This window comes from Nocardia elegans NBRC 108235, assembly GCF_001612845.1.
GTDB lineage: Bacteria > Actinomycetota > Actinomycetes > Mycobacteriales > Mycobacteriaceae > Nocardia > Nocardia nova.
The window spans coordinates 57,414-113,200 of record NZ_BDBF01000018.1 but is presented as its reverse complement, the minus strand read 5'-3'; the positions used below and the strand labels follow the sequence as shown (position 1 = coordinate 113,200).

Below are 55,787 nucleotides of genomic sequence, written 5' to 3'. Positions count from 1 at the left end.
CGTGAAAGCCGGTGTGCCGCATCTGCTTTCCGGCGGCAACGGCGGCTCGATCATCCTCACCAGTTCGGTGGGCGGACTCAAGGCCTATCCGAACACCGGGCATTACGTCGCCGCCAAGCACGGCGTGGTCGGCCTGATGCGGACCTTCGCGGTCGAGTTGGGCGCGAATTCGATCCGGGTCAATTCGGTCCATCCGACCAACGTGAACACCCCGATGTTCATGAACGAGGGAACGATGAAGATGTTCCGCCCGGATCTGGAGAATCCGGGCGTCGAGGATTTCGAACCGGTGGCGAAGTTCATGCACGTCCTGCCGGTCGGCTGGGTCGAGCCGGTGGATATCAGCAATGCGGTGCTGTTCCTCGCCTCGGACGAATCGCGCTACATCACCGGCCTGCCGGTGACCGTCGACGCGGGCAGCATGCTCAAGTAGGCGCGCCGGCGAGTACGGCCACACCCGTCCGCCCGCCGTCGACGTCCACGACGGTGCCGTGCACGAACGATGCCTCGTCGGAGGCCAGGAAGACCGCGGCCGCCGCGATGTCCTCGGCGGTTCCGGCCCTTCCGGCGGGCGTGCCGTGCATCATGGCGCCGGCGGCGGCGTCACGCTCCGGCGGCAGCACGACGCCGGGCGAAATGGCGTTGACGCGAACGCCTTTCGGGCCGAACTCCGCCGACCACGCCCGCGTGAGGGTTTCCACCGCCCCCTTGGTCGAGGCGTAGAGGGCGCCTACGGGCACGCTCAGCCGCGCCACCCACGAGCCGAGATTCACGATCACGCCGCCACCCGCCTCGACCATCGCCGGAGCCACCGCCTGGGTGAGGAAGAACGGCGCCTTGACGTTGACGGCGTAGACGCGGTCGAACATCCGCTCGTCGGCGGTCGCGGTGGTCGCCGGCGGAAAGATCCCGGCATTGTTGACCAGGATGTCGATGCGCCCACCGAGCGCTCGGGTGGCCGCATCCGCCAGCGCACGGGCGGTGGCCGCACTGCCGTCGAGGTCGGCGTGCACATAGTCGGCGCGGCCGCCGCCCGCGCGGATCTCGGCAACGACCGCCGCGCCGCGCTCGTCGTCGCGGCCGGAGACGACGACATGCGCCCCCGCCGCGGCGTAGGCCACCGCGATGGCGCGTCCGATATTGCTGGTGGAACCCGTGATGAGGGCTGTTCGGCCCGAGAGTCGTGACATGAGACCGAAGCTACGAGCGATTTTTTGGACCAGCAAGTCCAAAGTTGCCCGGGGCGAATTCGGCTAGGCCCCGCCGAAACCCCGGTACGGGCTCAAGGGAATCACGGTGAATTCGGAGACTCCGGCCGCGGCCATGGGCAGTTCCGCGACGATCGCATTCGCCTCTTCGGCATCGGCCGCCTCGATGGTGAAGCAGGCACCGGCGATATCGCCGCGCAACCAGATCTGGCGGACGACGCCGTCGAGATAGAGCTTGCGGACGTGGTCGGTCTCGGCCGGTAGTACTTTCTCGAAATCCGCGTCGGTGAACGATTCGGTGCGGCGCCGGGAAAGAACCATGAATTGCACTGTGCCTCCTGGTGTTCATCGGTTCGGACGACCATTCTCTCGCCTCGGTGCCGCGGCATCGGGCGCCGTCGCTTCCCATGAGTTGGGCGAGAGAATGTGACAACATTTCACTCACCGTTGACCGTCGATGTCCGGCTGCCTACAGTGATCGGAACCGGCTCGGTGCGGCTCGGCCTTCGGATCGAGGTCGCCGGGGGGGCGAAACCCGCTGTCGCGCATGGAGGTTCGAATGAACGACGCTCGTCGGTTCGTGGTGATCGGTGGTGGTCTGGCCGGGCTGGCGTCGGCTGTCTGGCTGGCCGAGGCCGGGAAGCGGGTGACGCTGCTGGAGCGCCGGGCCCGGCTCGGTGGCCGCACCCAGGCGATGACGGTCGCCGAGGTCGGCGATACGCCCGACAACGGTCAGCACGTGATCGCCAGCGGCTACCACCACCTCTTCCGGTATCTGGCGAGTGTCGGCACCGAGAAATATCTGGAATTTCCCACCGGGGGAACGCTGCGCTGGCCGGGCGGACGCGCAACGGCGTTGCACACCAGAGGTATCCGGGCCTTCGGCACACTGCTGGGCGCACATCCGGATGCCGGGTTGGGCGAGCGGCTGGCCGCGGCGCGGGCGACGATGCGGTTGGGTCTGCAGTGTCTGTTCCAGCCCGCGGATCTGGCCGACATCACCACCGAGCAGTGGTTCGAGCGCATCGGTATGCCCGCGAAAGCGCGTGAGGCGCTGTGGGATTGGCTGGCACTGGGCATCGCCGCCGAGCCGGTGCAGCGGGAATGCGCGAAGGTCTTCGCCGATGTGCTGGCCACCGGCATCCGGCTGGGAGTGCGGGATCGGCGCGCGGTCACCATCGGCTATCCGACCGTCGATCTCGACACGCTCTACATCACCGGTGCGGAGGAGGTGTTCCGCCGCCACGGGGTCGAGGTCCGTTATCGCGCGGTGGCGGACCGGATCCGGATCGTGGACGGCGCGGTGACCGGTGTCGAACTGGTGGACGGCACCACGGTCCCGGCCGATGCCGTGATCTGCGCCGTACCCAATTCCCGGATCCACGGCCTGCTCGACGATCTCCCCGAACACGCCGAAATCTACGCCGCGGCAGACAAATTGGGTGCCACGCCCATCGTCAGCACCAATCTGTATCTGGACCGGCCGCTCGGCACCCGCAGTGCGATGGAGGCGATCATCGGCGGGACGGGGGTGATCGACGAGGTGTTCGACCGGCAGCGCATGCACGGCCGCGAACCGAACGGCACCTGGCTGTACTGCCTGACCACCAGCGGCGCCTACGAACAGATCCACAAGAGCAGCGACGACATCATCGACGAGCAGATGGACCTGCTGCGCCGCTACTACCCCGAGGCGGCCGAGGCGCGGGTGGTGCACGGCCACGTGGTCAAGATGCCGAAGGCGACCTTCTCCCAGGCCCTCGGCACCGACGGCCTGCGACCCGATCAGCGCACCTCGGTGCCCACCCTCATGCTGGCCGGGGACTGGACCAGCACCGACTGGTCGGCCACCATGGAAAGCGCTGTTCAGAGCGCCTCCAAGGCGGTGGCGGCGCTGTTGCGTCTGCCGCCGCTCTAGCGAGTTCGCGGCCCGCGAAGCGGCTCCAGGAACGCCCGGGCGAGCTCGAGGTGGTCGGGCGTCAAACCGGTGTGGCGGTCGACCGGGACGAGCAGGGTCGGGGCGACGGTGGCGGTGCGGCGCTCGGCCCAGCCCTGGTCGGCGGGCTGGAATTCGTCGTCGAACCAGCACAGCGGCCGGCGTCCGGCCCAGCGGTCGATGGTCGGAAGCTTGCCGTGGTGGCCCTCGCGATGCCGAATTCCGGTGTCCTCGAAGATGATCACCTCCAGCGGCGGCAGGCCGAGGACGGGACCGAGGACCGTATTCGCCGCATATTCCCACGCGGTCGCCCACACCAGTTCGGCATCGGTGATGTCGGCCAGTTCCAGTAGCCGCGAGCCGACGGCCGCGTCGAGCAGCACCTGCTGATCGATGGGCGGAATCGCGGGAATGATGCTGTGCTGCAACACATAAGGCCGGTAGCCGTGCGGGGGTGGGTGCGTGGGCCGGGGGTAGGGATTGAGGGGGCCGTCGACATCGAGCAGGATCGCGGCCCGTGATGTTTCGGTCATGACGCCCCCCGTTCGCTCATCCCAGGCTACGACGGCACCTGCGGATGAGTCCGCCACTCGCGGCAACGGTTTCGTGTCGACCCGATAACCGGGGCGAACGCACCGAAAATCGCCTCGGGAATCGCCCCGGCGGGCCGGCTGCGACGCGCCGAGCGACACGCGAGCAATCCCGTTAAATTTACGCCAGACCTGCATTCTCGACGGCACACGTTCGGTTATCGTTCATCTCACTGTCCGATGCTGCTGCCGGCGCGCCAGGACTGGTCGTCGATCCGGAGCGTTGTGGGCCGGTGTGACGATCGTTGGGCGTTACCGGAGTCCGTCCCGAAAGATCGAGGGAACGTGCCTGCACCCGTCATCCTGACCGGCCGCCTCGTGCGGCTGGAACCTTTGGCACCGCACCATGTTCCGGGGCTCGCCGAGGCGGGCGCCGAGGATCGCGACGCGTTCGCGTTCACCCCCGTACCGCACGGCCGGGCCGAGGCCGCGGACTACGTCGCACAGGCCGCGGCGGCGCACGCCGTCGGTTCGGCGCTGGCCTTCGCGGTCGTCGCGACGGCCGACAACCGGGTACTGGGCTCGACGCGCTTCAACCGCTTCGACTACTGGCAGGGGCCGCTGGTGTGGCCCATCGTGCACGGTATGCCGACCGGAGATCCGCTGCTCGCGGTGCCCGACGCCGCCGAGATCGGCAATACCTGGCTCTGCTCGCAGGCGCGCGGCGCCGGTATCAATCTGGAATCGAAATTGTTGCTGCTCGAGCACGCCTTCGACGTGTGGCGGGTCCGCCGGATCGCGCTGCGCGCCGATGTGCGAAATGTGCGCTCGCGCATGGCGATCGAGCGGTTGGGGGCGACCAGCGACGGCGTCCGGCGGGCGCATTCGCGCGGTCTGGACGGAACCGTGCGCAGTACCGCGTTCTATTCCATCCTGGACGAGGAATGGCCGGCGGTGCGCCGGCGCATCGACTCGGAGCTGGCCGGTCTGCCCCGGTTGCTGAACGCCTGATCGCACCCCGGAAGCAACCGGATAGCGAATTCCGGATGTCGCGTCGTGTCCCCGGCTCCTATAATTCATGGCACAACGGTCGGACGTCGAGGAGATCGGTCCGAGTCGGGTAACTCGGCGGCCGGCGCATGCTTCGGACCTCGTACCAGCGCGTTCGCGGGAGGGTCGATCGCCCTCCCCTCCAGGAGACCGCATGTCCGACCGGATCCCCACGCCCCCGTCCACACCCGCCGCGCCGCGAGCGCGCGATCGATCCCATACGCGGATATGCCTGACCGATGCCGCCCATACCGGCCCGATGGTGAGTCTGTTCCTGGTGCCCGAGCCGCGGGTGCGGGGCGCCTCCATGCTGCATCTGCTCGAACAGGTTCCGGTGCGTGATGTGCCGGCGCCGGATCCCGAGCTGACCGCCGCCCTGGAAGCGCCCAGCCTGCCCGGTGCGGCAATCCGGTTGCTGCCCTGCGCTTCTCGACGCTCCGATACCTCGGCGATGCGCCATATCTTCCATGATCACTACATCGCCGACGGGCCGATGGGCCTCGACGTGTGCGATTCGGAGGAGATGGCGCGACTGGCCGCACTGCCCGAACATGCGATCGGCCCGCGCCGCATCGACGATTTCGCCGACTACTCCGTGCGGCAGGCGATGCTGGCCGTCTTCCGCTATTTCGGTGTGGACCAACGGATTCCGCTGATGTACCACGGCTACGCCGACCCGGGCGGCCGCTGGCTGGCGGTGCGCACGGCGCTCGCCTGATCTCAGCCCGCGGTGACGAACCCCTGCCGGATCAGCCAATCGCGCGCGACGGTGGCCGGTTCGGCGCCGTCGACGTCGACCTTGCGGTTCAACTCGGTGATCGTCTCGTTGGTGAGCAGCGCGGAGATCGGCGCCATCACCTGCGCCACCTGGGGATGCGCGTCGGCGAACGATTTCCGCATCACCAGTGCCGCATTGTATTTGGGGAAGAAGTTCAGATCGTCGGCGAGCTGTACCAGATTCAGTGCTTTGGTGCGGCCGTCGGTCGCGGTGACGTCGCCGAATTGACAGGTGCCGTTCGCCGTGGCCGAGTACACGAGCGAATCCTGCATGATCTGCTTGTGCACCTTACCGAGGTCGATACCGTATTTGCGGGCCAGACCCGGAAATCCGTCCTGCCGGACGCTGAATTCGGTGCCGAGGCAGGTCGATCCGGTGCTCGGATCGGTATTCACCAGACGGGCATAGTCGGAAATCGTCTTCGCGCCGGTGCGGGCGGCACTGCCCGCATTGGTGACCATGGTGTAGGTGTTGTTCATCGGGGCCGGATCGGCCCACACCATGCCGTGTTGTGCGAGATCCGTATCGCGCACCGCCTCGAATTGCCGGGTGGAGTCCGGAATCGGCGTCTCGTTACCCAGGTAATTGATCCATCCGGTCCCGGTGTAGTCGTAGGCGACATCGACCTGTCCGTGCAATTGCGCATCGCGCAGGCTGTTGGATCCGGTGATATTGGTGAGGTCACGGACCTGAGCGCCAGCCGCTGTGAGCGCGAATTCGATGAGGTAGCCGAGGATGTTCTGTTCGGTGAAATCCTTGGAGCCCACGGTGATCCGCACACCGTCGAGGGCGGGAATCGGCTCGATACTGCCCGGCCCGACCGGCAGCGGCACGGCGCCACCGGCCTCGAGACCGCAGGCGGCGACCACGGCGACCAGCAGTGTCGCCGCCGCGGTGGCCGCGCTGCGTCCGAGGTGCCGTGCTCGCCGCTTCATCGCAGCCCCCGCGGTCCGAGGAACTGTTCGGCCAGCGCCCCCAGCCAGTCGACGAGCAGTGCGAGGGCCACCGCGAGGATCGCTCCCACCCACAGCGTCACGTTGTCGCGCAGCTTGTAGCCGGTGTCGATCAGAATGCCCAGACCGCCGGCGCTGACCAGGAAAGAGAGCGTGGCCGTGCCGACGGCCAGCACCAGCGAGGTGCGCAGCCCGGCCAGGATGTAGGGCACCGCGAGCGGGAATTCGATCCGGCGCAGCACCGTCGTCGCCGACATGCCCTGCCCTCGTCCGGCGTCGACGAGAGCGGGATCGACCTGCTGATATCCCAGAATCGTATTGCGCAGCACCGGAAGTAGCGCGTAGAAGGCGATCGGCGCGACACCCACCCAGAAGCCGGTCTTCTCGGTCCACAGATAGGTGAGCACGATCAGGCCGATCGCCGGCGCCGCCGCACCGATGTTGGCGATGCCGACGAACAGGGGAGTGAGGCGCCGGTAGCGTGGCCGAGTCAGCAAGGTGCCCAACGGAACCGACACCACGACGACGATCAGCACCACGGTCGCGGTGATCGCCACATGCTGGCGGACCACGGTGCCGATCGTGGTGGGATTGATACTGGCCTGCTGCGTCGCGGTGAGGGTGCGGTCGAAGGCCCACACCAGCACGCCGGCCGCCAGGGCCAAGGCCAGCACCGGCTGGGCGAACAACCGGATCCGGTCGGCGCGGCGCTCGTGTCGCTGAACGGGACTCATGGCCGGTCGCCCGAATTCGCCGCGGCCGCTTCGTGTTCGGCGCGGGTGCGCGACAGGTGTGCGACCAGGGTGTCGATCGCGACCAGGCCGGCGTATTCACCGCGCGGCCCGGTCACGACGGCATTGGCGGTACTTTCGGCGAGCAGCGTCTCGAGTGCCGCCTGCAGCGTCGAATCCGCCGTGACCGTGCCGGTGACCGGAACGCCGGCGTCGTGTAGCGAGCGTGCCTGCGCCAGTTGCGGTTCCGATACCCAGCGCAGCGGCCGGCGGTCGGAGTCGAGGATCAGCCCCCACTTCCACTCCTGCGCGGCCAGCGCCGCACGCAGCGTGTCGACCGGATCGTCCTGCGCGGCCGTGGCGCAGCTGCCCAGTTCCACATCGGCGACCCGGACCAGCGTGAGCTGTTTGAGTGCGGCGTCGGCGCCGACGAAACCGGCCACCGTCTCGTCGGCGGGGCCGGCGAGGATCGCGGCCGGGGTGTCGTACTGGAGGACGCGGGAATTGTTGCCGAGCACCGCTATTCGGTCCCCGAGCTTGACGGCCTCGTTGAAATCGTGGGTGACGAAGACGATCGTCTTGTGCAGTTCGGTCTGCAGCCGAAGCAACTCGTCCTGCAGCAGTCCGCGGGTGATGGGGTCGACCGCGCCGAACGGCTCGTCCATCAGCAGTACCGGCGGATCGGCCGCGAGCGCACGGGCGACACCGACTCGCTGCTGCTGGCCGCCGGACAGTTGGCGCGGATAGCGGCCGCGGAAGGTCTCGGGGTCGAGTCCCACGAGATTCAGCATCTCGTCGACGCGCGCCCGGACCCGGCCACGATCCCAGCCGAGCAGTCCTGGAACCGTGGCGATGTTGCGGGCCACCGTCATATGCGGAAACAGGCCGGCCTGCTGAATCGAATAGCCGATCCGACGCCGTAACCGGTCCGGGTTCACCGCGGTCACGTCCCGCCCGGCGATGGTGATGGTGCCGGAGGTCGGTTCGATCAGGCGGTTGATCATCCGCATCGTGGTCGTCTTACCGCAGCCCGAGGGGCCGACGAACACCACGATCTCACCCGCCGGAATCGTCAGCGAGATCCGGTCCACCGCCGGATCGCGTTGCCCCGGATAGTGTTTCGCCACCGCGTCGAGCACGATCTCCGCGGGTTCGTGGTCGGTACGGTCGGCGGTCGCGGTATCAGTCACGGATTCCCCTCGAGGTGGTGAGCCGGCCGATGCCCACGAGGACGGCATCGAGCAGCAGGGCCAGCACGATGATCAGCACCGTGCCGGACAGTGCCTGCGGGACGGCGGTCGGACTGCCCAGCCGGGCCAGGCCGGTGAAGATCAGATTGCCCAGACCCGGCCCCTTCGCATAGGCGGCCATCGCCAGAATGCCCATGCTCATCTGGGTGCTGATCCGCATTCCGGCCAGAATCGACGGCCACGCCAGCGGCATTTCGATCCAGGCGAGGATCCGGGCGCGGTTCATGCCGACCCCGCGCGCGGCGTCCGAGACCGCCGGATTCACCGATGCCAGCCCGATGATCGTGTTGCGCAGAATCGGCAGCAGCGCGTACAGCACCAGCGCGGTGACCGTCGGCCGCACGCCGAGGCCCAGCACGGGAATGAGCAGTCCCAGCAGCGCGAACGAGGGCACGGTGAGGACGATGCTCGCCGCCGCGGTGGCCGCCGCCGAACCCCACGGGCTGCGATAGACGACGACACCCAGGCACACCGCCACCGCGGTCGCGATCAGCACGGACTGCACGACGGCCGAAACATGCAGATAGGAATCGGTGAGCAGTTGTCTGCGATGGTCCACCAGAAAGGTCCACAGAGTATCCAGGGCGATGACCTCCCAGAGCTCGGCGGCGTCCGAGCAGTCTATCGATCCCGCGGCGCGGGCGCAGGAAACGAGCGAGACCGGCGTGTGTGTACCGGCGCCGGAAGCGGCGGAACCCTGACGGTCTCTCGTACGTCCTATACCTCAGGAGGCCGATTTCCGGTCGGGGACGGAGGGATTCATGAGTGCCACAGGTGCTCGAAGGCTCGGGCGTACTCGCTGGGTGTTGCCGGCGGCGCTGGTGGTGATCGGCGTGCTGGCAGTGGGAGTCGTGGTGGCTCTGCCCTGGTGGCACGATCGCACCGCCGCCATCGCCGGGCAGCGGCTCGACGATTTCCCGGATATCGATGTGAGCGCGCTGGATTCGGATCGCGGTCGCATCGTCGCGGTCCTGCGCACGGAATACGCACACCCCGGCGACGGACCCGAATACGCACAGGGCGCGGATGAGCCGTGGTGTGCAGATTTCGTCAGCTGGACCATGCGTCAGGCCGGCCGGCCGCTGTCCAATCCGAATTCCGGATCGTGGCGGATTCCCGGTGTGGCGACGCTGCAGCAGTATTTCGAAGCGAACGGCCGATTCTCGGCGCTGGGTTCCGGATATTCGCCACGCCCGGGCGATGTGGTGATCTACGCGCCCGGCAGTCCGTTCGGGCAGCACACGAATATCGTGCTGGCCGCCGGTGACCACACCCTGACCACGATCGGCGGTAACGAGCGCGGTTCGGTGCGCATTCACCGTTACGACCCGGCGGTGGTTGGCGGTATCGTCGGGTTCGGCCAGATGTGAAACGTTTTCGTCCACCGTTGGGCGATCGACGGGGATCTGCGTGCAGGTGATCGGTGGAGGAGTGGGAGCAGATGGCAGAGCCCGGCGCGCACGACGAGCCCGAATGGATGGACTACTCCGACTTCGGTGAGCGTTTCGTGGCGCACGCGGTCAACCGGGATCGGATCGAGGCCGCGGTGTCCGGGATGGCCGGACGGGGGATGAGTATCGGGCCGTTCTCGATCGGTCCGGCGGGGCTGGCCGGGCTGGTGGCGGAGGGCAAGGTCGGCAAGCCGGTGATCGCCCGCAGCGAACCGCATGTCACCTTCGAGGTCCGCGTGCCGGTGTCGATGCACCTCACGGTGACTCTCGGTGGGCAGCAGTTCCGGATCGAGGCCACCGTCGAGATCGACCTCACCCTGCACGCGCGAACCGCCGATCCGCTGCTGATCGTCATCGACATTCCGCGGGTGCGCTCGCGCGACGTGAGTTTCGCTGTCCGCGCGGAGGCGGTCGGGGCCGCCGTCGACGTACTGCTCGACCCGATCGCCACTCTGGTTCAGCGTGAGGTCGCGAGCCGGCTCAACGCCATGCTCGCCGATCCCGCGGCCCGTCGTGGCCGGGTGTTCGACATCGAGGCGATCATGAACGGCACGCGTTCGGAGCATGTGCTGCGCACGGACTTCGAATGGATCGACTACGCCGAGTTCGGCCGGCGTTTCTTCCCGCTCATCGTCACCCCGGATCGGGTCCGCGACGTGGTGGAAGGTCTGGCCGGTCGCGCGGTCGAAGTGGGGCCGCTGCGTACCGGGCCCGGTGAGGCGGCGACGGTCGAGGTGCAGGGTGCCGTGCGGATGCCGCGGCTGGCCCGGCGGGACGGCGACCATCCGGTGTCGTTCGATCTGACCATTCCGGTCGGGCTCGACATCACCGTCGACGTGCTCAAGGCGAATCGCTATCGCGCCGAGGTGGAGGTCGGGTTGCTCCTGGTGGCGCGGGCGGGTGAACCGCTGCTCATCGTGATCGATGTGACCCCGCCGCGCAGCGCCGATGTCGCCGTCGAACTGCAGGCCGAGGGATGGCGCGCGAAGGTGCTGGGGTCGGTCGGCAAGATCCGCCGCCAGATCGCCGCGCAGGTCGCCCAGGTCATCCGTGCGGAACTGGCCGATCCTCGGGGCCGCACCATCGACGTCGCCGGCCGGATCGATGCGGCCACCTCCTGACACCTGTTACTTGTGGTGTTGATGTGACCGGATTGGCCTAGCGGTTCATATGTGCATGTGGTGAAATGAGTCCACGTTCGAGGCTTCCGGCGCGTGGATGACAGCAGTGTTGTCGTCGGGGAAGGCGCGCCGGACACGCTTGCATTTCCACCGGTCCGCGGGGTGGCCGGCATCAGGTGAGATCTCTATATCGCTGCAGCGCGAAGGAGTTTTCGATGCGTTCCGTTCCGATGACCCGCCGCACCCTGTTCGGATATGCCGGTGCCGCCGCGACCGCAGCCGGTCTGGCCGCGCTCGCACCCGCCGTCCTCGCACCGACCGCCTCCGCCGGCAACGTCCTCGGCACCCTGCTCGACTATGCCGGCGGCGTGCCCGACGCGGCGGCGATCCGCGCCGCGGGACATGCCGGCGCGATTCGCTATGTCTCCGACCGGCGTCCGGGCGCGGAATGGATGGTGGGTAAGCCGTTGCGCGCGAGCGAGGTCGACGCGCTGCACGCGGCCGGGCTCACCGTGGTGTCGTGCTACCAGTTCGGCAAGGGTGCCACCGCGGATTGGAAGGGCGGGCTCGAGGCCGGCAAGCGTCACGCCGACCGGGGTCTGCAGCTGCACCGCGAGGCCGGCGGCCCGGACGGGGTGCCGATCTACGCCTCCATCGACGACAATCCGACGCCGGTCGATTTCGCCACCCTCATCGCGCCGTACCTCGAGGGCTGGAAATCGGTGCTCGGTAACGAGAATGTCGGCGTCTACGCCAATGCGCCGACCATCGAACTGGCCAAGGTCGCCGGCCTGGGTTCCTGGTACTGGCAACACAATTGGGGGACGCCGAAGGGGTTCGTGCACCCGGCGGCGAATCTGCACCAGGTCGAGATCGACGATCGCACGGTCGACGGCGTGGGAGTGGATGTGAACAACATCCTCACCGCGCAGTACGGGCAGTGGTGATCACCAGCGCGTGGTGAATCGGCAGCTACCTACGTTTGGCAGTGACAGGTGGGGTCGGCGAGCAGATCGGGTTCGTCCGGGACGACCGTCAGTGTCGGGCGCGCCTCGGGTGCGTCGCGCACGCCCATCCAGGACAGCAGCGACCATCGCGACAGGCCCGAGAACGCCGAGCCGAGGCTGAAGAACGAGCCCACCGAACCGACCGACAGCACCGATCCGACGCTGCCGATCGACAAAACGGAGTAGGCCGAGCCGATCGAGAGGATCGACCGTTCGGATCGGAACGACAGGATCGAGCGATGCGATCGGGTGGACAACACCGATCGGTAGGAGCGTCGCGACATCACCGAATGCCCGGCTTTCCCACGTCGGCCGCGGCGGACGGCGCCGGTGTCCGACGTGGCGGGTGCAGACCGTTCGAGCTGATCGGCAGTCGACATACCTAGCGGTCTACCACAGTCGGGGACATCCCACGGCGCATTGACAGCAAACGGCCCGGAGTGTCGCCTTCGCGACATCTCTCCGGGCCGTCGGGAGCTCGAGATCAGTTCTGCGGGCGTACCGCTGCGGGCTGCTGCACCGCGTGCGCGGCGGGCACCGTGCCGGCCGGGTTCACCGGAGCCGCGGCCTGGGCGGGGCCCGACGCCACCGTGAACAGACCCAGCGTGGGCAGGAACGAGCAGGTGATCGGTGCCTGATCGGCGGCCGGCTGGGTGGTCAGGGAACCCGCGATCACCGAGACGACGCGACCCGGGCCGGTGTCGACGATGGCCGACAGGGTGGCCGGACCGTCGGGGTTGATGTGCGCCTCGTCGGTCAGCGCCACGGTGCCGCCGCGGTGGTTGTCCAGGTTGTACCACTGGACGGTCATCGGCGGATTCTGCTGCGGCGTCAGACCTTTGGTGCCCAGCGCGGTGAACACGAAGCCGGCCTGACCGGCGGCCGGTCCGGGCGGGGGCAGTTCGGCCGGACCCGGAACCGCGAGCGCGGTGCCGACCGAGTCGGAGCCGGGGCTGATGCAGTCCTTGCCGATGGTCGGGTACAGGAACTGCGCGATGGCCGGACCGTTCTTCGGGATTTCGGGACCGCCGCCACCGCTGCCGTTGAGGAAGGCGACGATGGCCTGCAACGTCTGCTTGACCTGCGGCGGCAGATTGGACTGCTCGAGCAGCTGGATCGCCTGATCGAGAATGGTCTGAGCGCCCGGCGAGGCGATGTTGCCCGCCTGGGCGGCAGCGCCGACGATGGCCGGAGCCAGCGATGCGATCGCGTCGACCGGAACGCCCTCCGGGACCAGCGGAACATCAACGGCCTGGGCCTTCGGTGCCGGTTCGGCAACCGCGATCGTCGACGCGGCGAGTGTCGCGCCGGCTGTCAGGGCCAGCACGGACAATGCGAACCGCGTTCCTCTGGTGCGAAGCACTGGTGTTGCCGTCCTTAAACCTCGGGGTTACCTCGTCATGTGATGCGAGAACATCGTGCGATGCGGGCATCGCTTCGCGACACTCTAAAGACAGTGCCGCCGTGTTGTACAGCCATGGGTGTGATCTTGCCTGCACCGCTCGGCAATTCCGATCACCCCGCCCGGCGCGTTATCAGAACATAACCTGTGTTTTCGGCCTCCGCTTCGCTTCGGCGGAGTCTCGGCCCTTCGGGCCTGATTTTTTCCTCCTCCGCTCGGTCGCTGCGCTCCCTCGCTCCGTCGCTCCGGAATCGAGGCGGGCCGAGACCTACCGAGGGTGTACCTATCGGCGACGTATGCCCGGGGCTACGCACGCCGGGAAGCGAGGGCAGAATTACAGCCCGTGACCCGACACCTCCGTTTGGCCGACATCCGCGTGGCCGGGGCTGTTCTGGCCGTATCGGTCGTGGCCCGTCTGGTGCTGATGTTCGTGCTTCCACACGGGCTCGACGTGGTCGACCTGCGCGTATACGTCGAGGGCGCGGCCAATTTGGGCAGTGGGCATCTCTACGACTTCGTCTATGCCGACAAGACTCCGAATTTCCCGCTTCCGTTCACCTATCCGCCGTTCGCGGCGGTGGTGTTCTATCCGCTGCATTTCCTGCCGTTCGGGCTGGTGACGCTGCTGTGGTTCGGGTTGATCGTGGTGGCGCTGTACGCGTCGGTGCGGATCGCTTTCGCACTCTTGCCGGGTTCGGCGGCGGAGTCGAATCGGCGTGCGGCGGCGATGCTGTGGACCGCGCTGGGGCTGTGGCTGGAGCCGACGCGGACGACGCTGGACTACGGACAGGTGAATGTGTTCCTGCTGCTGGCCGGGCTGGCGGCGGCGTACTCCGCCCGCTGGTGGCTGTCGGGGCTGCTGGTAGGTGTGGCCGCGGGAGTCAAGCTGACGCCGGGGATCACCGGTTTGTATTTCCTGGCGCAGCGGCGGTGGGCGGCCGCGGTGTGGTCGGCGGTGGTGTTCGCGGCGACGATCGGAGTGAGCTATCTGCTCTCGCCCTCGGAGACCCGGACCTATTTCGGGCCGCTGATCGGTGACGCCAACCGCATCGGCCCGGTCGGTTCGGTGGTCAACCAGTCGCTGCGCGGGGCGCTGAGCCGCATTCTCGGCCACGACGCGGGAGCGCCCTGGTATGTGGCGGGGCATCGCATCCCGTTCGGGCCGTGGTGGCTGGGTGCGGTGCTGCTGACCGTGGCGCTGGCCTGGTTCGCTTGGCGCGCGGTCGATTTCGGCGATCGGCTCGGAGTGCTGCTGGTGGTGCAGCTGTTCGGCTTGATGGTGTCGCCGATCTCCTGGTCGCACCACTGGGTGTGGTTGCTGCCGCTGATGATGTGGCTGGTGCACGGTCCGCTGCGTTCGATCGCGGGGGCGCGGGTGGTGGCCGGATTCTGGCTGGTGACCACGCTGGTCGGCATCCCGTGGATCCTGACCTTCTTCCAGCCGACGATCTGGGAGATCTCCCGCCCGGCGGTTTTGGCCTGGTTGGGGGCGATCTACGTTTTCGGCGTGGTCGCGACCTATCTGTGGATCATCTGGGCGGGCGCGCAGCGCGGGCGGCCGGGCACGCCGGTGTCGGTGCCCGCGGTCGCGGCGGGTTCGGTGGCGGGTTAGGCCGGTTCAGCTCTGATCGGCGAGGCGGTCGATCTGGCCGGCCAGCGCGAGATCCTTGCGGGTGATGCCGCCCTCGGAGTGGGTGGAGAGGGTGAAGGTGACCCGCCGCCACCGGATATCGATATCGGGATGGTGGTTGACCTTCTCGGCGGATTCGGCCACTCGACGCACCAGTTCGATGCCGGCCATGAAGGACGGGGCCTCGACGGTTCGGGAGATACTGCTGCCGGTGTGGGTCCAGGCGGGTAGTTCGCGCAACCCAGTGGCGATCTCGCTGTCGGAGAGCAATGGGGTACTCATACTTTCGGTTCTACCCCAGCGGTCGCGGCTCAGGCCGCACGCGCGAGTTTGAGAGCCTTTTTGAGATCTTTGCCCTTGACCCCGGCGGCCTGGCACTTCTTCATCTTCGAGACCACGACAGGGCATTTCAGACAGCGCTTCTTCTTGCGGCAGCACTTCTTCTTCGGTGTGAGGTGTGCGACCTCCTTGGCCTTCACCTTGCCCATGCGGCCCAGGGTAACCAACCATGATGCCGGAAACGGTGGCCGACCGGGTTTCGGTACTGTGTAGCTGGCCGCATGTCCGGTGAGATCAGTCCACCTGCCTTGTTCGGACCCGCTACGGCGCGGGTCGGCCGCAACCCATTCATTCAGCAGGAGGATTCAACGTGTCGTCTGTCGAGTTCCGCAATGTCGCCATTGTGGCTCATGTCGACCACGGCAAGACGACGCTGGTCGATGCCATGTTGCGGCAGTCCGGTGCCTTCGCCGAGCGTGCCGAGCCGGTCGACCGGGTGATGGACTCCGGTGATTTGGAGCGCGAGAAGGGCATCACCATTCTCGCCAAGAACACCGCGGTGCATCGTCATCACGGCGACGGCAGCGTCACTGTGATCAACGTCATCGACACCCCCGGTCACGCCGATTTCGGCGGCGAGGTCGAGCGCGGTCTGTCCATGGTCGACGGTGTCGTGCTGCTGGTCGACGCCTCGGAGGGGCCGCTGCCGCAGACCCGGTTCGTGCTGCGCAAGGCACTGGCCGCCTCGCTGCCGGTGATCCTGGTCGTGAACAAGACCGACCGCCCCGACGCCCGGATCGAGGAGGTCGTCGAAGAGAGCCACGACCTGCTGCTGGATCTGGCCTCCGACCTCGACGACGAAGCGTCCGAGGCGGCCGAGCTGGCGCTGGATCTGCCGGTGCTCTACGCCTCCGGCCGCGAGGGCAAGGCCTCCACCCAGCGCCCCGAGAACGGCAGCGCGCCGGATGCGGAGAACCTCGACGAACTGTTCGAGGTGCTGCTGAAGTACGTGCCCGCGCCCAAGGGCGACCCGTCGGCCCCGCTGCAGGCGCACGTCACCAACCTGGACGCATCGCCGTTCCTCGGCCGGATCGGCCTGGTCCGCATCCACAACGGCACCCTGCGCAAGGGCCAGAACGTCGCGTGGATGCACGGTGACGGCGTCAAGACCGTGAAGATCACCGAGCTGCTGCAGACCATCGGCGTCGAGCGCAAGCCGGGTGAGGAGGCCGTGGCCGGCGATATCGTCGCCGTCGCCGGCATTCCGGAGATCATGATCGGTGACACTCTCGCCGATGTGGACAACCCGGTGGCGCTGCCGCGGATCACCGTCGACGAGCCGGCCATCTCGGTGACCATCGGCACCAACACCTCGCCGCTGGTCGGCCGGGTGCAGGGCCACAAGCTGACCGCCCGCATGGTGAAGTCGCGCCTGGATCAGGAGCTGGTCGGCAACGTGTCGCTGCGCGTGCTCGATATCGGCCGCCCGGATGCCTGGGAGGTGCAGGGCCGTGGTGAGCTGGCGCTGGCGATCCTGGTCGAGCAGATGCGCCGCGAGGGTTTCGAGCTGACCGTAGGCAAGCCGCAGGTGGTCACCAAGCAGGTCGACGGCAAGGTGCACGAGCCGTTCGAAGAGCTGACCATCGATTGCCCGGACGAGTACCTGGGCGCGGTCACGCAGCTGCTGGCCGCCCGCAAGGGCAAGATGGTCCAGATGAGCAACCACTCCGCCGGGTGGGTGCGCATGGAGTTCATCGTCCCCTCGCGCGGTCTGATCGGTTTCCGCACCGACTTCCTCACCGAGACGCGCGGCACCGGTATCGCCAACGCGGTCTTCGACGGCTACGCGCCGTGGGCCGGCGAGATCCGCGCCCGCCACACCGGCTCGCTGGTTTCCGACCGTGCGGGCACGGTAACCCCGTTCGCCATGATTCAGCTCGCCGACCGGGGCCAGTTCTTCGTGGAGCCGGGCGCCGACACCTACGAGGGCCACGTGGTGGGTATCAACCCGCGCGCCGAGGACCTCGACATCAACGTCACCCGCGAGAAGAAGCTGACCAATATGCGCTCGGCCACCGGTGACGTGCTCGAGACCCTGGCCAAGCCGCTGCAGCTGGACCTCGAGGGCGCCATGGAGTTCTGTGCCGCCGACGAGTGCGTCGAGGTGACCCCCGAGATCGTGCGCGTGCGCAAGGTGATCCTGGGCGCCACCGAACGCGGCCGTGAGGCGTCGCGCCGCAAGGCCCGCGACCGCGCCGCCCAGAACGCGTAGGGCACACACCGCTGAAGCACAGAGGCTCACGTCCAGAAGACGTGAGCCTCTGTGGTTGCGGGTATCAGCGCTTCCGAGATGCGTACCTCTGCGATCACCGACCAACCAACCAGGCATACCTCTACGAGCCGTTCACCATGGCGGGCCGAAACCCCGCCGAAGCGAAGCGAAGGCCAAAAACACTAGAGTACAAGCCGTGATGTCGGGAGTTCGTATGCGTGCAGGGCGGCGCGTGGTACTGGTGCTGATGCTGGCGCTCGGAGTGCTCACCGCGTGCACCGCCAATCCGCCGCCGCCGATCGAGAGCACCGACAGCCCCAAGACGACTCCGGCGACGCCGACGAAGTCCACGGTGGTGGTGGCGGTGGACGATATCGGGATCGGATTCAACCCGCATCTGCGGTCGAACCAGTCGCCGGCGACGAATGCCGTTGCGTCGATGGTGTTTCCGAGCCCGTTTCGTCCGGTGCCGTCGCCGACCGTGCCCGGGGGAACGGACTGGGTGCCGGATGCGGCGTTGATGGTGTCGGCGGATGTGACGCCGTCGGATCCGGCGCAGCCGGATCAGTTCACGCTGACCTACAAGATTCAGAATCAGGCGTCGTGGTCGGACGGGGCGCCGATCGCGGCCGAGGATTTCCGCTATCTGTGGCAGCAGATGATCAGCCAGCCCGGGGTGGTGGATCCGGCGGGCTACCGGTTGATCAACGATGTGAAGTCCTCGGAGGGCGGCAAGACGGTGACGGTGACGATGAGTCAGCCGTATCCGGCTTGGCGGCAACTGTTTTCGGATCTTCTGCCCTCGCATCTGCTCAAGGACGCACCCGGTGGTTTCCAGCGGGCGCTGGCCGTGGAGCGTGGGCTGATCGATCAGAATCCGATCTCCGGCGGGCAGTTCCGGGTGAAGCAGGCCGACGCGGGCCGCGAGGAGATTCTGCTCGAACGCAACGACCGCTATTGGGGTACTCCGGCGGTGCCGGATCAGATTCTGTTGCGGCGCGGCGGAACTCCGGCGCAGCTGGCCGAATCGCTGCGCGCGGGGGACGCTCAGATGGCGCTGGTGCACGGCGGTGTCGCGACGCAGGCGCAGCTGGCCGCGATTCCGCAGGTGCGGACCGCGATCATGCCCCAGGCGCGGGAGATGCAGATGGTGCTCAACGGGCGCTCCGGGGATCTGGCCGATCCGCGGGTGCGCCATGCGGTGCTGGGTCTGCTCGATCCGGCGTTGCTGGCCTCGGTGGGCGCCGAGACCGGCGCGTGGGTGGATCCGGTGCGGGCGCAGATTCTGGCGTCCTCGGATCCGGGATACGCGCCGACGGCCCCGCCGCGGCCGTCTCCCGACCAGGCGTTCGGGCTGCTGGCCGACGCCGGATTCGGCCGTGCGCCCGAGTCTCCCGCGTCGGGTAATCCGACCACCTCGCCGGCGCCGCAGCCGCGTCCGGTCGCCAAGAACGGCCGGACCCTGACGATTCGCATCGGCGCGGTGGACAAGGATCAGACCACGCTGGCCGTCGCGAACACCGCCGCCGACCAGCTGCGCAGCGCCGGAATCGATGCGTCGGTGCGCAGCCTGCCGGCCGACGAGCTCTACGGCAAGGATCTCGCGGACGGAACCGTGGACGCGGTGGTCGGCTGGGAGCGGGCCGGTGAGGATCCGGCGACGATCCTGTCCTCGCGGTACGGCTGTCCGCCGGTGGCCGCGCCCGGTCAGGAGGACACCTCGCAGTTCGATGCCATCCGCAAGGCGCCGAGCAATGTGTCGGGGATCTGTGATCCCTCGCTGCAACCGCAGATCGACGCGGCGCTGCGCGGGGTGGATGTGCCCAAGGCGATCGGTGATGCGGAGCCGAAGCTGTGGGATCTGGCGACCGTGCTGCCGATCGTGCAGGACACCGGTGTCGCCGCGGCGAGTTCGCGGATGGACGGGGTTTCGCTGAGCGGTTCGATCCAGGTCGGGATCTTCGGCGGCGCTAGTACCTGGCGGCGGCTGTCGTGACCGCAACCGGCGGACTGGTTCTGGTACACGCCCACCCCGACGACGAGTCGATCGCCACCGGCGGCACCATCGCGCACTACGCCGCCCGCGGCGTTCCGGTGACCGTGGTGACCTGCACGCTCGGCGAGGAGGGCGAGGTCATCGGGGAGCGTTGGCAACAGCTCACCAGCGCCCACGCCGATCAGCTGGGCGGCTTCCGCATCCACGAGCTGACCGCGGCGCTGGCCGCACTCGGTGTCGAGGCGCCGCATTTTCTCGGCGGGGCGGGGCGCTGGCGGGATTCCGGTATGACCGGTACGACCGCCGACCCCAAGCCCCTGGTGCCGACGCACCCGCGTGCCTTCGTCGATTCCGGGCCGGCCGCGGTGGCGGAGTTGAGCGAGGCGCTGCTGCGGCTGCGCCCGCGCGTGGTGGTCGGCTACGACCCGCGCGGCGGCTACGGCCATCCGGACCATATGCGTGCCCATCGGGTCACCATGGACGCGGTGGCGGTGGCGGCCGAAAAGGGTTGGGACACACCGAAGGTGTACTGGACGGTGACCGACGCCGACGTGCTGCGCCGGCATACCGAGGCCTTGGCCCGCCGCACGGTCGATCGTCTGCCCGGGGCCCTGCCGAGCGGATGGCGGTTGCCGGCGGTGGGCGAGCTGGCCTGTGTGTCGAGTGAGACCGTGACCACCACGATCGATGTCTCGGATGTGCTGGCGGCCAAGCGCGCCGCCCTGCGTGCGCACGCCACTCAGGTGACGGTCGCGCCCTCGGGCCGCGAATTCGCGCTGTCGAACAGTATCGCCCAGCCGGTGTTGCCGGAGGAGCACTACGTGCTGGTGCGTGGTCGTCTCGGGCCGGTGGGCCCGGACGGACACGAGGACGATCTGTTCGCCGGGCTGGATCGACCGTGGGAGCCGGCACCGGGACTGGCCTGATCGTGGGTGCTTCGGCTTAGACTGCTGGGCATGTACAACTGGAGCCTGCAGGACGCCATCGTCGCGTTCGTCGAGAGCCAGAAGCCGAACTGGCAGGCGCAGCACGATCTGTACCTGTCGGTGCTCTACGGATTCGTCGATATGCAGAGTCATCTGTTGACCCTGCTCGGCTTCCCGCCGGTACCGTGACGGCCGCGACGACCAGCCGGACCGCGTATGTGCCCGGCGGGTCGAAGTATGCCTGGCCGGTGCTCGGCGGCGTGCTGGCGGCGGTGCTGGTGTTCGACGGGCTGCTCTCGGTCGTGCTCGAGGTGCTCTATCTGCCGCTCTACATCGGTGCCACGCCGTTCCCGATCGCGGCCCTGGTCGCCGCGGCGGTGAACGTGCTGCTGGTGCGGGGAATGGGTGTGGTCGTGTCGCGCCCGGCCGCGATGGGGCTGCCGGTGATCGCGTGGCTGTTCGGATTCCTGATCTGCTCCACCACCGGGCCCGGCGGCGATGTGCTGCTGACCGATTCGTGGACCTCTCCGCTGCTGCTGGCGTGCGGCATCGTGCCGGTGGGCTTCTATCTGTTCCGCCGCGCGTTCCTGCGTCCGAAGGCCACGCCCGCCACGCTCTGAACGGTGCCGGTCGCGGGAAAGGCATTGCCGGAAAGAGATATCGGCGAACCGCTGTAGCGGGCCGTAGGGTCGGTTAGTCTCTCAGGCGTTATCTGTGGTTCTGCCGCCCGGCGGGCGGTGTGGTTAGGAAGTGGGGGCCGGTTGCTCAGCTGGCCGGTTGGCTCGGGTGCGCCGAGATCCGAATGCGCGCGGACATCGCCCGACAACAGGAAGATCACCCGTGGTTGAGTGGTCGAAGCTTCCTGGATTGCCTGTGAACACAAAGGATTCGCGCTGGCTCGGCCTGATGAGCCGGGGTGTGCGCGGGCGGGTCAGTGTGCGCGTGCGCCTGCTCGCGATCGTGCTGATCTCCAGCGTCACGTTGCTCGCCATCGGCGTGGGCGCGGCGTCGTATCTGGTGCGGTCGGGCCGCGATGCCCGGCAGTGGGCCGAACTCGCCAGCAGTACCGCGGCTCCCGCGGTCGCCATCATGGAGACCTTCGGCGAGGAACGCCGGCTCTCGATGCTGCAACTGGCGGGTGATCCCAGCGCCACAGCACAATTGACGGCGGCGCGGCAGCGCTCGGATGCGGCGTTGGCCGCCCTCACGGCCAAGGGCGACGAGGCGCAGAAGATGAATCCGGACAACTCCGGAGCCGATATCGCCGCCTACGGTCAGTTGCTCGCACAGTTGCCGCTGGTGCGTCGCGGCATCGATTCCGGTCAGGCGCCGGCCGAACAGGTTTTCGGTCTGTTCAGCCGTTTCACCGCGGCGATCATCGATGCCTCGATGCTGGCTGCCCGGGTCGCACCGGATGCCGGCATCGCCGTTCAACTCGGCTATGCCGTTCAGGTGATGCGGGCCGCGGAGGCGCTGTCCGAAGCCACGACACTGGGTGAATTGTTCCTGGTGACAAACACGTCGACGCCCGCGCAGTGGACCCAGTACACCAACTATCTGGGTGAATTCCGCGGCCAGATCGCCTATTCGCTCTCGGTGCTGAAGGGCCAACGCGCGGATCAGCTCGACGCGATCGTGAACAGCCCGGCGTGGGCTCAGATCAACGAGATGGCCGATGCGATCGCCGCGCGCGGTCCGACGCCGGCCACCGAGGATGCCGACTCGAGTACCCGGGCCGGCGACACCACACGTTCGCGCACGACCCGGCAGACCGCGAAACCGCTGCCGATGACCGTGCAGGCCTGGCAGGACGGTTCGGCGCAGATCGCGTCCGGACTGCTGACACTGTGGCAGGACAAGAGCCGGGACGCGCATGCCGAGGCGCGGGATCAGGGTGACCGCACCGCCATCGGATCGCTGGCCGGCGGCGGTGCGGTGTTGCTGGTGTCGGTTCTGGCCTTCCTCGCCTCGCTGGTGCTGGCGAACCGGTTCATCGGCCGGATGCGCCGATTGCGCCGCGACACACTGGAATTGGCCGATGAACGGCTGCCCGACATCATGCGCCGGGTTTCGGCGGGCGAGACGGTGGATGCCCCGCTGGAGGTGTCGCGGCTGGACTTCGGTTCCGACGAACTCGGCCAGGTCGCGCAGGCGTTCAACCGGGCGCAGGTGGCGGCGGTATCGGCCGCGGTCGCGGAATCGAATACCCGCGCCGGTATCAACACGATCTTCCTGGATATCGCCCATCGCAGCCAGGCGCTGGTGCATCGTCAGCTGGCGCTGCTGGACCAGGCCGAGCGGCGCGAGGAGAATGCCGACCAGCTCGAATTGCTGTTCCAGCTCGACCATTTGGCGACTCGCGCCCGCCGCAACGCCGAGAATCTGATCATCCTCGGTGGTAAGCAGCCCGGCCGGCGCTGGCGCAATCCGGTGCCGCTGATCGAGGTGATTCGCGGCGCGGTCGCGGAAAGCCTCGACTACACCAGAATCCGCATCGGCCGCATTCCACGCACCCGGGTGATGGGCACCGCGGTCGCCGACCTGATCCACCTGCTGGCCGAACTGATGGACAACGCCACCTCGTATTCGCCGCCGCAGGCGCGAGTGGAGGTGCATGCCGCGGTGGTGGGTCGCGGGGTAGCCGTGGAGATCGTCGACCAGGGTCTGGGCATGACCGCCGACGAACTCGACCGGCGCAACGAGATGCTGTCGCATCCGCCGGAGTTCAGCGTGGCCGCACTCTCGAGCGACACCCGGCTCGGACTGTTCGTGGTCGCGAAACTGGCCAACCGCCACGGCATTTCGGTGAAGCTGCGCGAATCGGTGTACGGCGGCGTGCGCGCGGTGGTGCTGATCGGCACGCCGGTGCTGGAAGCCGGCGACGTGAACGGTACGGAGTTCGAGGATCCGGGACCCGCCACCGGGGAGTTCGCCGTGCTCGGACCGGCGACCACCGCTTCCGCCGCCCGTGCCGAAGTGGTTGTCGCCGAGGATGTTCCGGTGACCGAAGTGTCCACGCCACCGGCGACCGATCCGGACCCGGGCACACGACGCTCGGCCTGGTTCACCTCGGCCTCGGAGCACATCGATTCCGCGCCGGCGACCGGGGTGTTCGGTGCGCCCGTGACCACTCCGGGCGTGGTTCGCGCCGGTGAGGGCCGCCCGCCGCTGCCGCGCCGGGTGCGTTCGGCCGATCGCGCCGATACGCCCGCGGCCGGCTCCAATACCGTTCGGCAACGCACCGCCGATCAAGCTCGCAACCTGATCAGCGCCGTCGAGCAGGGCACTCGGCAGGGCCGCCGACCCGCTGCCGAAACCGGCTCCACGGCATCACAATTCGACACAGACGAGGGTGAAGATGGCTAATCCCAACCGAAGTGACGTCGGCTGGCTGCTCGATGATCTGGTGAAGGGTCTCACCGGTGTGCGCTACGCGGTCCTGCTGTCCACCGACGGACTGCTGCTGGGTAATTCCTCGGAGCTCGAGAACTCCGATGCCGAGCGGTTCTGCGCGATGGCTTCCGCGCTGCACAGCCTGGCCCGCAGCGCCGGACACCATTTCGACGCCGGCGGTGTCTGCCAGACCATGGTGGAACTCGACCGGGCGGTGCTGTTCATCACCGCCGCGGGGGACAACGCCTGCCTGGGCCTGCTGGCCGCGGACAACGCCGATCTGGGCATGGTCGCGTATGCGATGAACCAGACCGTGCAGCGGGTCGGTTCACATCTCGCCGTCGACCGACGATGAGTCACCGTGAACGACGGTGACGCCTGGTTCGACGACGAGGCCGGACCGCTGGTCCGGTTGTACGCGGTCACGCAGGGGCGTGGCCGCAGCAACCGGCCGGAGCTGGATATGCTGACCCTGGTGGTCGATATCGGCCGGGGCGCGGCGCTGCGCCGCCACGAACCCGAGTACGCCGCCATCGTGGAATTGTGCCGCACGCCGCAGTCGGTCGCGGAAGTCGCTGCGCGGCTGGAACTTCCGCTGACGATGACGAAGGTGCTCATCGGCGACCTCATCGACGACGGCCGCCTCGAATACCGCCAGCCTCGTCAGGACGAGGCATCCGACGTCGGCCTGCTGCAGGCGCTGCTGGACGGTATTCGCGGGCTCTGACACGGCGGAGTGCCGCCCACGGCTCAGCGCAACCGCGCCGCGAGGCGTTTCGCGTTCATATGGGCGATCGCCTCGATCGAGACCATCGGATTCACCCCGGACGCGGTGGGGAAGCAGGACGCGTCGGCGACGACGACGTTCGGTACGTCCCAGGTGGCGCCGTCGGGGTCGGCCGCCGACATGTCCGGCGAGCCGCCCATCCGCGCCGAACCCATGATGTGCAGCGCGCCCATCGCGCACTGCCCGGGTTCGTAGCCGGCGGCGGCGCACGCGGCGGCGAATTCGGCGTGCGACCCGGTGCGTCCGGGCTCGTAGGCGGGGCCGGCCTGCTGGCCGGAATAGATGCGGCGTGCCCCGGCGGCCTCGAGAATCTGTGCGGCGCCGGTGATTCCGGTGTGCAGATGGCCGCGATCGTGGTCGGAGAGCCGATAGGAGACCACCGGTTCGCCGTTCTTGTCGACGCCGACACTGCCGTGGTCGCGGTCGCGGGTGATCACTCCGAGGGCCACCGACTTGTTCAGCTCCAGCAGATTCGTCCGGTAGGCCGCCGCGCCGCGCCAGTTCATGAAACCGACGCCCATGCCGGGATGGATGGGACCGGTCTCGTAGATGACGCCGTAGCCGTTGCCGTCCAGATCGCGGTGCTGACGGCTGATCCGGGCCTGCATACCGCCCTCCCACGGCCGGATCGGCTCGTCGAAGACGCCGAAGACCGCCGCGGCGGGATGCAGTCGCAGATAGTTACCGATGTTCTTGTTGCCCAGACCCGATCGCTTCAGCAGCGCCGGGGTCTGCACCGCACCGGCGGCCACGACCACGGCGCGGGCCCGCACCTCGATCGGGGTGCCGTTCGAACTCACGGCCGAGACTCCCTCGGCGCGACCGTTGTTCACGAGGATGCGCCGCACGTTCGCGTCGACCACGAACCGGGCGCCGTGCTCGGCGGCATCGGCGAGCCAGGTTTTGGTGACCGACTGCTTGGCGCCGACGCGGCAGCCGTAGGGGCAGCGACCGCATTCGACCCCGGCGTCGCACGCGTCGCCGACATTGCGGGGCAGGGTGTCGATATGCCAGCCCAGAGCGGTGGCGCCGCGTTCCAGCACGCTGTCGCGCGCCGAGAGCGGAGAGTGGCGGTCGTTGACGCCGAGACGGCCGGTCACCGCGTCGAGGGCGGCGGTGAATTCGTCCTGCGCGAACTGCGGCACACCGAGTCCGGCCCATTCGGCGCGCACCTCGTCGGGCGTGCGCAGCGAGGTGCTCCAGTTGACCACCGTGCCGCCGCCCAGGCAGGTGCCCGCGACCAGGGTGATCTGGCCTTCGCTGGTGGCGGGCGGGCCGGGGGCGTACAGATTGAGCAGGGCATCGAGCTCGCCGGTGCCGAAATCCCGGTCGTCGTAATAGTTTCCGCGTTCCAGCACGATGACGTCGAGACCCGCCTCGGCCAGTACGGCGGCGGCGGTGCCGCCGCCGGCCCCCGAACCGACGATGACGACATCGCAGGTCAGTGTGGTCGCTGCGGTCGGACGCAGCACGGACAGGGCGGGTGCCGGCGCCGAGACGAGCGTGCCGGGCGGGCCCGGGTAGTCGATGGCCTTCCACAGCGGGTGGCTACCCGTAGGGCCCGGCGTGACGTTGTAGGACAGCAGAGCGGCTTGCTTGAGCGCCTGAAACAGCGTGCGCTTCAGCGCAATTCGGGAATCGCCGAGACGGAGGAGGGTGCGCTCGCGTTCGTCGGGGGTCAGCGCCGAGAAGCGCCGGCCCCGGTTGCCGAGCAGTACCCCCGCCAATCGGGAATCCCACAGATCGAGCAGGGTGGCGAGCTGTTTCGCCTCGGAGGGGCGCGGGTTGCGGCTCAGGATGTCGAAAACCGTAGCCACGGAACCTAATTCGGTCGCCGACGGCAAACTCAGCCCGTCGCCCGGTGTGAACGTATCGCAGATCAGGCCCAGGGCTGCGCGCTGCTTCGCTGTCGGATCCATAAAAGCTCACCTTTCACAACACTGGGGTGAGTTGTATCACGATGAGTGAATCCGCGCTTACTTATCTGTCACATACATGCGGATATGGCACATTTTCGGGGTTCGACGCCGAGTTTTCTCGGGAGAACTGCCGGTTACATGCAGTTCGGTGATCGGCGCCGCGGCCGAGCGTCGGCGTCAGGTTGCGCGCAGTTTCGCGACGGCGTCGTCCGATGCGGAGTCCGGTGTCGGAACGGGCGTCGTCTCGTGTTCCGCACGCACGCCCAGTTGCCCGGGCGTCACCTGGTCGATCAGCGCCCACGCCCGTTCGATGGGCAGATCCACGATGCTGTACTTCTTCTTCCCGGCCGCGCTGGCCGCGATCACGGTCGCCAGTCTCGCCCGCCGCTGGAAAAAGGTCTGCCGCACGGTCCACCCGATCACACCCGGCGCCTCCAGGCAGTCACGGTCGCGATCCAGCGATCCGCGCCGGGTGATCAGCCAGACCGGACGCGCGCCGTCCGACGGGATCACCGCATGCCCCAGTCCGCGATATCGATCGTGTGCCAGCGCCGCAGCAAAGAGCGCGACGATCGCCGGAACGACCCATGCCCACGGTGGAACATGCAGTCCGGCAGAGACTATCGCGGCGAAAGTGGCGAGAAGGATCCACACCGGAATGAAGGCGCGCGTGTAGCGCCGCCGTCGCGCGCGCGGGCCGTGCTGTTCGAGTGCTACCGATGCGGGAGCAGCGGCGGTTGCCAGGTCGTCCCAGAGTTGTTGTGGCGCAGCGTGTTCGCTCGCGGCGGTTTCGCGACGAGAACGGCTGGTGAGAAGCTGGGCCAGGGTGCGGTCGACGGCGGCGCGCGGGGCCTGGGGGAGCAGCTTCTGACGCGGGCTGGTGCCGGTCATGATGGCTTCGAGTTCGGCACCGCCGGCCAAGCGGAGGAGCAGGGGTTCCTTGACGGTCGCACCGCGCAGTCGCGAGAGATCGAGCGTGGTCTGGCGGGTGGTGAACAGGCCGCCGCGGATATGCAACGCCGTGCCGTCGTCGAGCACGCGCAGACCGAAATACGTGGTGAGATATCGGATGCACGCCGCAATGGCCGCGATCACCAGCAGCACCACGACCGCACCCGTCACGGCGAGGGCGATGAAAACCGCACTGTGCTCGGTCAAGTCCTGCACGGCTTGCGAATGCACCAGCACATCGGCGACCCCGACCTTCGCGGCCAAGCCGATCACCGGCCCGACGATAGCCAGGCCGGTCAGCGACAGCGGTGCGTACCGAACCCAGCGCGGCCGCCAATGCCCGATCTCGATCGCGTCGTCCGCGAGCGCGCCGGATTCGCCGCCGTTCAAGGCTCGCTGCAGTGCGGCCCGTCCGGCACTGATCCCGTTGTGGACCTGGTCGGTTCTCCTCGAATGGTCTGGAGGTGCGGTGGCGTCCGCTGACCTACTGCCGGTCGCGTCGGAGCGAGGCGTTCGGGTGGCTTCGGTCGTCCTTTCGGCATTCCGCTCGAGATACTCGGGCTCGGTTCCCTGGTTACCGGCGAGGGCGGCCGTGCGACCGAAAGGCCCGGAATCCCCTCCGAAAGCGCCGGCTGCGCCGGCGGTATCCGGCTGCGTATTCTCCGCCGGCCGCAACAGCAATGCCCGCAGTTCGGGAACCTGCCGCGCATCCACCCCGTCGAGGTGAAACCGCTTCTCCCGATCGGCGTGCTGCCCGGTGCCGATGACGAGCACCACCAATCCGAGCAGCCGATGCATCAGGTCCGCGTGCACGTCCACCGACCGAATCCGGGTCCGCGGCACGGTCAGGGTCCGTCGCTGCAGCAAGCCCCGGCGCAGCTGCACGGTATCGGCGCCGATCCGGTAACTGGTTGTGAACCACCGCGTCAACGCGAACGCCACGATCACCACCGCGACCGCCACCGGACTCCACGCCGGCCCGCCACTCTGGGTCCCCACGATTACCGCACCCAGCAGCACGGGAATGTATTTGAACAATTCCCGCACCGGATGCACGAGCAGCATCCGCATATCCAGCCGGCGCCAGTCGGCGGTTGCCCCCACCCGCGGATCACTCACGTCGCATCCTCCCGATGAATCGACGCGATATCGGTCAGCCGGTTCACCGTGCGGTCGGCGACCTCCAGATCCAGCGCCGCGATCCGCACCGCGCCCGCCGAGGACGCCGTGGTCACCGTCACCGTCGCCAACCCGAACATCCGCTCCAACGGTCCCCGATGCGTATCCACCGTCTGCACCCGCGTAATCGGCGCAACCCGGCTCTCCTGGTTGAACCACCCCGTCCGCGTGTAGACCGCGGTGTCGGTCACCTCCCACCGATGCACCGCGTACCGCCACACCGGCACGACCCCGACGCCGAACCCCGCAGCGACCACCGTCGCCGCCACCAGAGCGAGCGCCCACCCCCGATGCGAGCCGTCCAGCACCACCCACACCAGCTCACCGACCAGCGCGAACGCCCAGAAGATCGCCGGCCCGGCCGCCCACAACAGCGGTGCCCGCCGACTGGGCCGCCACGCCGGAGCGGCCGATATCGTGCGCGCGGGCGAGACTTCCGGCGACCGGGTCATACCAGCCATCGTGACATGGAACGCGGCCCTCGGGACGGCCCCGGGAGAGGGCGAAAGTGCCGCGACGCCTCCACCAGCGCGGCGAGTGGCGGATTATTCCCGCCGCGAAACTGATCGACGGATGCAGGAATAACCCCCGCCTGCCCCCGGGTTGTCTCACGTCACAGGGCACCGAAGGGAGAACACTCGGATGGTTGGCGCATGATCGACGGCGTGAACGAACAACCGCACACTGGGCTACCGACTCCTGGTGTACCGCCCGTTCCGCCGAGTTCTTCGGCCATGCGCAGAGCCTTGCGGCGTGCGCGCGACGGGGCGACGCTCAATCTCGACGAGGCCGTGGTGCTCCTGCACGCGCGCGGTGCGGATCTCGAGGATCTGGCCGCGTCCGCGGCGCGGGTGCGGGATGCGGGGTTGCGGGAGACGTATTCCCGGGACACCCTGCCCATCACCTATTCCCGCAAGGTGTTCATTCCGCTCACCCGCCTGTGTCGCGACAAATGTCATTACTGCACGTTCGTGACGGTGCCCGGCAAGCTGCGCGCCGAGGGCCACGGCATGTACCTGGAACCCGACGAGGTGCTCGAGATCGCCCGTAAGGGCGCCGAATTGGGTTGTAAGGAAGCGCTTTTCACGCTGGGTGATCGCCCGGAGGACCGCTGGCCGGAGGCGCGGCAGTGGCTGGACGAGCGCGGCTACGATTCCACGCTCGACTACGTGCGCGCCATGTCGATCCGGGTGCTCGAGGAAACCGGCCTGCTGCCGCATCTGAATCCCGGGGTGATGAGCTGGGCGGAGATGTCACGGCTCAAGCCGGTCGCCCCGTCGATGGGCATGATGCTGGAGACCACCTCCGAGCGCCTGTTCACCGAGCGCGGTCAGGCGCATTACGGCAGCCCGGACAAGGATCCGCAGGTCCGGCTGCGTGCCCTCACCGATGCTGGACGGTTGAGCATCCCGTTCACCACCGGCATCCTCGTCGGCATCGGGGAGACCTACGCCGAGCGCGTCGACTCGATTCTGGCGATCCGCAAGTCGCACAAGGCTTTCGGGCATGTGCAGGAGGTGATCGTGCAGAACTTCCTGGCCAAGTCCGATACCGCCATGCGCGACACCCCCGATGCGGATCTCGCGGAGTTCCGCGCCACCATCGCGGTGACCCGGTTGCTGCTGGGGCCCAAGATGCGGATTCAGGCCCCGCCGAATCTGGTGTCGCTCGACGAGTGCCGGGCCCTGATCGATGCCGGTATCGACGATTGGGGTGGGGTGTCGCCACTGACCCCGGACCATGTGAATCCGGAGCGGCCGTGGCCGAACCTCGAGGTGCTCGCCGAGGTGACCGCACAGGCCGGCTATGTGCTGACCGAGCGGCTCACGGCCCATCCGAAATATGTGCTCGCCGGCAATCCCTGGATCGACCCGCGCGTGCTGGGACATGTTGGCGCACTGGCCGATTCGCGCACCGGCCTGGCCCGCGACGTGAATCCGTCCGGTCGCCCGTGGCAGGAACCCGACCAGTCCTGGGAGTCGCTGGGCCGGGTCGATCTCAACACCGCCATCGACACCGAGGGCCGCAATACCGAGTCGCGCAGCGATTCCGGGCTCGACAGCGACGGCCTCGGCGCCTTCGGCGACTGGGAAACTGTTCGGGAACAGGTACTTTCGCTCAGCGCGCCGGTGAAGCTCGACACCGACGTGCTGAGCGCCCTGCGCGCCGCGGAGCAGGATCCGGCCGGGCTCACCGACGACCAGTACCTGGCGCTGGCCACCGCCGACGGCCCGGAACTCGACGCCATCGCCGCGCTGGCCGATCAGCTGCGCCGCGACACCGTCGGCGACGATGTGACCTACGTGGTGAACCGCAATATCAACTTCACCAACATCTGCTACACCGGCTGCCGGTTCTGCGCGTTCGCGCAGCGCAAGGGCGATGCCGACGCCTTCACCCTCTCCGCCGACGAGGTCGCCGAACGCGCCTGGGAAGCGTATGTGGAAGGCGCGACCGAAGTGTGCATGCAGGGTGGCATCGACCCCGACCTGCCGGTCACCGGATACGCCGATCTGGTGCGGGCGGTCAAGAAGCGGGTGCCGTCGATGCATGTGCACGCGTTCAGCCCGATGGAGATCGTCAACGGCGCCTCGCGCGGCGGGCAGAGCGTGCACGATTGGCTCTCGGCGCTGAAAGAGGCCGGGCTGGACACGATTCCGGGCACCGCGGCGGAGATTCTCGACGACGAGGTGCGCTGGGTGCTCACCAAGGGCAAGCTGCCCACCTCGGCGTGGATCGACGTCATCACCACTGCCCACAAACTCGGCATTCCGTCGAGTTCGACGATGATGTACGGCCACGTCGACAATCCGAAGCACTGGGTCGGCCACCTGCGAGTGCTGCGCGGCATCCAGGACGAGACCGGTGGGTTCACCGAATTCGTGCTGCTGCCGTTCGTACACCAGAGCGCGCCGCTGTATCTGGCGGGCGCGTCGCGGCCGGGGCCGACGATCCGGGACAACCGCGCCGCGCACGCGCTGGCCCGCATCATGCTGCACGGGCGCATCGCCAATATCCAGACCAGCTGGGTGAAGCTGGGCATCACCGGCACCCAGGTGATGCTCAACGGCGGCGCCAACGATCTGGGCGGTACGTTGATGGAGGAGACCATTTCCCGGATGGCCGGGTCGGAGCACGGCTCGGCGAAGTCGGTGGCCGAACTGGTCGAGATCGGCGCCGGGATCGGTCGCCCGGTGCGGGAGCGCACCACCACCTACGGGATACCGAAACACCAGGTGTCGGCCCTGCCGCTGACCGTCGGCTGATTCGTCGGCGCCGCCTCCGGACCCGCGCCGCGGAACTTCGGAGGCGGGCGTCGCGCACATCGGCGGCTCCGGCGATTCGGACACCCGCCGGACCGGCGAATCGGACACCCGCCGGACCGGCGAATCGGACACCCGCCGGACCGGCGAATCGGACACCCGCCGGACCGGCGAATCGGACACTGCCGGACCGGGTCGGCGAACAGCGCCGGAGACGGTGTGTCGCATCCCGTCGGGATCGACAAGTTAGGCAAGGCTGACCAGTTGTAATGTGAGTCCCCGGGATACTGTTGCGCGGGCGGAAGTGTCCCGCAGGCAAGGACAGACTAGGAGAACGGCAGTGCCGTACATCATCGCTGAACCGTGCGTTGACGTGAAGGACAAGGCGTGCATCGAGGAATGCCCCGTGGACTGCATCTACGAGGGCAATCGCATGCTGTACATCCAACCCGACGAGTGCGTGGACTGTGGTGCATGTGAGCCGGTGTGCCCGGTGGAAGCGATCTTCTACGAGGACGACACCCCGGACCAGTGGAGCGGGTACATCAACGCGAACGTCGACTTCTTCGACGACCTCGGCTCGCCCGGCGGCGCCACCAAGGTCGGCAAGACCGACTACGACGTGCCGTTCATCGCCGCGCTGCCGCCGATGGCGAACGAGTAGGTAGCGTTTCGGTGATCCGCGATCGCGTGCGGGTCAGCAGTCTGCTGCCCGATTTTCCCTGGGACACCATCGCCGGGGCCAAGGCTCGCGCCGCGGCGCATCCCGACGGCATCGTCGACCTGTCGGTGGGCACACCGGTCGACCCGGTCGACCCGCTGATCCGCGCCGCGCTCGACTCGGCCGCCGGCGTCCCCGGTTATCCCGCCACCTACGGCACTCCCGAACTGCGGGAGGCCGCGGTGGCGGCGGTCGCGCGCCGCTTCGGCATGTCCGGCATCGGCTCCGACGCCGTGCTGCCGGTGATCGGCACCAAGGAACTGATCGCCGGATTGCCGCGACTGCTGGGCCTCGGCCCGGCCGATCTGGTGGTGATTCCGGAGGTGGCGTATCCGACCTACGAGGTGGGTGCGCTGCTGTCGGGTTCGCGAATCCTGCGGGCGGACGGCATGACTCGGCTCGGCCCCGAATCGCCGGCGCTGATCTACCTGAACTCGCCGTCCAACCCCACCGGCCGGGTGCTCGGCATCGACCATCTGCGCAAGGTGGTGTCCTTCGCCCGCGAACGCGGCGCGATCGTCGCCTCCGACGAGTGCTATCTGGGCCTGACCTGGGATTCCGAGGCGGTATCCATCCTCGACCCGCGCGTCAGCGACGGCGACCACACCGGTCTGCTCGCCATCCACTCGCTGTCGAAGACGTCGAATCTGGCCAGCTATCGGGCCGGTTTCGTCACCGGCGACGTCGAGTTGATCCGGGAGCTGCTGGAGGTGCGCAAACATTCCGGCATGATGGTCCCGTACCCGATCCAGGCCGCGATGACCGCCGCATTGGCCGACGACCGGCACGAGGCGCAGCAGCGCGAACGCTACCGCGCCCGTCGCGAGGTGCTGCGAAAGGCGTTGGAGGAGGCGGGTTTCCGCATCGACCACTCCGAGGCCGGCCTGTACCTGTGGTCCACGCGCGGCGAGAACTGCCGCACCACGCTGGACTGGCTCGCCGAGCGCGGCATCCTCGCCGCACCCGGTGACTTCTACGGCCCCACCGGCACCGAGCACGTGCGCATCGCCCTGACCGCGACCGACGAGCGCATCGCGGCCGCGGCGGTCCGGCTGTCCGCCTGAGACGGCGGCCGGGCCGCGCCTCGGTTTCCTCAGCAATCAACCGGCGACGCGACGCGCGTCGTACTCGTCGGTTTACCGCGGCATCGCCCCGATGCGGGACTAGCCTGGCGTTATGGACGCTGTCACGGTTGTCCCGACTCCGGCGAACGAGCCGGTTCACTCGTATGCGCCGGGGAGCCGGGAACGAGAACTACTGATCGGCAAACTTGCCGAAATCTCCGGGCGAACGGTCGATGTGCCGCTCGTGATCGGTGGCAAGCATCGGCCGGGGACCGGGCCCCGCTCCGAGATCGTGATGCCGCATCGGCACGAGCACGCGCTGGGCACCTACGCCGATGTGACTCAGGAGGAAGGCCGCGCCGCGATCGAGGCGGCGACGGCCGCCGCGCCGAAGTGGCGCGCGCTGCCGTTCACCGAGCGCGCCGCGGTGCTGCTGCGGGCCGCCGACCTGCTGGCGGGGCCGTGGCGGGAGACGGTGGCCGCCGCGACCATGCTGGGGCAGTCGAAATCGGCGTATCAGGCCGAGATCGACGCACCCTGCGAGCTGGTGGACTTCTGGCGGTTCAACGTCGCCTTCGCCAGCCACATCCTGGCGCAGCAGCCGGAATCGTCTGCGGGCGTGTGGAATCGGATGGATTATCGCCCGCTCGAGGGATTCGTCTACGCGATCACCCCGTTCAACTTCAGCGCGATCGCCGGGAATCTGCCGACCGCGCCCGCGCTGATGGGCAATACCGTGGTGTGGAAGCCCTCGCCCACGCAGACGCTGGCGGCGTACTACACGATGCGCGTGCTCGAGGAGGCCGGGCTGCCGCCGGGGGTGATCAATCTGGTCACCGGTGACGGCATCGAGCTGTCCGAGGCCGCGCTGACCGATCCGCGGTTGGCCGGCATCCACTTCACCGGCTCGACCCGCACCTTCCGGCACCTGTGGCAGCGGGTGAGCGCGAATATCGGCCACTACCACGGATATCCGCGGCTGGTGGGGGAGACCGGCGGGAAGGATTTCGTTCTGGCGCACCGCTCGGCCGATCCGGACGCCTTGCGTACCGCGCTGATTCGCGGCGCCTACGAATATCAGGGACAGAAATGTTCGGCCGCCTCCCGCGTCTACATTCCGCGCTCGCTGTGGCGGGAGATGGGCGACGATTTCCTCACCGAGGTCGACGAACTGAGCTACGGCGACGTGGCCGATCTGACCAATTTCGGTGGGGCCGTGATCGATCGGCGCGCCTACGACAAGAACGTCGCCGCGATCGAGCGGGCCCGCGCGGCCGGTCTGGGCATACCGGCGGGCGGCACCTACGACGACAGCGAGGGCTTCTTCGTCGAGCCCACCGTGCTCCTGGCCGATACCCCGCGCGACGAGGCGTTCACCACCGAATACTTCGGCCCGATCCTGGCGGTGTACGTGTACGACGACGATCACCCCGAAGCCTTCGATTCGATACTGGCGGAAGTGGATTCGGCGGCGCCCTATGCGCTCACCGGCGCCGTCTTCGCCCGCGATCGGTCCGCGATCGACCGGGCCGCCACCGCGCTGCGCTTCACCGCGGGCAATTTCTACATCAACGACAAGCCGACCGGCGCGGTGGTCGGCCAGCAGCCTTTCGGCGGTGCGCGCGCGTCCGGCACCGACGACAAGGCCGGGTCGTATCTGAACCTGCTGCGCTGGGTCGCGCCCCGCACACTGAAGGAAACCTTCGTGCCACCGACCGATTACCGCTATCCGCATATGGAGTCGGAATGAACGGCTTATCGGTGGCCACACCCGGCAGGCGACGATGAACCCGCTGCGCCCCGCGATCCTCGCCGCCGCCGGATCGGTGCGGATGAAGCGGGCGATCACCGGGTTTCCGGTCACGGCCGAGGTCGTACATCGGTTCGTGGCCGGGGAGACCCGCGCCGACCTGGCCCCGGTCGTCGGCGAGCTGCTGGGCAGCGGTCGGATGGTGAGCGTCGACTTTCTCGGTGAGTACACGACCGAGCGCTCGATGGCCGACGACGCCGTCGCCGAATATCTCGCGTTGATCGATGATCTGGCCCGATGGAACCGATGGCAATCGGCGCGACCCGTTGCGCCGGTGGAGGTTTCGGTGAAGCTCTCCGCGCTGGGTCAGTCGCTGGGGTTGGCGGGGCCCGAGATCGCCACCGCGAATCTGCGGGCCCTGTGCGAGCGGGCGCAACAGGCGGGGGTGTGGATCACCGTCGACGCGGAGGACCACACCACCACCGAAACCACCGAGTCGACCGTGCACATGATGCGTGCCGACTATCCCTGGCTGGCGGTCGCCACCCAGACCTATCTGCGCCGCGCGGAGGATCGCTGCCGCATCGCCGCGGCCGAGGGCGCGCGAATCCGGTTGTGTAAGGGCGCGTATCGCGAGCCGGAGTTCGTCGCCTACCAGCGCGCCGCCGATGTGGACGAGTCGTATCTGCGGTGCCTGGAACTGCTCATGGCCGGTCCGGGGTATCCGATGGTCGCCACCCACGATCCGGTCATGATCACCGCCGCCCACGACATGGCCGGCCGGAACGGGCGCGCGCCGGGCGATTTCGAATTCCAGATGCTCTACGGCATCCGCTCGCTCGAACAGCGGCGCCTCGCCGAGGACGGGCACGCGGTGCGGGTCTACATCCCCTACGGCAACCAGTGGTACGGCTACCTGATGCGAAGGTTGGCCGAACGCCCGGCCAACCTCGGCTTCTTCCTGCGCGCCCTCGCCGAGCGCTGAATCAGACCAGCGGTCGCCCGAAGCGCCGGCGCAACCGCATGTCCGCGAGGTAGAAGTTGAACGGGAAGACCCGGATCACCGTGGGCATCCGCGTCCACACCGCCGAGATCGCGCGCAGGACGAATCGGAATCGGCGTTCGTCGCGTGCGGTCCAGCGCATCCCCATCTCGTCCCGCAGATGCTGCGGCAGCAGGGCGGTGACGGTGAAGCGATGGAACCGCCCGGCCAGCAGCTGGATCAGGCGCGGCTGCATCTTCAGGTCGATCAGATCGTTGAAGTAGCGGCGCACCGGCTCGTCGATGGTCTTCTTCGCGAGGTTCTCCTCCCAGAACGCGTAGAACGCGTCCCGATCGGCCGGCCACATCTCCGGACGCATCTGCAGCCCGGTGCCGAGCCGGACGCTGTAGCGGTAGAAACGCTCGGCGAGTTCGGGATCCATCGGTCCGCGCATGCGCCGGTACAGATCGTCGACGCCCCAGTACAGGCAGGCCGCCACCCACAACTGCAACTTCGGATCGAAGGCGTTGTACTTGACCGGGCTGTTCGGTCCCGAATGCACCGGGCGGTGCGAGCCGTTGACCGCCTCCCGATAGCTCTGCACGTCCTCGTCGTTGCCCAGCCAGGCCACGGCCAGATAGGTCAGCGTGGTGCGCAGCCGCTTGAGCGGGTGCAACGTCACCTTGCCGCTGTCGACCGTGCTCTCCAGCACGCCGTAGCCCACCGGCGGATGGCTGAGCTGCATGATCACGTTCGCGGCACCGCCCAGGAAGGCGGCCACGCCGTCGATGTGTTCGCGCACCGTCTCCGGGGTCAGCTCGTCGCCAGGAATCTCGGGCAGCGGCTCGGTCGCGCGCAGGGGGGCGGTCATCGTCGACTCGTCTCCTGTTCCTCCCCGCCGGATCGGCGAGAGAATATGAGAAGCTTTCGTATAAACCTTCTCATCGGTGTGGCATCGTGTCAATCGAGGCCGCTGACCATATGGGATGATGAGAGCGTCACCGTGTCCGCGACCCGGGCGAACGAGAGGAACGACCATGACCGGCTCGACCAGACTGTCGACTCGGCTCCTGCCGCTGGTTCGCGGCGCGGGTCCGGAGGACCGCAATCAGACCACGGTACTCGACGCGGCATTGCTGGCTTTCCTCGATTTCGGCATCAAACGCACCAGCATGGTCGAGGTCGCGCGGCGCGGGCGGCTGTCGCTGGCGACGCTGTACCGGCGCTTCGCCGGTAAATCCGATCTGATTCAGGCCGTCGGGCTGTGGCAGGCACGCCAGTTCGTGGAACAGGTCGACGCCGCGGTGCAGCGCCAGATCGATCGCGACGCCAGCGCCGAGGATCAGATCGTCGAACTGTTCGTCGCCTTCTTGGACGGGTTGCGCGGCAACAAGCTGCTGGACCGGCTGTTGACCACCGAACCGGAGGTCGTGCTGCCCTACCTGACCGTGCAGGGCGCGCCGGTGATCGAGCTGGGGCGCGACTACGTCGCCGAGTTCATCACCCGCCTGCAGGCGGAAGACAAACTGCCGCAGTACGATCCGCTGCCGCTGGCCGAACTCGTCGCGCGCAACGCGCTCTCGCTCGCGCTGACTCCGCAGACGCTGATCCCGGTCGACGACGAGGCCGCCTGCCGGCAGTTCGCCCGCGACCATGTGGTCCCCGGCTTCCGAATTCCCTAGTCACGGGATCAGCCACAGCCGTTCGCACGGAAGCCGGCCGCAGCGCCCGTCGGGTGCTGCGAATACGACGGTGCCGCAGCGCCCGTATCTGCGCCAGTGATCGGCGAAGCGGCGGGCAGCCGATTCGCAGGCCACGAAGGTGAGCGGGTGTGGACTGTGTGCGGTGAGGCGGATCGACACCATGAGGTCCGGCTCGTCGGGCCGTGGTGAAAGCTGTTGTGCCAGTGTTAGACTGGGGTATCGGGTGCCGAGTATCTCGGCGCTGTAGCATTCGCTCGACGCATTGGTCTGCTGTTCCATCGCTGTCTTCGTGACCTCTCCAGATCTTCGCGGCGGTGCCACGCCGCGTACCGGTTCATAGAGCCGGGCCCGGGCCTCGGGGGCTGCCGGGTGAGCGCGCACAGAACATCACGATCGAGCTGTGGGGACCGGCGGAGATGAATTTCCCGGGGGCACTTCGGTGTATCGCCTGCACGATCCCCAAGAATCCGGGACGAGTCCGGTCCGGATCGAAGCTCCTCGAACCCGAGAAGGAGATAGTCGACATGTCAGAACCCGGCAGTACGGTACCCAGGCGGCAACTCGGCCGATACCTTCGCGACCTGCGATCACAGACCGGGATGACGCTGCACGAGGTCGCGCAGAAGGCCGAGATCAGCGCGAGCACGGTGCAGCGCTACGAGAACGGCCGCTTCCCGGCCAAACTCCGCACCGCGGACATCCGCGAACTCTGTGCGGTGCTCGGCGCGGACGACACCCTGACCGCCGCACTGGAAGGTCTTGCGCAGCAAGCGAATGTGCAGAACTGGTGGCACGAGTACGACGACGTGATCCCCCCGGACTTCGATGTGTACATGGGGCTGGAGGCGGCGGCGGAGCAGTTGGTGGTCTATTCGCCGGACGCGGTGATGGGTTTGCTCCAGACTCCGGATTACGCAGCGGTACTGACGCGAGAGGTCTTTCCCGACGCCACACCGGAAGAGATCGCGCAGCGGGTGCACATGCGTATGCGCCGGCAGTCGCTCATCACGCGGCGTCGCGGTCCGGCCGAACTTCGGATGGTGTTGGGGGAAGCGGCAATTCGTCGAACAGTCGGCGGGCGACGCGTGATGGCGGCTCAGGCGAAGCGCTTGGCGGACATCAGCACGATGCAGAATGTTTCGTTGCGAATACTGCCGTTCTCCGCAGGCATTCCGCTCGGCCAGGTATACAGCCAGTTCATCGTTCTCGAGTTCGGCAAGGACGCCAAGGGCAATCTGGTCGAGCCGCCGATCGTCTATCTCGAACATCCAACGGGCGACTTGTATCTCGAGAAGCCGGCCGACGTGCGCCACTACACTGAGGCGCATCAGGGAATCCAGCGGGCCACCCTGGATGAGCAGGCGAGCAGAGACCTGCTTCGCCGGATAGCAAGGGAGTTCGCAACGTGAGCGAAAAGTACGACGTCGACCTGTCCGATGCCCAGTGGTTCACCAGCAGTCGCACTTCGGGTGGAAAGGAGTGCGTGGAGGTGGCATTCCTGGATGGTGGCTTTGTGGGGGTTCGCGACAGCAAGGATCACACTCGCCCAGCGCTCGTCTTCACTCCCGGTGAGTGGCGAGCATTCATCGGTGGTGCGAAGGACGGCGAGTTCGACCAGGCATAGCGACTCGATGCGGCCGCCGCAGCACTGTCGGTGTGAGGGCTGCGGCGGCCGCTTCGTGCTCGAGGTCGTTCTCGGGACTGGGGCGGCTGATCGTGCCGCTCGACTTGGCTTTGCGCTGCGGGCGTGGGGGTTTCGCAGTGCTTAACGTACCCCGTGCGTTGCGTGGCAAAGGTTGCCTGACCCGGTTTGGCAGCCCGACACTGGCGCGCTCAGCGGATGGCTGGGGGTGAAGGGCTCTGATAAAGTCCCGGTCGGGGGCGTCAACCGCGTCCTGGCGGCGGCGAGCAGGAGGGGCGCACAGTGATGCGGCAGCGGCACGAACGGTTCGCCGGGGGGCGGTGGATGATCTCCGCTGCGGGTGTTGCTCTTTCGATCGGAATGCTTCTAGGGTCCGCTGGTTGTTCGGGGAAATCCGACTCGGCCTCCGGCGAGAAATCTTCGACAACAACGTTGAGTGCCTCTTCGGCTTCTCCCAAGCCAGCGTCGAACACGGCATGGAATCCATGTTCGATTCCTGATTCTGACATCGCGGCGGCCGGACTTAATCCGGCGAGGAGAGTTGGCGACACCAGCAAATATGGTACGAAGTTTCCGGGCTGGGACATTTGTGGCTGGATGAGTGACAGTTGGTACGGGTTGAACCTGTATTCGACAAATTCTCATACGTTCGATGAAGTCATACACAACACCACAAATTTCGCCGACCCACGGACTGTTTCCGTTGGCGGACGGAGCGCAGTGATGTTGGACCCCTTGTATGTCCCGCAAGGATGCACGCTCGTCTTCAATGCGTCGAGCGGACCGGTTCAATTCGAGCTCGGCCCGAAGGCCAGTGCGGACCAGGCTGGTGATGCGTGTGTCGAGGTCACAAGGATTGCGGCTGCGCTCGTGAAGGATCTCCCGGCGCAGTAGTTCAGAAGGCGGGGAAATAGAATGTCAGAGTTGGATGTATGGCAACAGCTTTCAGAAGAGGTCGCGCAGGGAAACCTCAAGCTGATGATTCACCGCGACAAATTCGATGCGGCGGTGAAGCGGTTGCAGGACTACATCGACGAGATTGACAATTTGACTTTTTTGGTCCGCGAAGTCTCGAATGTAAGCGGTCTCGGCGGTTTTCAGATGGGTGTTGACCTAGCACACAAATTCAGCCGAAAGGCAGATGGCGCTGACGGCTCCATCCAACAGCGACTCAAAGATCTCGCAGACGAGGCGAAAGCGGTACAAGACGTTCTCCGCAAAGCGGCAATCGCCTACGCCGACACGGATGCCGAGTACGGCAAAGAGTTCAAAGATCTCGAACAGGGAATCAAGCCGTGACGCCGCCACCGGATCCTTCGAGCTATCTGGACCAGAGTAGTGGTGCCAATCTTCGGGCTCAGCTGGATGCGATGAAGAACGGCACGTACGCGACCTTGGTGTCGGCGGAGCATACGCAGGCATGGGATGCGGATCAGTTGGGGCTCCAGCGTCAGATCAACGATCTGGCGGGGCAGTTGGGTGCGGATGTCGATCCGGCGATTCTCACCGGCGATGACAATTTCGAGAATTTGACGCTGGAACAGATTCGCGATCTGACCTATGAGATCAAACCCGATGTGGTGCACGCGGTTTCGGAGGCGTGGGGAAAGATCGGGTCCGGCTTGGGGGACGCCACCCGCACCTTGAGTGACGGCTTGAAGAAGGAAATCGCCGAGGGTTGGCAGGGGATGGCCGCCGGCAAGGCCGCCAAGGCGCTCGGCGACTTTCTCCAGACATCCGATTCCATCGGCAAATCGGCGACGCTCGTCGGGATGAAAGTCGCCTTCGCACAGCGCGGTAGCGACGAAACCTTCCGGATGCTGGGCCCGGTGTTGTCGGCGGTGGCGCCGGTGAGCGGCGCGTTGGTGCAGAATCAGGGATTGCCGAACTTGGCTCCCGCGGCGCCGGCCTCGGGACCGAAGCTTCCTATCCTCGCGGAGCAGCAGGGACAGGACTCGAAGGAGCACGAGGCGAAGCAGGCCTGTTTGCAGGTATTGCGGAACGTGTATGCGCCGGGCATCCGAGGCGGAGACCAAGGCGTGCCGGTGATTCCGCCGGTGCAGCCCGTCGCGAATCCGGCGGGGCCGCCGAACCTGGGCCCCGGGCCATCGGGGCCGGGCACGCCGAATCTCGGGGGCGGTAATCAACCCCCGCCCGGTGGCGACGACTCGAACAGTGGCACTCCGAACGTCGATCCGAATACCGGAAACGACGGTGGCGCGAACTCGAATCCCGGATCGACCACGTCACCCGGCACGCGGCCGAGTGCGGTCGACGGCACCGGGCTGAACCAGCAGGGCACCGGCGGGCCGGCTCTGCCCCATGCGGCTTCCACCGCGGCGGCAGGTTTCGATCCCACCGGTGGCCTGGGCGGCGGGTCCTCGGCATCCGGAATCGGTGGCGGTGCCGCCGGGCACGGATTCGGCGGCGGCTCGTCGAGTTCGGGCGGCGGCGTGCCGCGATCGGGCGGTCCGGGGATGAGTGTGCCCGGCAAGCCTTTTGCGGAACCGCTGGCGCCCTTGGGTTTACGGAGCCCCGGCCAGGCCGGTCTACCCGGCGCGCCCGGAATGGCGCCGGGGGCGGGTGGTCGCGGCGGCGGGAAGTCCGAGGAGGACAAGGAACGCGCATCGTCGGAGTTGTTGCGCGGACAGCACCTCGAGGAATGGATCGACGACGGCCGCGCGGTGATGCCCGCCTACGGCGCCATCGGGGAGAATCCGCCGCAGGAACGGCACCCCGATTCCCGGCCGCCGCGTCCACCCGCGCCGAACCCGCCGGACCAGGGGCGAGCGCCGGGAGAATATCGGTGATCCACTGGCAGCTGACGAGTGCCCAGTACGAGGCGGCGTTCTTCGCCACGCAGCGCGACCGCCTGCCCTATCCGACGTGGAATGCGTTGCGCGCCGGCGACGACATCGAACTCGGCCGGCAGCGCCGGGAGGCGATCGACACCCTGTTGCCCCGCGTGGACGACGACTTCGCCCGCCTGGTGCATACGCTGGCCGAACCGCAGGTGCGGTTGCACGTGCACGGCCGCCTCGGAACCGACCCCGGCGACCCCGAGACCCAGCTGCGCGGTTATGCGGGATTCGGGCCGGAGATCGCGGCGGTGGCGATTCAAGATACCGATCCGGAACCCGGTGTGAGCGGCGATGTTTCGGTCAGTCTGTGCACGCATGTACAGGCGTTGACACTGCTGGCCCGCATGCTTCCCGACCAACCATCCGGCCGCCACGAACTCCACGCACTGAAATCCGAACTCGACATCGAACCCGACTCGGATCGCGGCTGGAACCGCCCGCCGACACCGCGCGAACGCCTCGGCCGATTCTTCTCCCGGTCACGCACCGGATGGGGGGAGGTGCTGTGCTATCCGGGACCATTCCTGGACAACCGCACCGACGGTGTGGAGGGCTTCTTCTGGATGGACTTCGCAGGCGACGGCCGCTACTACGTCCGGGAGGACTCGGCTTCCTATACCGTCCAGCCGATGACACACGATGGGTTCGTCGGTCACGCACGGGCATTGGCCCGAAGGGTCCGGGAACTCGGGTCGCGGTCGGCGCGCGTGTAGACCAGGTCGCGCCGCACACCTCGACGTGTGGTACACGTAGTGGTACATGTGCTACCATCGGTACATGTCGCTCAAGCGGACCAACGTTTACGCAGACCCTGCCGACCTGGCTTTGATCAAGGAAGCGGCGGCCAAGCGGGGCATTGCCGAAGCAGAGATCATTCGGCGCGGTATTCATCTCGCGGCGATGAGTACTCGGGTGTGGGGCGATGATTTGGAGTTTCCGACCTTCGATGAGATCGACGGTCCGGTGGACGACGAGGTGACCCGTGCCGTCGTCGAGGGAACTCGGTACCGGTGATAGTCGTCGGCGATACCTCGGGAATTATCGAGGCATTCGCCAAGGGGGCCGAGTCGAAATCGTGCCGCGCCGTGCTGAACGACGCCAGCCTCGTGGTGGTTTCACCGTTGGTGCTCGCCGAGGTTGACCACCTTGCCAAGGCGCGGTTCGGATCCAAGGCGCGCGACAAGGTACTGACGTTCATTTTCGACCAGGTCGACCGGATGCGATTCACAGTTGCCGACGTCGCAAACCACATCAAGTCGGCCCGCCACGTCAAAGATGCCTACCGCGGTCTGGATCTCGACATGGCCGATGCGTTCACCGTGTGTTTGGCCGCCGAATATCAAACCGAGGCGATCTTGACTCTGGATCGTCGTGACTTCCGTGCTCTGCGCCCGCTGACCCAGGAACATACCCACTTCCGATTGCTGCCCGACGACATGGCGTGAGAAAGCAGCCCCGCCGCCGGTGTCGATGCGGGGGAGGAGGTTTCGTGTTGCCTCATACGAGCCGCAGCCCCAAACGCCGCCGTATCCGCATGTCGAACATGTAAGCGTTGACCGGAAACATCTTGAGCTGCTTGGGAACTCGGTCCTCCACCGCGCCGACGGCGTGCAGCAGCCGGGCCAGACGGCGGTCGTCGGATTCGGTCCACGGCATCTCCATCTGCGCGCGCAGGGCCGGCGGCAGCAGTCCGGCGACCACCCAGCGGTGAAATCGCCCGAACGCCAGGCGAATCGGCGGCGGGAACATCTTCAGGTCCACCAGATCGTCGAAGTACGCGCGGATCGTCGGATCGATCCGGACCTCGGCGATCTGCCGGTTCCAGTAGGCGTCGAAGGCGGCGCGGTCGGCCGGCCACAGCGCCTGCGGCATCTGCAGGGTGGTTCCGAACCGGGCGGCGTGGCGGTAGAAGGCCTCGGCCTCCTGTTCGGGCATCGGGCCGTGCATGCGCTCGTAGAGGTCGCGCGAACCCCAGTACAGGCAGGCCGCCACCCACAGCTGCAGCGTCGGATCGAAGGCGTTGTACTTGACCGGGCTCTGTGCGGTGGAGCGGACCTGGCGATGCTGCCAGTTCACGGCGGCGCGGTAGGCGGCGCGTTCGTCGTCGCTGCCCAGCATGGCCACGGCGAGGTAGGTCAGCGTCGTGCGGGTGCGTTTGACCGGATGCACCATCACCTTGCCGCTGTCGACGGTGCTCTCCACCACGCCGTAACCGACGGGCGGAAGCGACAGCTGCATGATGACGTTGGCCGCGGCACCGAAGAAGGCGGCCGAACCGTCCAGGTGCGCCGCGACATCGTAGTCGGCGACCGGTTGCCCGGGCGACGTGCGAATGGACGTGGTCATCATCGACCCCCATCTCCGCGTGAGAAGGCTGTACTTCGACAGTCTCACCACCTCAATGCGCTGTCAACGGCCGCGCGACGACGAGACGAATTCGCAATGGGCCGATCGGTCGGGGAGAGTGCCGGCAGTGCCGGATCGTCGAGCCGGATTGATAGGTTGGCGCGATGTCCTACGGTTCGCTGCCGCTGTTGCCCTCGCTGAATCCGGCCGCCGTGGCCGCCGGATACGACATTCCCGATGCGGTCACCATCGACGGTGAGACGCTCTCGCGCAGCGATCTGGTCGGCGCCGCGACCTCGGTGGCCGAACGCATCGCCGGCGCCGGCCGCGTCGCGATTCTCGCCCGCCCGACCGCCACCACTGTGCTGGGCATCCTCGGCTGCCTGATCGCCGGGGTCGCCGCCGTGCCGGTGCCGCCGGATGCCGGATCGGCCGAACTCGACCATATCCTCGCCGATTCCGGGGCGCGGGCCTGGCTCGGTGCGGCGCCGGACAACCCCACGCTGCCGGTGATTCCGGTGCGCAAACACGCCCGCTCCTGGCACAGCCATCCCGAACCGGCCGCGAACACAACGGCTTTCATCCTCTACACCTCGGGGACCACGGGTGCGCCCAAGGGGGTCGTGCTCAGTCGCGGCGCCATCGCCGCCGGTCTCGACGCCCTGTTCGAGGCGTGGTCGTGGACCTCGAAAGACACGCTCGTGCACGGTCTTCCGCTGTTCCACGTGCACGGTCTGATCCTCGGCGTGCTCGGGCCGCTGCGAGTCGGCAGCCCTCTCGTGCACACCGGAAAGCCCACGCCCGCCGCCTATGCGGCCGCGGCCGGCACCCTGTACTTCGGCGTGCCGACGGTGTGGTCGCGCATCGCCGAAGACCCGGATGCCGCAAAGGAATTGGCGAATGCCCGGTTGTTGATCTCCGGCAGCGCGCCGCTGCCGATTCCGGTCTTCGAACGGCTGCGTGAGCTCACCGGTCAGGCACCGGTGGAGCGCTACGGCATGAGCGAAACCATGATCACGCTCTCCACCCGGGCCGACGGCGAGCGCCGGCCGGGCTGGGTCGGCCTGCCGGTGGCGGGCGTGCAGACCCGGTTGCGCGACGAGACGGGCGCGCCGGTTCCGCACGACGGCGAAAGTATCGGCGGACTGCAGGTGCGCGGGCCCATGCTGTTCGACGGCTATCTCAACCGGCCGGAGGCCACAGCCGACAGCTGGACCGAGGACGGCTGGTTCGTCACCGGCGATGTGGCCGCGATCGACGCCGAGGGATTCCATCGCATCGTCGGGCGCGAATCGGTGGATCTGATCAAATCCGGTGGCTATCGCGTCGGGGCCGGGGAGATCGAAACCTGCCTGCTCGGTCACCCGAATGTGTCCGAGGTCGCGGTGGTCGGGATCGAGGACGCGGATCTGGGGCAGCGCATCCGGGCCTACGTCGTGCCGCGCGCCGACACCCCGATGTCGGAGCGGGAACTGATCGACTTCGTCGCCCAGCAGCTGTCGGCGCACAAACGACCGCGCGAGGTGCTGATGGTGACCGAGTTGCCACGCAACGCCATGGGCAAGGTGCAGAAGAAGCAGTTGCGCTGATCCATCGTTCCGGTGCCGGGAATGTGGCGGGTTGACCTGTACCGCACTCGAGGTTCTAAGGTCGGCGCATGATCGCAACGCTGTCTGCAGCCCAGATCGAGTATCTGGCGGGCCAACGCCTGGGTCGGCTGGCCACTATCCGCCCGGACGGATCGCCGCAGAACAATCCGGTGGGTTTTCGCTACAACGAAGCTCTCGGCACCATCGATATCGCGGGCCACAACATGGGCGCCTCGCAGAAGTTCCGCAATCTCGCCAAGGAGGAGCGGGTCGCGTTCGTCGTCGACGATATCGCCTCGGTGAATCCGTGGCAGGTGCGCTGCCTCGAAATCCGTGGCGTGGCACAGGCTTTGCGGGATGTCGACACCTATCTCGACGGCGGCTCGCGGGAACTGATCCGCATCACCCCGCAGCGCGTGCTCGGCTTCGGCATCGACTGAGCCCGGCACGAGACACGAAACGCCCCTTCCGCGCTCGGATCGATTGCCGAGTGGGAAGGGGCGTTTCGCGTGAGATCAGTTGGCGTGCAGGGCGGCGTTGAGTTCGATGCCGGTGCCCTTGCGCGCGACCACCTCGACACTGCCGGTCAGCGAGTTGCGGCGGAACAGCAGATTCGACCGGCCGGACAGTTCGGCGGCCTTGATCGTGCGGCCGTCCGGCAGCGCGACCTTGGTGCCCGCGGTGACGTAGAGGCCCGCCTCGACGACGCAATCGTCGCCCAGCGAAATGCCCAGGCCCGCGTTCGCGCCGAGCAGGCAGCGCTCGCCGATCGAGATGACCTGCTTACCGCCACCGGACAGGGTGCCCATGATGGAGGCGCCGCCGCCCACATCGGAGCCGTCGCCGACCACCACACCGGCGGAGATGCGGCCCTCGACCATGGAGGCGCCGAGCGTGCCGGCGTTGAAGTTCACGAAACCCTCGTGCATGACCGTGGTGCCCTCGGCCAGATGCGCGCCCAGCCGCACCCGGTCCGCGTCGGCGATGCGGACGCCGGCGGGCAGCACGTAGTCGACCATGCGGGGGAATTTGTCGACGCCGTAGACGGTGACCGGACCGCGGGCGCGCAACTTCGCGCGCACCAGCTCGAAGTCCTCGACCGCGCACGGGCCGTGATTGGTCCACACCACATTGGCCAGCAGGCCGAACTGCCCCTCCAGGCTGAGCCCGTGCGGGCGGACCAGCCGGTGCGAGAGCAGATGCAGGCGCAGATATTCGTCGTGGGTGTCGATCGGCGGCGCGGACAGGTCCGCGATCGTGGTGCGCACCGCGACGACCTCGACCCGGCGGGCCTCGTCGGGTCCGACCAGATCGGCGAAGCGCGCGTACTCCGGGTCGCTCGGGCTCAGCCGCGTGGTCTCGGACGTCTCGAACGTGCCCAGTTCCGGATACGGGTACCAGGTGTCGAGGACCGTCCCGTTCACGGTCACCGTCGCTAGGCCGACTGCGGATGCTCCCTGTGTGCTCACGGCCCCTCAGCCTACTGGGTGCGGATCGCGAGGTGGCGGGCTCCCTGTGCCGCCAGCGCCGGAGCCGCTCGGCCCGGTCGTGAGACGTGCGAACAATTAGGCTGGTCCGGTGACCATCGATCTGCGCGCCGACCCGATCTCGATCACCGCGACCCTCGTCGACATCCCGAGCGTCTCCCGCGACGAGGCGGCGATCACCGACACCGTCGCCTGGGCCCTGCGTGAGCAGACCGAGGGCTTCGAGGTGCTGCGGCACGGCAACACCGTGCTGGCTCGCACGAATCGCGGGCTGCCGCACCGGGTGATCATGGCCGGTCACCTGGATACCGTGCCGATCGCCGACAACGTGCCGGGCCGGTTCGAGACGATCGACGGTGAGGAAGTGCTGTTCGGCTGCGGCAGTGTCGACATGAAGTCCGGCGACGCGGTCTTCCTGCATCTGGCCGCGACCGTCGCCGACCCGGTCTGCGATCTGACCCTGATCTTCTACGACTGCGAGGAGATCGCCGCCGAATACAACGGTCTCGGCCGCATCGAACGCGAGCTGCCGGAATGGCTGGACGGCGATCTGGCCATCCTCGGCGAACCGTCGGGCGCGTGGATCGAGGCGGGCTGCCAGGGCACGTTGCGGGTCCGTCTCGGCCTGGGCGGCACCCGCGCCCATACCGCGCGAGCGTGGCTGGGCGACAACGCCATTCACAAGCTGGCGCCCGTGCTGCAGCGACTGCGCGACTACGTGCCGCGCGAGGTGGACATCGACGGGTGCGTGTACCGCGAGGGGTTGTCCGCGGTGAAGGTGGAGGGCGGTGTGGCCGGCAATGTGGTGCCCGACGATGCCGAGGTGCTGGTGAACTTCCGGTTCGCGCCCGATCGCACGCTCGACGAGGCCACCGAGCATGTGCGCGAGGTGTTCGACGGACTGGATGTGAGCTTCGAGCGGACCGACGGTGCGCCTGGCGCGCTGCCGGGTCTGTCGGCTCCGGCCGCGAAGAACCTGGTGGAACGTGTCCATTCCCACGGCGGTGGCGGGGTGCGCGCGAAATACGGCTGGACCGATGTGTCGCGATTCGCCGCTCGCGGCATTCCGGCGGTCAATTTCGGGCCCGGCGACCCCAATCTGGCGCACAAGGTGGACGAGCGCGTACCCACCCGCCAGATCACCGTCGTCACCGAGATCCTGCGCAACTACCTGACCGGTCACAAGGGCTGAACCGGTAGGTTCGGTCCCATGTCCACCGCGTCCGAGCCCGCACCGACCAGATCACCGAAGTCCACGCCGAAGTTCAGGGGCCCGATCATGTTGCGCCGGGCCCGCAAACAGGGCACCGGAACCACCGATCAGCATCTGCTCGACGGCCGCGGAGCCACCGACTGGGTGCACACCGACCCCTGGCGGGTGCTCCGGATCCAGAGCGAATTCGTGGAGGGCTTCGGTGCCCTCGCCGAAATACCCAGGGCCGTATCGGTTTTCGGTTCGGCCCGGACGCAGGTGGATACACCCGAATACGAGGCGGCGCGGGCCATCGGCGAGGCTCTGGCCGAGGCCGGTTTCGCGGTGATCACCGGCGGCGGTCCCGGAGTGATGGAGGCGGCCAATCGCGGCGCCTGCGAGGCGGGCGGATTCTCCGTGGGCCTCGGCATCGAACTGCCGATGGAGCAGGGCCTCAACGAATGGGTCGACCTCGGCATCAACTTTCGCTACTTCTTCGCCCGCAAGACGATGTTCGTCAAGTATTCCCAGGCGTTCATCTGCCTGCCCGGCGGCTTCGGCACCCTGGACGAGCTGTTCGAGGCGCTCACACTGGTGCAGACCAACAAGATCACCCGCTTCCCGGTCATCCTGTTCGGCAGTCGGTACTGGGCGGGGCTGGTCGACTGGCTGCGGGATTCGCCGGCCGGCTCGGGCAAGATCTCGCCCGGTGATCTGGGACTGCTGCACGTGACCGACAGTGTGGAGGAGCTGATCGACATCGTGTTGCAGGCCGCCGCGCGCCGCGGCGAGGAGTCCACGGGGACGGAGGACAAGTGGTGAACGGGCAGCCGTTCGCGGTGTGCGTCTACTGTTCGGCCAGCGCCACGGATCCGGACGCGTTGCGGCTGGCCGCCGAGGTGGGCAGTGAAATCGCGCGCCGCGGTTGGCAATTGGTCTCCGGCGGCGGACATGTGTCGATGATGGGTGCGGTGGCGGTGGCCGCCCGCGCCGGGGGCGCCCGCACCACGGGCGTGATCCCGAAACGCCTGGTGCATCAGGAAGTCGCCGATGTGGACAGCGACGAGCTGATCGTCACCGACACCATGCGCGAACGCAAACAGATCATGGAGGATCGCGCCGACGCCTTCCTGACCCTGCCGGGCGGAATCGGCACGCTGGAGGAATTCTTCGAGGCGTGGACCGGTGGATACCTGGGACTGCACGGCAAGCCGCTGGTGGTGCTGGATCCGAACGGCCACTACCGCGGGCTGTTCGCGTGGCTGGACGAGCTGAGTGCGGCCGGATTCATCGGGCGGCCCGCATTGGATCGGATTACCGTGACCGCGGATGTGGCATCCGCATTCCGAGCCCTGACCGCGCCGCGCATCGGCACCGCCTGAGCGATTCGACACCGCTCGACCGGAACCCGTTGGAGGAGAATGTGAGCACCGAGGCCCGCAACACGATCAGTCTCTGGGATCTGGTGCGCAGGCTGCCCGCGATGGCGGTGGAGACGCCGGGCATGCTGCGCGGCGCCACCGGCATGCTGGTGCGCGCCGACGACAAATCCTCGGTCGGGCTGTACTTCCAGAAGGCGGCACGACGGTATCCCAATCGGCCGTTCCTGCGCTTCGAGGGCCGCGAATACACCTACGGCGAGGCCAATACCGAGGTGAACTGCTTCGCGCAGGTGCTGGCGCAGCGCGGTGTGCGCCGCGGCGATGTGGTGGGCGTGCTGATGACCAACCGCCCCGAGACCCTGTTCGTGGTACTGGCGACGGTGAAGCTGGGCGCGACCGTCGGGCTGCTCAATCACAATCAGCGCGAACAGGTACTCGCCCACAGCTTCGGCCTGCTCGACAGCACCGTCAACGTGATCGGCGAGGAATGCGAGGACGCGGTGCGCTCGCTGCCCGAGCCGCCGCCGAATCTGCTGTATTCCGAGGAACTGCGGGAACTGGCCCGCGACGCCGATCCGGCCGACCCGGAGGTGTGCGCCGACATCCGTGCCCGGGAGCGCGCGTTCCTGATCTTCACCTCGGGCACGACGGGCCTGCCGAAGGCCAGCGTGATGACCCACCTGCGCTGGACGAAGAGTATGGCCGGGCTGGGCGGTCTCGGCATCCGCCTGCGTGGTGGCGACACCATGTACTGCTGCCTGCCGCTGTATCACAACAACGCGCTGACCGTCGCGCTCGGCGCGGTGCTCGGCTCGCGCGCGACGTTGGCGCTGGGACGCAAATTCTCGGTGTCGAACTTCTGGAGCGAGGTCATCGCGACCAGGTCGACGGCCTTCATCTACATCGGCGAGCTCTGCCGCTACCTGCTCAACCAGCCGGAATCGTCTCGCGAACACGAACATTCGGTGCGGCTGGCCGTCGGCAACGGCCTGCGCCCGGAGTTGTGGGACGAATTCCGGCGGCGCTTCCGCATCGGCCGGGTGGTGGAGTTCTACGGCGCGAGTGAGGGAAATATCGCCTTCATCAACGCCTTCGGCGTCGACCGCACCGCCGGATTCGGGCCGCTGCCCTACGCTGTGGTGGAATTCGACGAGGAGACCGGTAAGGCTCGGCGATACCCCGACGGGCGACTGCGCAAGGTTGCCTCCGGCGGTGTGGGCCTGCTGCTGGCGAAGGTCACCGACCGTTCCCCGTTCGACGGCTACACCGACAAGTCGGCGACCGAATCGAAGTTGGTGCGCAACGCATTCGACGAGGGCGACTGCTGGTTCGACACCGGAGATCTTGTGCGCGACCAGCATTGGCGCCACATCGCCTTCGTCGACCGCCTCGGCGACACCTTCCGCTGGAAGGGGGAGAACGTCGCGACCACCGAAGTCGAAAGCGCCTTCGACGGTGCGCCCGGTATCACCGAGGCGGTGGTGTACGGCGTGGACATGCCCGGAGCCGACGGCAAGGCGGGGATGGCCGCGGTGACCCTCGCCGCCGGCGCCGCCTTCGACGGCTCCGGCCTGGCCGCTCAGCTCTACGACCGCCTGCCCGGATATGCGGTGCCGCTGTTCGTCCGCGTGGTGCCCGAACTGGAGACCACGTCGACCTTCAAGAGCCGCAAGGTGGACCTGCGCAAGCAGGGATTCACCCCGGACGATTCGACCGAGGTCTATGCGCTGAAGGGCCGCGACCAGGGATATGTGCCGTTCTACCCGAGCTATCCCGACGAGGTGGCGGCCGGTACCGCACCCCGGGGCTAGGTCGTGTCCGAGGGCGCCGACGGCCCGGCAATTAGACTCACCTCCATGAATTCTGCGTCACCGCTGTCCACCCTGTGCGGTAAGCCGGTGGCGACGGATCGGGCGCTGGTGATGGCGATCGTCAACCGAACCCCCGATTCCTTCTACGACCGGGGCGCCACCTTCTCCGACGTCGCCGCGATGGCCGCGGTGGCGCGAGCCGTGTCCGAGGGGGCGGATCTGGTCGACATCGGCGGGGTGAAGGCCGGGCCGGGGGACGAGGTCGACGCCGCGGAGGAGGCGCGACGCGTGGTGCCGTTCGTGGCGGCCATTCGCGCCCGCTATCCGGACCTGTTGATCAGTGTGGACACCTGGCGCAGTGAGGTGGCGCGGGCGGCGGTGGCCGAGGGTGCGGATCTGATCAACGACACCTGGGCCGGGGCGGATCCGCAGCTCGCGGGCGTGGCCGCCGAACTGGGCGTGGGGATCGTGTGCAGCCACACCGGCGGCGCTCGGCCGCGTACCCGGCCGCATCGGGTCCGGTACACCGATGTGGTGTCCGAGGTCACCGACACCCTGGTCCGCGCCGCCGAGGCGGCGCGCGCGGCAGGGGTCGCGGCGGACGCGATTCTCATCGATCCGACCCACGATTTCGGGAAAAACACGTATCACGGGCTCGAACTGTTGCGGGCCGTGGACATTCTTGTAAATACCGGATGGCCGGTCTTGATGGCGCTGAGTAATAAGGATTTCATCGGAGAGACTCTTGGTGTCGGACTTTCCGAGCGATTGGAGGGGACATTGGCGGCAACCGCGTGGGCGGCCGCGGCCGGCGCCCGGGTCTTCCGAGTTCACGAGGTCGCCGCAACCCGGCGAGTAGTGGACATGATCGCGGCGATTCAGGGCATCCGGCCCCCCGCACGAACCTTGCGAGGTCTGGTATGACGTTCGATTGGACTGCCACGAATACGTGGGACCGACCACAGTGGGCGATCGACGAATTGGTCGACGCGAAGGACGGGCGCACCGTGTCGGTGGTGCTGCCCGCATTGAACGAGGAACGCACGGTCGCCGATGTGGTGGCCAGTATCCGGCCGCTGCTCGGCACGCTGGTCGACGAATTGGTGGTGCTGGATTCCGGTTCCGTGGACGCGACGGCCGAGCGGGCTCGGGCGGCCGGGGCGCAGGTGGTCACCCGCGAGCAGGCCGTGCCCGAACTGGAGCCGGTGCCCGGCAAGGGCGAGGTGCTGTGGCGCTCGCTGGCCGCGACCTCCGGCGACCTGGTGGCGTTCGTCGATTCGGATCTGATCGATCCCGATCCGATGTTCGTGCCGAAACTGCTGGGTCCGCTGCTGACCGTGGACGGTATGCATCTGGTGAAGGCCTACTACCGGCGGCCGCTGCGCCAGGGCGCGGCGGTGGAGCAGCACGGTGGTGGCCGGGTGACCGAACTGGTGGCGCGGCCGCTGCTGGCGGCGTTGCGTCCGGATCTGTCGAAGGTGTTGCAGCCCTTGGGCGGTGAGTACGCGGGGACGCGCGAACTGCTGACCGCGGTGCCGTTCGCCCCGGGCTACGGTGTGGAGATCGGTCTGCTGCTGGACACTTTCGACATGCTGGGCCTCTCGGCGATCGGCCAGGTGAATCTGGGCGTGCGCACGCATCGCAATCGTCCGCTGTCGGATCTGGGTGTCATGAGCCGGCAGATTCTCGGAACCGTGCTGGGACGCAGCGGAATTCGAGATTCGGGTGCGGCATTGACGCAATTCCCGCTGGTCGGTGAGGAATTCACGGCACTGACCACCGATGTGCACCTCGCGGATCGGCCGCCGATGAACACCCTGCGCCCCGAAGAGGTTGCCGCCTGAATCCCGCCGCGAGCCGGTGCCGCCGGAATCTTTCGGCGGCGGAGCCGACGCCGAAGATTCAGCGTTCGTGACGGTAGATCGGGGTCAACAGATCCACTTCGATCGGTTCGCCGGTGTGGCGGTCGTAGCGGACGCCGACCACCGTCGAGAACGCACGGGTGTCGGCGCGTTCGTGCAGAGTCGCCAGCCGTGTTCCGAGAAGCCGTATCGCGCCCAGCGATCCGGGCGGATGTAGTCCGTCGATGACGAGAATGGTTCCGTGGCCGTCGGGGCGGGGCAGGCGCGCCAGATAGGCGATGTCGTAGGGCTCGGTGCCGCCCGGCCGGTAGATCCGGCGGGCGGCCCGGTCCTCGATCGCGCGGCGGACCCGCCCGGCCCGGGCCAGGGTCCGGCGCAGCCGCGGGTCGGCCGATACCAGATAGCGCAGACTGGGCGACAATTCGGGACCGCCGAGCACGATCAGGCCCTCGCGGTCGAGATTCAGGGGACGTCCGGGGAGGAATCGTTCGACCGTGACGGTGAATCCCAGCTGTCGCAACAGTTCTGCCAGCCGGTGCGGGGCGGCGGCGTCCGGCGCGCCGATCAACGGCGTGGCGCGTGTGACCGCGCGCAGGTCCGGGGTGAGCACGGTGAGTGGTCCGTGCCCGAAGAACAGCCCCTCCGGCACCGGGCCCTGGGTGCTGACCTGGTGAATCCGGGCGCGTGAAAGTCCTGCTGCCGCACCGATCCTGGCGAAGGTCCAGCCCTCGGCGTGCAACTCCCTGATCACCGCTCGGCGGATGCGGGTGAGCTCGTTGATGGTCTGCTGGGCCGCCGCGACCCCTTCGGTGGCAGCCTTGAGGCGTTCGACCTTGTCTTCGATCGCGAACACCCGTGCCACCTCGTCGGCTGACATGTGCGAAGTCTAGATAGCTCGACAGCCGGATGTGTCTAGTCCGGTTGACGAATCCGCCGCGGGGGCCGAATCCATCGAGCACACCGGGCATTTGGGCCGGACCGGACGGTCCGTAATGGGTGCTATCAGTGCTTTTCGGTCAGGTGGCGTCGAAATCGATCGGCGGTTTTTCGTTGCGGTCGAGCGGTTTCGGCGGCTCGGGCACCGAATAGTTGGGTGCGCTCACAGAATTCGGCGAGCCGGTCTGTGAGGTGCCGGAATCGCCGGACGAGCCGTTGCCCGGATTCGCTGCCCCGAAGGTGCCGGTGAACAGCGAATCGTCACCGTCGAAGAGGTGCTTGGTGACCATCGACCGCGGCGTCATACCGCGCAGACCTTCGAGCGGCTTGCGCAGCTCGTTGAGCTCTTCGAGCGGTTTGCGCAGTTCGTCGAGCTCGGGTCCCAGATCGTTGCGCAGCTGGCTGGTGGCGCCGGAGGCATAGTCGCGGACCTGGCGCAGACTCTGC

General features: G+C 67.6%; 58 protein-coding genes (2 of these 58 cut by a window edge). 38 read left to right on the top strand and 20 right to left on the bottom strand.

Annotation, left to right across the window (positions count from 1 at the left end; genetic code table 11):
- Positions 1–433 carry the 3' portion of a mycofactocin-coupled SDR family oxidoreductase gene (locus NE2_RS15255; protein ID WP_063026663.1) on the top strand. It extends 407 nt beyond the left edge of the window, so 433 of the gene's 840 nt are visible here — the last part of the coding sequence; its start codon lies beyond the left edge, outside the window; its stop codon occupies positions 431–433.
- Here the strand turns inward: NE2_RS15255 and NE2_RS15250 are convergent.
- Together NE2_RS15250 and NE2_RS15245 are read right to left on the bottom strand one after the other, a co-directional pair.
- Positions 426–1,190 (bottom strand): SDR family NAD(P)-dependent oxidoreductase, encoded by a 765-nt coding sequence (locus NE2_RS15250; RefSeq protein WP_063026661.1) that lies wholly within the window; start codon positions 1,188–1,190, stop codon positions 426–428. The two genes, NE2_RS15255 and NE2_RS15250, sit on opposite strands and share 8 nt — an antisense overlap.
- 63 nt (positions 1,191–1,253) lie before the next feature.
- Positions 1,254–1,529: a hypothetical protein gene (locus tag NE2_RS15245; protein WP_218018610.1), complete on the bottom strand. Its 276-nt coding sequence runs from the start codon at positions 1,527–1,529 to the stop codon at positions 1,254–1,256.
- A 238-nt stretch (positions 1,530–1,767) separates the two neighbouring features.
- Between NE2_RS15245 and hpnE the strand changes: the two genes are divergently transcribed.
- Positions 1,768–3,126, top strand: a complete 1,359-nt coding sequence (hpnE, locus tag NE2_RS15240; RefSeq protein WP_063026780.1) for a hydroxysqualene dehydroxylase HpnE — start codon at positions 1,768–1,770, stop codon at positions 3,124–3,126.
- Here the strand turns inward: hpnE and NE2_RS15235 are convergent.
- Positions 3,123–3,677 (bottom strand): HAD domain-containing protein, encoded by a 555-nt coding sequence (locus NE2_RS15235; protein WP_063026657.1) that lies wholly within the window; start codon positions 3,675–3,677, stop codon positions 3,123–3,125. The genes hpnE and NE2_RS15235 overlap by 4 nt on opposite strands.
- A 342-nt stretch (positions 3,678–4,019) precedes the next feature.
- Between NE2_RS15235 and NE2_RS15230 the strand changes: the two genes are divergently transcribed.
- Both NE2_RS15230 and NE2_RS15225 read left to right on the top strand, forming a co-directional pair.
- On the top strand, positions 4,020–4,685 hold the full coding sequence (locus NE2_RS15230; RefSeq protein WP_063026655.1) for a GNAT family N-acetyltransferase: 666 nt from the start codon (positions 4,020–4,022) through the stop codon (positions 4,683–4,685).
- Between the two features lie 193 nt (positions 4,686–4,878).
- Positions 4,879–5,442 carry a hypothetical protein gene (locus tag NE2_RS15225; protein ID WP_063026653.1) on the top strand — a complete coding sequence of 188 codons (564 nt, stop codon included), beginning with the start codon at positions 4,879–4,881 and terminating at the stop codon, positions 5,440–5,442.
- Positions 5,443–5,444: 2 nt separating this feature from the next.
- Here NE2_RS15225 and NE2_RS15220 read toward each other — a convergent pair whose 3' ends face one another.
- The 4 genes from NE2_RS15220 to NE2_RS15205 are packed head-to-tail and all read right to left on the bottom strand — an operon-like array spanning position 5,445 to position 9,019.
- Complete coding sequence (locus tag NE2_RS15220) at positions 5,445–6,437, bottom strand: glycine betaine ABC transporter substrate-binding protein (protein ID WP_063026651.1); 993 nt, start codon at positions 6,435–6,437, stop codon at positions 5,445–5,447.
- Positions 6,434–7,189 carry an ABC transporter permease gene (locus NE2_RS15215; RefSeq protein WP_063026649.1) on the bottom strand — a complete coding sequence of 252 codons (756 nt, stop codon included), beginning with the start codon at positions 7,187–7,189 and terminating at the stop codon, positions 6,434–6,436. Before NE2_RS15215 ends, NE2_RS15220 begins: the two co-directional genes overlap by 4 nt.
- Positions 7,186–8,376: an ABC transporter ATP-binding protein gene (locus NE2_RS15210; RefSeq protein ID WP_063026647.1), complete on the bottom strand. Its 1,191-nt coding sequence runs from the start codon at positions 8,374–8,376 to the stop codon at positions 7,186–7,188. The genes NE2_RS15215 and NE2_RS15210 overlap by 4 nt, the downstream gene beginning before the upstream one ends.
- Positions 8,369–9,019, bottom strand: a complete 651-nt coding sequence (locus NE2_RS15205) for an ABC transporter permease (RefSeq protein WP_084494069.1) — start codon at positions 9,017–9,019, stop codon at positions 8,369–8,371. Before NE2_RS15205 ends, NE2_RS15210 begins: the two co-directional genes overlap by 8 nt.
- A 178-nt stretch (positions 9,020–9,197) precedes the next feature.
- Between NE2_RS15205 and NE2_RS15200 the strand changes: the two genes are divergently transcribed.
- From NE2_RS15200 to NE2_RS15190, 3 genes are all read left to right on the top strand, one after another.
- A complete protein-coding gene (locus NE2_RS15200; protein WP_063026643.1) occupies positions 9,198–9,806 on the top strand; it encodes a CHAP domain-containing protein in 609 nt (202 codons plus the stop codon).
- A 71-nt stretch (positions 9,807–9,877) separates the two neighbouring features.
- A complete protein-coding gene (locus NE2_RS15195; protein WP_063026778.1) occupies positions 9,878–11,008 on the top strand; it encodes a hypothetical protein in 1,131 nt (376 codons plus the stop codon).
- A 215-nt stretch (positions 11,009–11,223) separates the two neighbouring features.
- Positions 11,224–11,955, top strand: a complete 732-nt coding sequence (locus NE2_RS15190; protein ID WP_063026641.1) for a DUF1906 domain-containing protein — start codon at positions 11,224–11,226, stop codon at positions 11,953–11,955.
- A gap of 29 nt (positions 11,956–11,984) precedes the next feature.
- Here NE2_RS15190 and NE2_RS15185 read toward each other — a convergent pair whose 3' ends face one another.
- A complete protein-coding gene (locus NE2_RS15185) occupies positions 11,985–12,299 on the bottom strand; it encodes a hypothetical protein (protein WP_030514857.1) in 315 nt (104 codons plus the stop codon).
- A gap of 200 nt (positions 12,300–12,499) precedes the next feature.
- Complete coding sequence (locus NE2_RS15180; protein ID WP_233429789.1) at positions 12,500–13,378, bottom strand: Rv1157c family protein; 879 nt, start codon at positions 13,376–13,378, stop codon at positions 12,500–12,502.
- 316 nt (positions 13,379–13,694) lie between these two features.
- Here NE2_RS15180 and NE2_RS15175 point away from each other — a divergent pair, with 316 nt between their 5' ends.
- The gene (locus NE2_RS15175) at positions 13,695–15,029 is read left to right on the top strand and encodes a mannosyltransferase (RefSeq protein ID WP_084494054.1); all 1,335 of its coding nucleotides are present in this window, start codon (positions 13,695–13,697) and stop codon (positions 15,027–15,029) included.
- A gap of 6 nt (positions 15,030–15,035) precedes the next feature.
- Here the strand turns inward: NE2_RS15175 and NE2_RS15170 are convergent, their stop codons facing one another.
- Entirely contained in the window at positions 15,036–15,329 is a 294-nt protein-coding gene (locus NE2_RS15170; RefSeq protein ID WP_030514860.1) for a 4a-hydroxytetrahydrobiopterin dehydratase, read from the bottom strand.
- Between the two features lie 29 nt (positions 15,330–15,358).
- A complete protein-coding gene (locus tag NE2_RS36265; protein ID WP_086006963.1) occupies positions 15,359–15,535 on the bottom strand; it encodes a hypothetical protein in 177 nt (58 codons plus the stop codon).
- A gap of 161 nt (positions 15,536–15,696) precedes the next feature.
- Between NE2_RS36265 and typA the strand changes: the two genes are divergently transcribed.
- The 8 genes from typA (at position 15,697) to NE2_RS15135 (ending at position 24,640) form a co-directional block, all read left to right on the top strand.
- A complete protein-coding gene (gene typA, locus NE2_RS15165; protein ID WP_062965992.1) occupies positions 15,697–17,598 on the top strand; it encodes a translational GTPase TypA in 1,902 nt (633 codons plus the stop codon).
- A gap of 214 nt (positions 17,599–17,812) precedes the next feature.
- Positions 17,813–19,594, top strand: coding sequence for an ABC transporter family substrate-binding protein (locus tag NE2_RS15160; RefSeq protein WP_228817285.1), 1,782 nt, complete (start codon positions 17,813–17,815; stop codon positions 19,592–19,594).
- Positions 19,591–20,520: an N-acetyl-1-D-myo-inositol-2-amino-2-deoxy-alpha-D-glucopyranoside deacetylase gene (gene mshB / locus NE2_RS15155; protein ID WP_233429788.1), complete on the top strand. Its 930-nt coding sequence runs from the start codon at positions 19,591–19,593 to the stop codon at positions 20,518–20,520. Before NE2_RS15160 ends, mshB begins: the two co-directional genes overlap by 4 nt.
- 30 nt (positions 20,521–20,550) lie before the next feature.
- Positions 20,551–20,709, top strand: a complete 159-nt coding sequence (locus tag NE2_RS36260; RefSeq protein ID WP_167331885.1) for a hypothetical protein — start codon at positions 20,551–20,553, stop codon at positions 20,707–20,709.
- A complete protein-coding gene (locus NE2_RS15150; RefSeq protein ID WP_228817287.1) occupies positions 20,706–21,140 on the top strand; it encodes a hypothetical protein in 435 nt (144 codons plus the stop codon). Before NE2_RS36260 ends, NE2_RS15150 begins: the two co-directional genes overlap by 4 nt.
- Before the next feature lie 253 nt (positions 21,141–21,393).
- Positions 21,394–23,886: a sensor histidine kinase gene (locus NE2_RS15145; RefSeq protein WP_233429787.1), complete on the top strand. Its 2,493-nt coding sequence runs from the start codon at positions 21,394–21,396 to the stop codon at positions 23,884–23,886.
- Entirely contained in the window at positions 23,879–24,268 is a 390-nt protein-coding gene (locus NE2_RS15140) for a roadblock/LC7 domain-containing protein (RefSeq protein ID WP_030514865.1), read from the top strand. Before NE2_RS15145 ends, NE2_RS15140 begins: the two co-directional genes overlap by 8 nt.
- Positions 24,269–24,274: 6 nt before the next feature.
- Positions 24,275–24,640 (top strand): DUF742 domain-containing protein, encoded by a 366-nt coding sequence (locus tag NE2_RS15135; protein ID WP_030514866.1) that lies wholly within the window; start codon positions 24,275–24,277, stop codon positions 24,638–24,640.
- A 23-nt stretch (positions 24,641–24,663) separates the two neighbouring features.
- Here NE2_RS15135 and NE2_RS15130 read toward each other — a convergent pair whose 3' ends face one another.
- The 3 genes from NE2_RS15130 to NE2_RS15120 all read right to left on the bottom strand — a co-directional run bounded on the left by NE2_RS15130 (position 24,664) and on the right by NE2_RS15120 (position 29,201).
- Positions 24,664–26,619 carry a GMC family oxidoreductase gene (locus tag NE2_RS15130; RefSeq protein ID WP_063026633.1) on the bottom strand — a complete coding sequence of 652 codons (1,956 nt, stop codon included), beginning with the start codon at positions 26,617–26,619 and terminating at the stop codon, positions 24,664–24,666.
- 177 nt (positions 26,620–26,796) lie between these two features.
- Positions 26,797–28,689 (bottom strand): PH domain-containing protein, encoded by a 1,893-nt coding sequence (locus tag NE2_RS15125; RefSeq protein WP_063909394.1) that lies wholly within the window; start codon positions 28,687–28,689, stop codon positions 26,797–26,799.
- Complete coding sequence (locus tag NE2_RS15120; protein WP_063026631.1) at positions 28,686–29,201, bottom strand: PH domain-containing protein; 516 nt, start codon at positions 29,199–29,201, stop codon at positions 28,686–28,688. The genes NE2_RS15125 and NE2_RS15120 overlap by 4 nt, the downstream gene beginning before the upstream one ends.
- Before the next feature lie 201 nt (positions 29,202–29,402).
- Here NE2_RS15120 and NE2_RS15115 point away from each other — a divergent pair, with 201 nt between their 5' ends.
- The 5 genes from NE2_RS15115 (at position 29,403) to NE2_RS15095 (ending at position 36,532) form a co-directional block, all read left to right on the top strand.
- A complete protein-coding gene (locus NE2_RS15115; RefSeq protein ID WP_084494053.1) occupies positions 29,403–32,015 on the top strand; it encodes a bifunctional FO biosynthesis protein CofGH in 2,613 nt (870 codons plus the stop codon).
- A 337-nt stretch (positions 32,016–32,352) separates the two neighbouring features.
- Positions 32,353–32,676 carry a ferredoxin gene (gene fdxA / locus NE2_RS36715; protein WP_030514872.1) on the top strand — a complete coding sequence of 108 codons (324 nt, stop codon included), beginning with the start codon at positions 32,353–32,355 and terminating at the stop codon, positions 32,674–32,676.
- Between the two features lie 14 nt (positions 32,677–32,690).
- Entirely contained in the window at positions 32,691–33,797 is a 1,107-nt protein-coding gene (gene dapC, locus NE2_RS15105) for a succinyldiaminopimelate transaminase (RefSeq protein ID WP_063026771.1), read from the top strand.
- Positions 33,798–33,909: 112 nt separating this feature from the next.
- The gene (pruA, locus tag NE2_RS15100; RefSeq protein ID WP_063026629.1) at positions 33,910–35,547 is read left to right on the top strand and encodes an L-glutamate gamma-semialdehyde dehydrogenase; all 1,638 of its coding nucleotides are present in this window, start codon (positions 33,910–33,912) and stop codon (positions 35,545–35,547) included.
- 34 nt (positions 35,548–35,581) lie between these two features.
- Positions 35,582–36,532, top strand: coding sequence for a proline dehydrogenase family protein (locus tag NE2_RS15095; RefSeq protein ID WP_063026627.1), 951 nt, complete (start codon positions 35,582–35,584; stop codon positions 36,530–36,532).
- Position 36,533: 1 nt separating this feature from the next.
- On the opposite strand, the gene NE2_RS15090 is transcribed toward NE2_RS15095, so the two are convergent.
- A complete protein-coding gene (locus NE2_RS15090; RefSeq protein ID WP_063026625.1) occupies positions 36,534–37,400 on the bottom strand; it encodes an oxygenase MpaB family protein in 867 nt (288 codons plus the stop codon).
- Between the two features lie 166 nt (positions 37,401–37,566).
- On the opposite strand from NE2_RS15090, the gene NE2_RS15085 reads away from it, so the two are divergent.
- Entirely contained in the window at positions 37,567–38,211 is a 645-nt protein-coding gene (locus NE2_RS15085) for a TetR/AcrR family transcriptional regulator (RefSeq protein WP_063026623.1), read from the top strand.
- Here the strand turns inward: NE2_RS15085 and NE2_RS15080 are convergent, their stop codons facing one another.
- On the bottom strand, positions 38,212–38,511 hold the full coding sequence (locus NE2_RS15080) for a hypothetical protein (RefSeq protein ID WP_063026621.1): 300 nt from the start codon (positions 38,509–38,511) through the stop codon (positions 38,212–38,214).
- A 245-nt stretch (positions 38,512–38,756) separates the two neighbouring features.
- Here NE2_RS15080 and NE2_RS15075 point away from each other — a divergent pair, with 245 nt between their 5' ends.
- The 8 genes from NE2_RS15075 to NE2_RS15045 all read left to right on the top strand — a co-directional run bounded on the left by NE2_RS15075 (position 38,757) and on the right by NE2_RS15045 (position 44,180).
- Complete coding sequence (locus NE2_RS15075) at positions 38,757–39,641, top strand: helix-turn-helix domain-containing protein (RefSeq protein ID WP_063026769.1); 885 nt, start codon at positions 38,757–38,759, stop codon at positions 39,639–39,641.
- A complete protein-coding gene (locus NE2_RS15070) occupies positions 39,638–39,856 on the top strand; it encodes a DUF397 domain-containing protein (RefSeq protein WP_063026619.1) in 219 nt (72 codons plus the stop codon). Before NE2_RS15075 ends, NE2_RS15070 begins: the two co-directional genes overlap by 4 nt.
- 303 nt (positions 39,857–40,159) lie before the next feature.
- Positions 40,160–40,768, top strand: coding sequence for a DUF3558 family protein (locus NE2_RS37665; protein WP_373862252.1), 609 nt, complete (start codon positions 40,160–40,162; stop codon positions 40,766–40,768).
- Positions 40,769–40,789: 21 nt separating this feature from the next.
- Complete coding sequence (locus NE2_RS15065; protein WP_063026617.1) at positions 40,790–41,173, top strand: hypothetical protein; 384 nt, start codon at positions 40,790–40,792, stop codon at positions 41,171–41,173.
- Positions 41,174–41,244: 71 nt separating this feature from the next.
- The gene (locus NE2_RS15060; protein WP_063026615.1) at positions 41,245–42,684 is read left to right on the top strand and encodes a hypothetical protein; all 1,440 of its coding nucleotides are present in this window, start codon (positions 41,245–41,247) and stop codon (positions 42,682–42,684) included.
- Positions 42,681–43,448, top strand: coding sequence for an ESX secretion-associated protein EspG (locus NE2_RS15055; RefSeq protein ID WP_063026613.1), 768 nt, complete (start codon positions 42,681–42,683; stop codon positions 43,446–43,448). The genes NE2_RS15060 and NE2_RS15055 overlap by 4 nt, the downstream gene beginning before the upstream one ends.
- Positions 43,449–43,512: 64 nt before the next feature.
- Positions 43,513–43,749 carry a ribbon-helix-helix domain-containing protein gene (locus NE2_RS15050; RefSeq protein ID WP_063026611.1) on the top strand — a complete coding sequence of 79 codons (237 nt, stop codon included), beginning with the start codon at positions 43,513–43,515 and terminating at the stop codon, positions 43,747–43,749.
- Positions 43,746–44,180 carry a PIN domain-containing protein gene (locus NE2_RS15045; protein WP_063026609.1) on the top strand — a complete coding sequence of 145 codons (435 nt, stop codon included), beginning with the start codon at positions 43,746–43,748 and terminating at the stop codon, positions 44,178–44,180. Before NE2_RS15050 ends, NE2_RS15045 begins: the two co-directional genes overlap by 4 nt.
- 52 nt (positions 44,181–44,232) lie before the next feature.
- Here NE2_RS15045 and NE2_RS15040 read toward each other — a convergent pair whose 3' ends face one another.
- Positions 44,233–45,081 (bottom strand): oxygenase MpaB family protein, encoded by an 849-nt coding sequence (locus NE2_RS15040; protein ID WP_063026767.1) that lies wholly within the window; start codon positions 45,079–45,081, stop codon positions 44,233–44,235.
- A gap of 164 nt (positions 45,082–45,245) precedes the next feature.
- On the opposite strand from NE2_RS15040, the gene NE2_RS15035 reads away from it, so the two are divergent.
- Together NE2_RS15035 and NE2_RS15030 are read left to right on the top strand one after the other, a co-directional pair.
- Positions 45,246–46,670 carry an acyl-CoA synthetase gene (locus NE2_RS15035; RefSeq protein WP_063026607.1) on the top strand — a complete coding sequence of 475 codons (1,425 nt, stop codon included), beginning with the start codon at positions 45,246–45,248 and terminating at the stop codon, positions 46,668–46,670.
- Between the two features lie 68 nt (positions 46,671–46,738).
- Positions 46,739–47,110: a PPOX class F420-dependent oxidoreductase gene (locus NE2_RS15030; protein WP_030514882.1), complete on the top strand. Its 372-nt coding sequence runs from the start codon at positions 46,739–46,741 to the stop codon at positions 47,108–47,110.
- A gap of 75 nt (positions 47,111–47,185) precedes the next feature.
- Here NE2_RS15030 and dapD read toward each other — a convergent pair whose 3' ends face one another.
- Positions 47,186–48,139 (bottom strand): 2,3,4,5-tetrahydropyridine-2,6-dicarboxylate N-succinyltransferase, encoded by a 954-nt coding sequence (dapD, locus tag NE2_RS15025; protein WP_063026605.1) that lies wholly within the window; start codon positions 48,137–48,139, stop codon positions 47,186–47,188.
- Between the two features lie 109 nt (positions 48,140–48,248).
- Here dapD and dapE point away from each other — a divergent pair, with 109 nt between their 5' ends.
- From dapE to NE2_RS15000, 6 genes are read left to right on the top strand one after another with little or no spacing between them, the layout of a single operon-like run.
- Positions 48,249–49,349 (top strand): succinyl-diaminopimelate desuccinylase, encoded by a 1,101-nt coding sequence (gene dapE, locus NE2_RS15020; protein WP_063026603.1) that lies wholly within the window; start codon positions 48,249–48,251, stop codon positions 49,347–49,349.
- Between the two features lie 18 nt (positions 49,350–49,367).
- Positions 49,368–50,171: an LOG family protein gene (locus NE2_RS15015; protein WP_063026601.1), complete on the top strand. Its 804-nt coding sequence runs from the start codon at positions 49,368–49,370 to the stop codon at positions 50,169–50,171.
- A complete protein-coding gene (locus NE2_RS15010) occupies positions 50,165–50,731 on the top strand; it encodes an LOG family protein (protein WP_063012358.1) in 567 nt (188 codons plus the stop codon). Before NE2_RS15015 ends, NE2_RS15010 begins: the two co-directional genes overlap by 7 nt.
- Positions 50,732–50,772: 41 nt before the next feature.
- A complete protein-coding gene (locus tag NE2_RS15005; RefSeq protein WP_084494051.1) occupies positions 50,773–52,542 on the top strand; it encodes a long-chain-acyl-CoA synthetase in 1,770 nt (589 codons plus the stop codon).
- Between the two features lie 45 nt (positions 52,543–52,587).
- Positions 52,588–53,466, top strand: coding sequence for a dihydropteroate synthase (folP, locus tag NE2_RS36580; RefSeq protein ID WP_084494050.1), 879 nt, complete (start codon positions 52,588–52,590; stop codon positions 53,464–53,466).
- Entirely contained in the window at positions 53,463–54,386 is a 924-nt protein-coding gene (locus tag NE2_RS15000; protein ID WP_082940569.1) for a glucosyl-3-phosphoglycerate synthase, read from the top strand. The genes folP and NE2_RS15000 overlap by 4 nt, the downstream gene beginning before the upstream one ends.
- Before the next feature lie 58 nt (positions 54,387–54,444).
- Here the strand turns inward: NE2_RS15000 and NE2_RS14995 are convergent, their stop codons facing one another.
- Positions 54,445–55,281 (bottom strand): hypothetical protein, encoded by an 837-nt coding sequence (locus NE2_RS14995; RefSeq protein ID WP_030514890.1) that lies wholly within the window; start codon positions 55,279–55,281, stop codon positions 54,445–54,447.
- Positions 55,282–55,420: 139 nt separating this feature from the next.
- On the bottom strand, positions 55,421–55,787 hold the 3' portion of the coding sequence (tatB, locus tag NE2_RS14990) for a Sec-independent protein translocase protein TatB (RefSeq protein ID WP_063026597.1). 98 nt of this gene lie beyond the right edge of the window; only the last 367 of its 465 coding nucleotides appear in the window; its start codon lies off the right edge, out of view; the stop codon is at positions 55,421–55,423.

What these genes read in the sequence shown, in the direction of transcription:
- NE2_RS15250 (WP_063026661.1), bottom strand. Translation starts at nt 1,190, where the DNA reads ATGTCACGACTCTCGGGCCGAACAGCCCTCATCACGGGTTCCACCAGC.
- NE2_RS15245 (WP_218018610.1), bottom strand. Translation starts at nt 1,529, where the DNA reads ATGGTTCTTTCCCGGCGCCGCACCGAATCGTTCACCGACGCGGATTTC.
- hpnE (WP_063026780.1), top strand. Translation starts at nt 1,768, where the DNA reads ATGAACGACGCTCGTCGGTTCGTGGTGATCGGTGGTGGTCTGGCCGGG.
- NE2_RS15235 (WP_063026657.1), bottom strand. Translation starts at nt 3,677, where the DNA reads ATGACCGAAACATCACGGGCCGCGATCCTGCTCGATGTCGACGGCCCC.
- NE2_RS15225 (WP_063026653.1), top strand. Translation starts at nt 4,879, where the DNA reads ATGTCCGACCGGATCCCCACGCCCCCGTCCACACCCGCCGCGCCGCGA.
- NE2_RS15220 (WP_063026651.1), bottom strand. Translation starts at nt 6,437, where the DNA reads ATGAAGCGGCGAGCACGGCACCTCGGACGCAGCGCGGCCACCGCGGCG.
- NE2_RS15215 (WP_063026649.1), bottom strand. Translation starts at nt 7,189, where the DNA reads ATGAGTCCCGTTCAGCGACACGAGCGCCGCGCCGACCGGATCCGGTTG.
- NE2_RS15200 (WP_063026643.1), top strand. Translation starts at nt 9,198, where the DNA reads ATGAGTGCCACAGGTGCTCGAAGGCTCGGGCGTACTCGCTGGGTGTTG.
- NE2_RS15195 (WP_063026778.1), top strand. Translation starts at nt 9,878, where the DNA reads ATGGCAGAGCCCGGCGCGCACGACGAGCCCGAATGGATGGACTACTCC.
- NE2_RS15190 (WP_063026641.1), top strand. Translation starts at nt 11,224, where the DNA reads ATGCGTTCCGTTCCGATGACCCGCCGCACCCTGTTCGGATATGCCGGT.
- NE2_RS15185 (WP_030514857.1), bottom strand. Translation starts at nt 12,299, where the DNA reads ATGTCGCGACGCTCCTACCGATCGGTGTTGTCCACCCGATCGCATCGC.
- NE2_RS15170 (WP_030514860.1), bottom strand. Translation starts at nt 15,329, where the DNA reads ATGAGTACCCCATTGCTCTCCGACAGCGAGATCGCCACTGGGTTGCGC.
- NE2_RS36265 (WP_086006963.1), bottom strand. Translation starts at nt 15,535, where the DNA reads ATGGGCAAGGTGAAGGCCAAGGAGGTCGCACACCTCACACCGAAGAAG.
- NE2_RS15160 (WP_228817285.1), top strand. Translation starts at nt 17,813, where the DNA reads ATGCGTGCAGGGCGGCGCGTGGTACTGGTGCTGATGCTGGCGCTCGGA.
- NE2_RS36260 (WP_167331885.1), top strand. Translation starts at nt 20,551, where the DNA reads ATGTACAACTGGAGCCTGCAGGACGCCATCGTCGCGTTCGTCGAGAGC.
- NE2_RS15140 (WP_030514865.1), top strand. Translation starts at nt 23,879, where the DNA reads ATGGCTAATCCCAACCGAAGTGACGTCGGCTGGCTGCTCGATGATCTG.
- NE2_RS15130 (WP_063026633.1), bottom strand. Translation starts at nt 26,619, where the DNA reads ATGGATCCGACAGCGAAGCAGCGCGCAGCCCTGGGCCTGATCTGCGAT.
- NE2_RS15120 (WP_063026631.1), bottom strand. Translation starts at nt 29,201, where the DNA reads ATGACCCGGTCGCCGGAAGTCTCGCCCGCGCGCACGATATCGGCCGCT.
- NE2_RS15115 (WP_084494053.1), top strand. Translation starts at nt 29,403, where the DNA reads ATGATCGACGGCGTGAACGAACAACCGCACACTGGGCTACCGACTCCT.
- pruA (WP_063026629.1), top strand. Translation starts at nt 33,910, where the DNA reads ATGGACGCTGTCACGGTTGTCCCGACTCCGGCGAACGAGCCGGTTCAC.
- NE2_RS15095 (WP_063026627.1), top strand. Translation starts at nt 35,582, where the DNA reads ATGAACCCGCTGCGCCCCGCGATCCTCGCCGCCGCCGGATCGGTGCGG.
- NE2_RS15090 (WP_063026625.1), bottom strand. Translation starts at nt 37,400, where the DNA reads ATGACCGCCCCCCTGCGCGCGACCGAGCCGCTGCCCGAGATTCCTGGC.
- NE2_RS15085 (WP_063026623.1), top strand. Translation starts at nt 37,567, where the DNA reads ATGACCGGCTCGACCAGACTGTCGACTCGGCTCCTGCCGCTGGTTCGC.
- NE2_RS15080 (WP_063026621.1), bottom strand. Translation starts at nt 38,511, where the DNA reads ATGGAACAGCAGACCAATGCGTCGAGCGAATGCTACAGCGCCGAGATA.
- NE2_RS15075 (WP_063026769.1), top strand. Translation starts at nt 38,757, where the DNA reads ATGTCAGAACCCGGCAGTACGGTACCCAGGCGGCAACTCGGCCGATAC.
- NE2_RS37665 (WP_373862252.1), top strand. Translation starts at nt 40,160, where the DNA reads ATGCGGCAGCGGCACGAACGGTTCGCCGGGGGGCGGTGGATGATCTCC.
- NE2_RS15065 (WP_063026617.1), top strand. Translation starts at nt 40,790, where the DNA reads ATGTCAGAGTTGGATGTATGGCAACAGCTTTCAGAAGAGGTCGCGCAG.
- NE2_RS15060 (WP_063026615.1), top strand. Translation starts at nt 41,245, where the DNA reads ATGAAGAACGGCACGTACGCGACCTTGGTGTCGGCGGAGCATACGCAG.
- NE2_RS15050 (WP_063026611.1), top strand. Translation starts at nt 43,513, where the DNA reads ATGTCGCTCAAGCGGACCAACGTTTACGCAGACCCTGCCGACCTGGCT.
- NE2_RS15040 (WP_063026767.1), bottom strand. Translation starts at nt 45,081, where the DNA reads ATGACCACGTCCATTCGCACGTCGCCCGGGCAACCGGTCGCCGACTAC.
- NE2_RS15035 (WP_063026607.1), top strand. Translation starts at nt 45,246, where the DNA reads ATGTCCTACGGTTCGCTGCCGCTGTTGCCCTCGCTGAATCCGGCCGCC.
- NE2_RS15030 (WP_030514882.1), top strand. Translation starts at nt 46,739, where the DNA reads ATGATCGCAACGCTGTCTGCAGCCCAGATCGAGTATCTGGCGGGCCAA.
- NE2_RS15015 (WP_063026601.1), top strand. Translation starts at nt 49,368, where the DNA reads ATGTCCACCGCGTCCGAGCCCGCACCGACCAGATCACCGAAGTCCACG.
- folP (WP_084494050.1), top strand. Translation starts at nt 52,588, where the DNA reads ATGAATTCTGCGTCACCGCTGTCCACCCTGTGCGGTAAGCCGGTGGCG.
- NE2_RS15000 (WP_082940569.1), top strand. Translation starts at nt 53,463, where the DNA reads ATGACGTTCGATTGGACTGCCACGAATACGTGGGACCGACCACAGTGG.
- NE2_RS14995 (WP_030514890.1), bottom strand. Translation starts at nt 55,281, where the DNA reads ATGTCAGCCGACGAGGTGGCACGGGTGTTCGCGATCGAAGACAAGGTC.